This window comes from Chryseobacterium populi (genome assembly GCF_000282115.1).
In the GTDB taxonomy this organism is placed as follows: Bacteria; Bacteroidota; Bacteroidia; order Flavobacteriales; family Weeksellaceae; genus Chryseobacterium; species Chryseobacterium populi.
In genome coordinates this window covers 57,672-115,342 of sequence record NZ_AKJY01000063.1, presented here as the reverse complement: position 1 = coordinate 115,342, position 57,671 = coordinate 57,672, and the positions used below count along the sequence as shown (strand labels likewise).

The 57,671-nt window shown below is 37.3% G+C and carries 44 protein-coding genes (2 of these 44 cut by a window edge); 20 read left to right on the top strand and 24 right to left on the bottom strand.

What is annotated here, in order from left to right; all coding sequences use genetic code 11:
• From PMI13_RS14805 to PMI13_RS14785, 5 genes are all read right to left on the bottom strand, one after another.
• Window positions 1-2,184, bottom strand: the 5' portion of a protein-coding gene (locus tag PMI13_RS14805; protein ID WP_007845103.1) for a hypothetical protein. Its footprint begins 207 nt before the window's first position; the window shows 2,184 of its 2,391 coding nt (coding positions 1-2,184); it begins with the start codon at window positions 2,182-2,184; the stop codon falls past the left edge of the window.
• Window positions 2,175-2,918: a hypothetical protein gene (locus PMI13_RS14800; RefSeq protein ID WP_007845102.1), complete on the bottom strand. Its 744-nt coding sequence runs from the start codon at window positions 2,916-2,918 to the stop codon at window positions 2,175-2,177. Before PMI13_RS14800 ends, PMI13_RS14805 begins: the two co-directional genes overlap by 10 nt.
• Complete coding sequence (locus tag PMI13_RS14795) at window positions 2,891-4,024, bottom strand: AAA family ATPase (protein WP_007845101.1); 1,134 nt, start codon at window positions 4,022-4,024, stop codon at window positions 2,891-2,893. Before PMI13_RS14795 ends, PMI13_RS14800 begins: the two co-directional genes overlap by 28 nt.
• Window positions 4,025-4,672, bottom strand: coding sequence for a hypothetical protein (locus tag PMI13_RS14790; protein WP_238536318.1), 648 nt, complete (start codon window positions 4,670-4,672; stop codon window positions 4,025-4,027).
• Window positions 4,673-4,949: 277 nt separating this feature from the next.
• The gene (locus tag PMI13_RS14785) at window positions 4,950-5,339 is read right to left on the bottom strand and encodes a VOC family protein (RefSeq protein WP_007845098.1); all 390 of its coding nucleotides are present in this window, start codon (window positions 5,337-5,339) and stop codon (window positions 4,950-4,952) included.
• Window positions 5,340-5,680: 341 nt separating this feature from the next.
• On the opposite strand from PMI13_RS14785, the gene deoD reads away from it, so the two are divergent.
• Entirely contained in the window at window positions 5,681-6,391 is a 711-nt protein-coding gene (deoD, locus tag PMI13_RS14775; RefSeq protein ID WP_007845094.1) for a purine-nucleoside phosphorylase, read from the top strand.
• Window positions 6,392-6,481: 90 nt separating this feature from the next.
• Here the strand turns inward: deoD and PMI13_RS14770 are convergent, their stop codons facing one another.
• The 3 genes from PMI13_RS14770 to PMI13_RS14760 form a co-directional block, all read right to left on the bottom strand.
• Window positions 6,482-7,267 carry a TatD family hydrolase gene (locus PMI13_RS14770; protein WP_007845091.1) on the bottom strand — a complete coding sequence of 262 codons (786 nt, stop codon included), beginning with the start codon at window positions 7,265-7,267 and terminating at the stop codon, window positions 6,482-6,484.
• Between the two features lie 61 nt (window positions 7,268-7,328).
• The gene (locus tag PMI13_RS14765; RefSeq protein WP_007845089.1) at window positions 7,329-7,976 is read right to left on the bottom strand and encodes a hypothetical protein; all 648 of its coding nucleotides are present in this window, start codon (window positions 7,974-7,976) and stop codon (window positions 7,329-7,331) included.
• A gap of 1 nt (window position 7,977) precedes the next feature.
• Window positions 7,978-8,691, bottom strand: coding sequence for a DUF434 domain-containing protein (locus PMI13_RS14760; RefSeq protein ID WP_007845087.1), 714 nt, complete (start codon window positions 8,689-8,691; stop codon window positions 7,978-7,980).
• Window positions 8,692-8,978: 287 nt separating this feature from the next.
• Between PMI13_RS14760 and PMI13_RS14755 the strand changes: the two genes are divergently transcribed.
• A complete protein-coding gene (locus PMI13_RS14755) occupies window positions 8,979-10,007 on the top strand; it encodes a LacI family DNA-binding transcriptional regulator (protein WP_007845085.1) in 1,029 nt (342 codons plus the stop codon).
• A 94-nt stretch (window positions 10,008-10,101) separates the two neighbouring features.
• On the opposite strand, the gene PMI13_RS14750 is transcribed toward PMI13_RS14755, so the two are convergent.
• From PMI13_RS14750 to kduI, 9 genes are all read right to left on the bottom strand, one after another.
• Complete coding sequence (locus PMI13_RS14750; RefSeq protein ID WP_007845083.1) at window positions 10,102-10,659, bottom strand: dual specificity protein phosphatase family protein; 558 nt, start codon at window positions 10,657-10,659, stop codon at window positions 10,102-10,104.
• Between the two features lie 211 nt (window positions 10,660-10,870).
• Window positions 10,871-12,484 carry a UxaA family hydrolase gene (locus PMI13_RS14745; RefSeq protein WP_007845080.1) on the bottom strand — a complete coding sequence of 538 codons (1,614 nt, stop codon included), beginning with the start codon at window positions 12,482-12,484 and terminating at the stop codon, window positions 10,871-10,873.
• Window positions 12,485-12,490: 6 nt separating this feature from the next.
• Complete coding sequence (locus tag PMI13_RS14740) at window positions 12,491-13,954, bottom strand: tagaturonate reductase (protein WP_007845079.1); 1,464 nt, start codon at window positions 13,952-13,954, stop codon at window positions 12,491-12,493.
• A 144-nt stretch (window positions 13,955-14,098) separates the two neighbouring features.
• Window positions 14,099-15,628, bottom strand: coding sequence for an MFS transporter (locus tag PMI13_RS14735; RefSeq protein WP_007845078.1), 1,530 nt, complete (start codon window positions 15,626-15,628; stop codon window positions 14,099-14,101).
• A gap of 288 nt (window positions 15,629-15,916) precedes the next feature.
• Window positions 15,917-16,585, bottom strand: a complete 669-nt coding sequence (locus PMI13_RS14730) for a bifunctional 4-hydroxy-2-oxoglutarate aldolase/2-dehydro-3-deoxy-phosphogluconate aldolase (protein ID WP_007845077.1) — start codon at window positions 16,583-16,585, stop codon at window positions 15,917-15,919.
• A gap of 2 nt (window positions 16,586-16,587) precedes the next feature.
• On the bottom strand, window positions 16,588-17,595 hold the full coding sequence (locus PMI13_RS14725; protein ID WP_007845076.1) for a sugar kinase: 1,008 nt from the start codon (window positions 17,593-17,595) through the stop codon (window positions 16,588-16,590).
• A 7-nt stretch (window positions 17,596-17,602) separates the two neighbouring features.
• Window positions 17,603-19,000: a glucuronate isomerase gene (gene uxaC, locus PMI13_RS14720; RefSeq protein ID WP_007845075.1), complete on the bottom strand. Its 1,398-nt coding sequence runs from the start codon at window positions 18,998-19,000 to the stop codon at window positions 17,603-17,605.
• An 18-nt stretch (window positions 19,001-19,018) separates the two neighbouring features.
• Entirely contained in the window at window positions 19,019-19,801 is a 783-nt protein-coding gene (locus PMI13_RS14715) for a gluconate 5-dehydrogenase (RefSeq protein ID WP_007845073.1), read from the bottom strand.
• An 8-nt stretch (window positions 19,802-19,809) separates the two neighbouring features.
• Entirely contained in the window at window positions 19,810-20,646 is an 837-nt protein-coding gene (gene kduI / locus PMI13_RS14710; RefSeq protein WP_007845070.1) for a 5-dehydro-4-deoxy-D-glucuronate isomerase, read from the bottom strand.
• 878 nt (window positions 20,647-21,524) lie between these two features.
• Here kduI and PMI13_RS14705 point away from each other — a divergent pair.
• From PMI13_RS14705 to PMI13_RS14630, 17 genes are all read left to right on the top strand, one after another.
• Window positions 21,525-24,545 (top strand): SusC/RagA family TonB-linked outer membrane protein, encoded by a 3,021-nt coding sequence (locus PMI13_RS14705; protein WP_007845069.1) that lies wholly within the window; start codon window positions 21,525-21,527, stop codon window positions 24,543-24,545.
• A gap of 13 nt (window positions 24,546-24,558) precedes the next feature.
• Window positions 24,559-26,373, top strand: coding sequence for a RagB/SusD family nutrient uptake outer membrane protein (locus PMI13_RS14700; RefSeq protein ID WP_007845068.1), 1,815 nt, complete (start codon window positions 24,559-24,561; stop codon window positions 26,371-26,373).
• 82 nt (window positions 26,374-26,455) lie between these two features.
• Complete coding sequence (locus PMI13_RS14695) at window positions 26,456-27,472, top strand: pectinesterase family protein (protein ID WP_007845060.1); 1,017 nt, start codon at window positions 26,456-26,458, stop codon at window positions 27,470-27,472.
• Window positions 27,473-27,503: 31 nt separating this feature from the next.
• Window positions 27,504-28,919, top strand: coding sequence for a pectate lyase family protein (locus PMI13_RS14690; RefSeq protein ID WP_007845058.1), 1,416 nt, complete (start codon window positions 27,504-27,506; stop codon window positions 28,917-28,919).
• Between the two features lie 44 nt (window positions 28,920-28,963).
• On the top strand, window positions 28,964-29,959 hold the full coding sequence (locus tag PMI13_RS14685) for a DUF4861 family protein (RefSeq protein ID WP_007845056.1): 996 nt from the start codon (window positions 28,964-28,966) through the stop codon (window positions 29,957-29,959).
• 11 nt (window positions 29,960-29,970) lie between these two features.
• Entirely contained in the window at window positions 29,971-31,230 is a 1,260-nt protein-coding gene (locus PMI13_RS14680) for a glycoside hydrolase family 88/105 protein (RefSeq protein WP_007845054.1), read from the top strand.
• A gap of 193 nt (window positions 31,231-31,423) precedes the next feature.
• Window positions 31,424-33,067 carry a glycoside hydrolase family 43 protein gene (locus PMI13_RS14675; RefSeq protein WP_007845049.1) on the top strand — a complete coding sequence of 548 codons (1,644 nt, stop codon included), beginning with the start codon at window positions 31,424-31,426 and terminating at the stop codon, window positions 33,065-33,067.
• Window positions 33,068-33,197: 130 nt separating this feature from the next.
• Window positions 33,198-34,043 carry a rhamnogalacturonan acetylesterase gene (locus PMI13_RS14670; RefSeq protein ID WP_007845047.1) on the top strand — a complete coding sequence of 282 codons (846 nt, stop codon included), beginning with the start codon at window positions 33,198-33,200 and terminating at the stop codon, window positions 34,041-34,043.
• 1 nt (window position 34,044) lies between these two features.
• Window positions 34,045-35,058 carry a glycoside hydrolase family 28 protein gene (locus tag PMI13_RS21415; RefSeq protein ID WP_007845045.1) on the top strand — a complete coding sequence of 338 codons (1,014 nt, stop codon included), beginning with the start codon at window positions 34,045-34,047 and terminating at the stop codon, window positions 35,056-35,058.
• Entirely contained in the window at window positions 35,028-35,711 is a 684-nt protein-coding gene (locus PMI13_RS21410; protein WP_007845043.1) for a glycosyl hydrolase family 28 protein, read from the top strand. The genes PMI13_RS21415 and PMI13_RS21410 overlap by 31 nt, the downstream gene beginning before the upstream one ends.
• A 115-nt stretch (window positions 35,712-35,826) precedes the next feature.
• Window positions 35,827-36,732 (top strand): alpha/beta hydrolase, encoded by a 906-nt coding sequence (locus PMI13_RS14660; protein ID WP_007845041.1) that lies wholly within the window; start codon window positions 35,827-35,829, stop codon window positions 36,730-36,732.
• 102 nt (window positions 36,733-36,834) lie between these two features.
• Window positions 36,835-37,812: a pectinesterase family protein gene (locus tag PMI13_RS14655; RefSeq protein ID WP_007845039.1), complete on the top strand. Its 978-nt coding sequence runs from the start codon at window positions 36,835-36,837 to the stop codon at window positions 37,810-37,812.
• Window positions 37,813-37,912: 100 nt separating this feature from the next.
• Entirely contained in the window at window positions 37,913-38,647 is a 735-nt protein-coding gene (locus PMI13_RS14650) for a rhamnogalacturonan acetylesterase (RefSeq protein ID WP_007845037.1), read from the top strand.
• A 213-nt stretch (window positions 38,648-38,860) separates the two neighbouring features.
• Complete coding sequence (locus PMI13_RS14645; protein WP_007845036.1) at window positions 38,861-39,202, top strand: cupin domain-containing protein; 342 nt, start codon at window positions 38,861-38,863, stop codon at window positions 39,200-39,202.
• A 20-nt stretch (window positions 39,203-39,222) separates the two neighbouring features.
• Complete coding sequence (locus PMI13_RS14640) at window positions 39,223-40,125, top strand: alpha/beta hydrolase (protein WP_007845035.1); 903 nt, start codon at window positions 39,223-39,225, stop codon at window positions 40,123-40,125.
• A 77-nt stretch (window positions 40,126-40,202) separates the two neighbouring features.
• Entirely contained in the window at window positions 40,203-40,406 is a 204-nt protein-coding gene (locus PMI13_RS14635) for a hypothetical protein (RefSeq protein ID WP_034669605.1), read from the top strand.
• Between the two features lie 255 nt (window positions 40,407-40,661).
• A complete protein-coding gene (locus PMI13_RS14630) occupies window positions 40,662-41,777 on the top strand; it encodes a pectate lyase family protein (protein ID WP_007845034.1) in 1,116 nt (371 codons plus the stop codon).
• Between the two features lie 81 nt (window positions 41,778-41,858).
• On the opposite strand, the gene pelA is transcribed toward PMI13_RS14630, so the two are convergent.
• The 6 genes from pelA to PMI13_RS14600 form a co-directional block, all read right to left on the bottom strand.
• The gene (gene pelA / locus PMI13_RS14625) at window positions 41,859-42,884 is read right to left on the bottom strand and encodes a pectate lyase (RefSeq protein ID WP_202948034.1); all 1,026 of its coding nucleotides are present in this window, start codon (window positions 42,882-42,884) and stop codon (window positions 41,859-41,861) included.
• A 6-nt stretch (window positions 42,885-42,890) separates the two neighbouring features.
• Window positions 42,891-44,072 carry a DUF4861 domain-containing protein gene (locus PMI13_RS14620; protein WP_007845030.1) on the bottom strand — a complete coding sequence of 394 codons (1,182 nt, stop codon included), beginning with the start codon at window positions 44,070-44,072 and terminating at the stop codon, window positions 42,891-42,893.
• Window positions 44,073-44,316: 244 nt separating this feature from the next.
• The gene (locus PMI13_RS14615; protein ID WP_007845028.1) at window positions 44,317-44,961 is read right to left on the bottom strand and encodes a hypothetical protein; all 645 of its coding nucleotides are present in this window, start codon (window positions 44,959-44,961) and stop codon (window positions 44,317-44,319) included.
• Window positions 44,951-51,700, bottom strand: a complete 6,750-nt coding sequence (locus PMI13_RS14610) for an RHS repeat-associated core domain-containing protein (protein WP_162129631.1) — start codon at window positions 51,698-51,700, stop codon at window positions 44,951-44,953. Before PMI13_RS14610 ends, PMI13_RS14615 begins: the two co-directional genes overlap by 11 nt.
• A gap of 8 nt (window positions 51,701-51,708) precedes the next feature.
• Entirely contained in the window at window positions 51,709-52,857 is a 1,149-nt protein-coding gene (locus PMI13_RS14605; RefSeq protein ID WP_007845016.1) for a lamin tail domain-containing protein, read from the bottom strand.
• Window positions 52,854-54,191: a tetratricopeptide repeat protein gene (locus tag PMI13_RS14600; RefSeq protein ID WP_007845015.1), complete on the bottom strand. Its 1,338-nt coding sequence runs from the start codon at window positions 54,189-54,191 to the stop codon at window positions 52,854-52,856. Before PMI13_RS14600 ends, PMI13_RS14605 begins: the two co-directional genes overlap by 4 nt.
• A gap of 620 nt (window positions 54,192-54,811) precedes the next feature.
• On the opposite strand from PMI13_RS14600, the gene PMI13_RS14595 reads away from it, so the two are divergent.
• Window positions 54,812-56,953, top strand: coding sequence for an outer membrane beta-barrel protein (locus PMI13_RS14595; protein ID WP_007845013.1), 2,142 nt, complete (start codon window positions 54,812-54,814; stop codon window positions 56,951-56,953).
• Window positions 56,954-57,043: 90 nt separating this feature from the next.
• On the opposite strand, the gene PMI13_RS14590 is transcribed toward PMI13_RS14595, so the two are convergent.
• Window positions 57,044-57,671 carry the 3' portion of a Rossmann-fold NAD(P)-binding domain-containing protein gene (locus tag PMI13_RS14590; protein WP_007845011.1) on the bottom strand. Its footprint extends 140 nt past the window's final position, so only the last 628 of its 768 coding nucleotides appear in the window; its start codon lies off the right edge, out of view; the stop codon is at window positions 57,044-57,046.

The following is a 57,671-nucleotide window of genomic DNA, read 5'->3' as shown; positions in this document are numbered from 1 at the left end:
AAGCATTCCACGGGAATCTGTTATGATTTCGCTGCCATCCGGGAAAGTGAATTTATTTTTACTCTGCTCAGCAAAAATATTGATCTCATGCCTGTTTTTAAAGAAATTCAATGAGTTTTCATAATGCATAATCAATTCACTTCCGGATACAACCAGCCTGTCTTTGGTATTGATCCCTATTTTATTAAAATTACTCAGAATTTTAATCCCGCCCTGATTTAATTTAGCAATTTCTGTTGATACTTTCTGGTAACTCTTTTCTATTTCAGTATCATTTTTTACGGATTCAACAGAGATATTTCCTTCTATATTTATTTTAAAAATATTGAGAAGCCCCTGTTGATACAGATAGAAATTCTTATTAAAGTAAATCAGCTTTGAACTCGGAGGAATATTCTGGCCGGTCACATTAAGCTCTGAATATTCTTTGGTCGCCAGGTTTAATTTGGAAATAAGCTTTTTATCATACTGGTACTGACAGATCATAAACTGTTGCTGCTTATTTTTCGCTAAAGCAAACTGCCCTCTCGGTTTTATGGAAATATTTTCTATTAAAACTTCACAGCCGTGATACGTCTTGTAATAGTTATAAGAATCTTTATTGTAATAATTATCGGATAAATAGGTCCGTAATAGTTGTTTTTTTGAACTTAAAATAAAGAATTCACCTTCGTATAAAAACCGGGCAATCTTATTGGAAGGGGTAGGAAATAATATCGGATAATTTTGGGGTAAATCCGTTTGTTTTCCATTACCTGAAACCTGTCCTGTTTTCTGTTTTTGCTTTGGCGGATTGGCCCACAGCTCTTTCAAAGGCAATACAATTTTCTGAATATGCTTCCTTGTCCCCTGATGATGTTTGTAGAAATTCAGTTCGCCATCTGCTGAAGTTGTTATTAAAAATTTAAGCCGATCCCTGTTTTGGTGAATTACCCGTTGCAGGTTTTCATTTTGTAAATTTTCATGATGGGTGATAAAAAAAACTTCAAGATCTTTTTCCTGATGCTTTTCTCCAAGAAATTTTTCGAGTGAAGCTGAAACTTCTAAAGCAGAACTTACCTGATTCTGATTATCAATAATCTCTTCTATTCTGTTCAATGAAATCAAAATATTCGTTTGCCCCAAAGCAAAAACTTTACATTCTGAATTGGCTTTCGGATGCTTAATCACTGCAATAGCTGATGCAAAAGCCAAAACTTTAGGAGTCCCCCAATTTTTAAGCGAGGTATCGATTAATATGATTCTTTCGAAAATATTTTCTTCAGGCGGTATTTCACGTTGAATGTAAAGCGCTTCGTTATTGGCAATGCGACTCATAAAAACCTCATCTTCATTGGCAAATTCAGACAGGAGCATTCTGTGAAGCTCTCCTTTGTTGGCCATATCCGAAATTCCGCCAATCGGCTGCTCACCCGGGGAAAGATGCCGCATCGGAATTTTCAAACCGCTCCAGATTCTTTTAATCAGGCTTCCGACCTGGAAAGTTTTGGGTTCTTCTATTAATTCCTGAATGAAATCTTTATCAGTATCTACCGTTGTTTCCTCTTCTATTACTTCGTCGTCGAGATCTGAGAGATCGACGATGTTTTTCATTGCATCAATAATAGACTGTGTCGTAGGGAAACTCTTATTAATAAAAGCCAGAGTCCTGATATCTCTGCTAAAATAATTATGGGAAAGATCCAGTTTTTGTGCACTGACAGCAATTTTATGAGGCCTTTTATAATAGCTTTTAAGGAGCTGCTCGGCATTGGCTGAAGAAACACCATTATGAATGCTTTTGAATATAGTCTGGAAAAGAATGATTCTGTTCTGCCCTTTTTTATAAACTCTGTCCAGTGCTTTCAGCTTTTCCAGAAAACTTATGGCATCAGCTATAAAATCGCCTATCTGTTTGCGATCAGTGTAAGGATGATTTTCAATTTGTGAAAAAAGATATTCAGTATCTAAATAACCATCCTGAGTAACATATAAAGCTAAAAGTAATGATCCGAAAGGCGGAAACCCTTGTGGCTGCAGCTCTTTTAGCATTTCAATAATATAAGGTCTGTAGGCTACTGCCCCAATACCCGGAAAAGATATAAGGTTATTTTCATGGTATCCTGAATCATCACGAATGTCTTCATCCGTCATCCATTCCCAGAAATAATCTTTATAGGATTGAAAATATTCATTTAATTCCATTCCTGCGCTTTTTCAGTGAGACGGAATGAGCTTACGGACAACTCCCGGAAATCATTTTTATCTATTGGAACATAGCTTCCATTTTCATTCCATAAAAGCCATTGATCATGCTCTTCATTATATTTTCTCTGAAGCAATGAACTTAAATTTTTAAATTCAAAATCAAAACCCGTCGGTAAAAGATGCCCGTCTTTGAACCAGTATGTTTTCCCGGGAAAAGCCAGTAAAGGAGTTCCGAGAAACAATGCTTTTTCATCAACGATGATCCAGTCTGTATTTTCCAGCTTAAATTTCGGTGTTGCCATAATGAGATCTTTAATTTCAGAGATCGAACTTAATAATGCGACAGCAGGCTGCTCTTCATCGCTTGGCTTCAATTTAACCTGAACTTTTTCATTAATTCCAAAGAAATTCTGATTGGAAGGTGGAAAAGTCAATCGTAAAGCTCTATGAATGGCTGTCCAAAGGAAGGCGGTTCTTACCTTTTTACTCGGAACCAAAGCACCTTTCCGAAATAAAAACCCCTCTCTTAATTCATATAATAAAAAATTCGGCAGTTGTTGAATTTCCGGAGAAACAGCCTGTTCTTCGGTAAAGTCTTTCAACCAGATCACCTCCTCATCCAAAGCAATCTGAACATTTTTCCAGTCACGGATCGACCCCAGGAAATCTTCATCAGCACGGGGAAGTTCCGCCCAAAATTCTTTTATACGCTTTGAAGAATCTTCTGCCATAGACTTTCGATTTCTTGTTGGATATATTGTTTTTGTTCGGAATTCCCGATCCAGTCGCAACGGGTCTGCAGGTATCTCAATTTATCTTTAATCACATTCTGCTCCTCAAAACTCAGTGTTCCGCTGCTCCATTTTTCAGTTAAGATTTTTACGTCTTTCATTACTTCTTCAGGATTGGGTGTTTTGTTTTGCAAAGCCTGTGGATGAGATTGCAGACTTTCATCTTTTTCGATGGTCCTGTTGATAATTCCTTCCAGAATTTCAATCTGCTCTTCCGTATCCCAGATATGTTTTAGTACCCAAAGATCCGAAAGGATCGCTTCTTTCCGTCCACAAATCAGAGCACTTGCAGCAATAAGGTTCTGCAGCTTTACCGCTCTACGGTCGGAGATGGCAATTCCTGTATTTCTAAGGCTTATGATACTGTTTAAATATACTTCATAAATAGGCTTCAGATCTACTGTCCTGCATAAATTCTGAAGCTCACGGATTTCATCTGCATGAATTTCCGGAATTTCAGCTTCAACAGTATTTTCTAATTTTCTTCCCGCTAAAAGTACCTGTTGAAGCAGTTCGGGATGTACATAATCTACATTAATCCTGACCAGAAAACGGTCGAATAATGCATTTAGTGTTTCATCTTCCGGAAGAATATTACTTGCTCCTACAAACATCAGAGCAGGCAAATGTTTCGTTTCTTTTCCGCGTTTAAAAATCTTTTCATTCAAAGCCATTAAAAGGGAATTCAGAATTGCAGAATTGGCATTGAAAATCTCATCTAAAAAAACCATTGAAGCTTCAGGCATCATGCCTTCCGTATTGGTAAGAAGCTCGCCTTCCTTTAATTTTCTGATATCAAAAGGACCAAAAATTTCATTGGGTTCTGTAAATCGGGTCAGCAGGTATTCAAAATTTTTCCCGTCTTTCACCGTTTGTGACAGGGTTCTTACGATTGCAGATTTTGCGGTTCCCGGGGGTCCGTATAAAAAAGCATTTTCCTTTGCCAGAAGGCAGATTCCCAACAGATCGACAACGTCATTTTTTCCGACAAAAGTCTCCTTTACATAGTTAAGAACTGTAGTAAGCTTATTGATATTTCCGGTCATTTATTTTTCTTCGTTAGTTATTTTTAATTCTTTCCAAAACATCTGTTTATGCAATCCAAATTCTGCAAAAAGCCATTGATTGATTAACGGAATTTCGGCCAATTTATAGTCTTTCTTTTCCACAATCCTTTCCAGATAGAGCTTTCTGTACGTTTTATCTTTCAATTCTTCTTCCCAGCTTATTTTTTCCAGATCAAGGTTATACCCAATCCCTGAATAATGAAACTGTAGCAAAATGTTCTCCAACATTTTAATCAACGGGTCTTCCGGATCCGCAGATTGAAGCACGGAAATGATCTGTGGTAAAAACCTTAATGATAAATCAGCGGATAATATGGAAGAAACATCCATCATTCCTTTATATTTGGGAATCAGCATATCCAGGTTTTTCACAGTATCTTTTCTGATCAGATACAGCTGAGCGCTATGATACAACACTTTTGCCGCCCAAACAGCAGCTTCTTTATTACAATTCAGCTGATCCGATAAGAACTCCAGTCTTTCATTTTCAAATTCAGCATTAAAATAATCGGCAGCTTCCTCTTCTTCATTTTCTGAAATCGTTTGGATCTCTGAAAAAATGGTAATGCATTCTTCTTTCCGAAGCAGAAAAAGAGTATCTATAAATGGTGATTTGGTTTGCATCATCTAACAAAAATAAAACTATTTCGCAGAGAATAAAATTTTTACATGAATGATTAATAGTTAAATAATATTTTCGGTGTGTAATTGATAAAAAGCTGATTAAATTAGAGATAAGATTCTTTTATATTGTTTTTTTCTTTCGCAGATTGAGGTGACGGTTTGGTTTTGTCTGTGATAAAAAAATCTCAAAAAAACTTCAAAAAACCTATGAGGTTTGATTTGTTTCGGAAGGCGGCGGCTTTGCCGCCGCCTTCCGAAACACCGCGCAGAAAATTTACTTTCAGTCAGTTATTTCAATGATATTATTTTCAGGATCCAGAATTACACTTTCGTAATAGCCATCACCTGTTGTACGAGGTTCGCCGGCGATGGTATAGCCGTCTTTTCTTAAAGTTTCTGTCAGTTCATCTACCTTTTCTTTATTACCTGTGGAAAATGCCAGATGAATAATCCCGAATTGTTGGGAATCATAAGAGTTTCCGTTATCCTTAATATCCGGCCTGTTCATAATTTCAAGCCGGCAGCCATTTTCAAAACTTAAAAAATAAGACTGAAAATGTTTCATGGGATTGTGGTATTTATCATTGGAAACGGCTCCAAAATATTTCTGATAGAATGCTCTGGTCTTTTCCAGATCTTTTACCCAGATTGCAATGTGTTCAATTTTCATTATCGTTTATCTTTTGCTTTTGCTAAAATAAGAAGGAGAATCTGGAAATATTTCTTCTGTATTATTGCTTTTTAATCCTGTATTTGCAATCACAATACGCTGCTTATATTCTCTCGCTGGTTAGACAGATAAAGCAGATTATAATAATCTCACAGATTTTGAAATTGACAAGAGTAGGTTTGTAGAGAGATTACTCTCTTTTTTATATCCTGCCGGATCTTTGATCTTATCATCATCCTGAGGAGGAAATTTATGTTCTGGAAATTTTCTATACCCGACCATAACCTCTGGATATTTCAACTTAAAAGTTATTATCTTTGTGCTCATTTCAAATAAAAATTATGAGTATTCACATTAGTGCAAAAAAAGGAGAAATTGCTAAAGTAGTATTGCAGTCGGGAGATCCGCTTCGTGCACAGTATATTGCCGAAAACTTTCTTGAAAATGCAAAACTGGTAAGCAAAACAAGAGGTATTTTTTATTACACCGGGCTTTATAAAGGTAAAGAAATCTCTGTTGGGGCCAGTGGAATGGGCTTTCCAAGCATCGGTATTTATTCTTTTGAATTATATACGGAATACGATGTGGAAACCATCATCAGAATAGGAACCTGCGGAGCTTATACAACGGATTTACAACTTTTTGACATTTTAAATGTTGAAAATGCAGCAAGTGAAAGTACGTATGCGAAATATGCCTGGGAAATTGAAGATGAAATTATTGCACCTCAGGGAAATATTTTCGGTATCATCAATGAAACGGCTAAAGAACTGTCTTTGAAAGCTAAACAAACCAATATTCACAGCAGTGATATTTTCTATAGAAAAGATCCGAATATTCCTGCAATTGCAACAAAATATAATTGTTCGGCAGTAGAAATGGAAGCGTTTGGTCTATTTGCCAACGCTAAACATTTAGGGAAAAATGCAGCTACGATTCTTACCGTTTCAGATATTATCCCTACCCATGAAAACATTTCTGCTGACCAGAGAGAAAAAGCTTTGAAACCAATGATTGAGCTTGCTTTGGAATCTGCATTGAAAGTTGTTTAATAAATGAAAAGCAAAAAGGGCTGATAAACAAATTTGCTTTTTTGCGCTTTGCTATAAAAAAGAGCTTTACCAATACAGTAGAGCTCTTTTTTATATCCTGAAAAATTTCCTGGCAACCTCAGAGGTTTCATCTGCTACTTCGGAAATGCTGATCTTCTTCAAATGGGCAATGGTCTGTGCTACATAGGACAGAAAAGAAGGTTCATTACGGCGGTTTTGAATCCGCGGCATATTTTTCGGCAGCATAAACGGGGCATCCGTCTCAATCATCATCCGGTTAAGCGGAGCATATTTAATGACCTCTTCCAGATGCTTAAATCTCCTGTCATCACTGATTGCACCTGTAAATCCCAGATAAAATCCTTTATCCAGATATATTCTAGCCTCCTCTAAAGTTCCGGTAAAACAATGAACTACTGCTTTGGGAAGCTTAGAAAGATAATCATCCGTAATCTCATTAAATCTTCTAAAAGCAGATCGCTCATGAAGAAAAAGGGGCTTATCAATTTCAACAGCCAGTTCAAGCTGTACACGATAACATTTTTCCTGAACGGGTCTTGGTGAAAAATCCCGGTCAAAATCCAGTCCGCATTCTCCTACAGAAACGACATGGGAAAGTTTTAATAATTTTCTCAGCTCTTCAATGCTATGATTATTAAAAGACTTTGCATCATGGGGATGAATTCCGGCAGTTGAAAATAAGATTTCCGGATAATCTTCTGCAATTTCTGCTGATTCTTTGCTTCCGCGTACGCTTGTCCCGGTAAGAATCATCTGTTCCACACCGTTATCAAGTGCCCGGTTGATGATTTCTTCTCGTTCGTGATTGAACTGTTTATTGGTCAGATTAATCCCAATATCGATAAATGTATTCATTTTTTTCATTTTTAAGCGGCAAAAATAAATACCGGATACGCAATGTTTTTACGCAATAAAATTATTCATTGATAAAAGTTTCCAGAAAACCGATCAGCTGAGTACCGTTAGAGCTCCATCGGATTCCGTGGCCTTCTTTTTCCCTGATCTCATAAACGATTCCATGCTTGTAATGGTAAAACATATTCCACCACGTCTTATTTTCAATGATAACATTCACTTTTTCCATTACTTTTTCCTGTTTCTGTTCATTATTTCCTTTCACTTCGCCCCAAAACTTATCATTTATTCTTCCTACATGCTTTTCCCAAGCCCTTTGAGCAAGCGTGATCTCATCATTAAACATTTTCTGACAGCTTTCGATCAAAATATTTTTAAGCGGCGGAATTGCTGTTTCATCACGAATGCTTGCGGAAGTCAGCCGTTGTCCTAAAACATTCAGCCAGTGTTCAAAAGGAATTTCTTCAAGCTTTTTTGCTATTGATTCCTGCTCATTACACTCTAAAATACCGATGAACATTCTGAAACTGTCATCTCTGTGAATTTTAATTTCTTCGTTAAAATAAGGAAGATTCCAATCTAAAATACCTGTCTTATATTTCAGTATATTTTTTTTAATATTTTTTAAATGCTCTTCAGCCAAGACCGCGTAATACCTGCTCTTCCAGGAATCTGAAAGCCATGAAATATATTGATTCAGTTCAATCATTTTAAAACATTTTTATGAGATTTACCTTGAGCTTTTCTTCTCCGGCTAAATAGCTAATAACATTGAACCAATGCCTGCAATGATCTAAAATCCAGGCATCGGAAGAAGCTATAATTTCTGCATTGTCAGCTAAAAATTTATCCGGATTATACTGCAGATCAACTTCCCAGTTAAGCTGATTTTCCCGGGCAAATTCCAGAATACTCTGTTTGATTCTTCCACTGTTTGAAACCGGCTGATCAAAAATCCAGTGCAGCTTTTGAAGTTCTGCTTTCCGGAAAAATCCGGCTACCAATTCTATTGATTTAAATGTCTGGTTCACCCTTTTATAAGTTCCATGAATACCGGAAAGGTCACGATAACATCCATCAGCTCCTTCAAAGATATAAGCCCCGGAAAGAATACTTTCAAGTAAGATCAACACATTAAAACCATCAAGATAGATCATCTTACCTTTTAAATCAGCAACCTTCAATTCTTTAGCTCTCCTGCTTTGAACCTGAATTTCAGAAGCGGAAGCACTCCGGAATGCCTGAATCTGCCTGGTTTTTAATTTATACCGGTTTCCAATCAATTCAGAAGCAGCTTTTTCAGCATACTTCCTGCTCAACAGATACTGCATATCCTGAGCCGCTGATTTTAACTTATCAATCTCTTTCTCCGTCCCGAAAAGTGTATCATCACCTGTGTTTTTCCCACGATTTCTGTTATTCATAATTCAAAAATAAAATTTTTGAAAGAAACCGGGATAAATCATACTTGAAAATATAATATTTACGTAATGTTTCTGACACAAGACAAAAGGCTACAGAAAAATAAATGCTGCTTTTGAATTTTTTACAAAAAAACTATTTTAGTAAAATCATCTGATTCAATAGAATCAGGATGAAGAATTTAATTTTATTTTAAGTATAAAATACTTTCTATTTCCATATTATTAGACATAATTTGATTAAATTTACGTCAATAATACCGCTCAAAAAATAGCAGAAAATAACATCTATGAATAAGAAAAGTGCCACGATATACGATATTTCAAAGAAACTTAATGTAAGTGTGGCTACTGTTTCCAGGGCGCTTAATGATCATCCGAGAATAAGTCAGGCAACCAAAGATCTGGTGAAGAAAACGGCCAAAGAGATGAATTATAAGCAGAACAATCTTGCCAAGGCACTTAAAAGCGGGGAAACAAAAAACGTAGGGATTATCGTTCCCTATATCAACACTAATTTCTTTTCATCTGTTATCCGCGGGATTGAAGAAGAGCTTTCTCCTCATGGCTATCACGTGATCATCTGCCAAAGCCACGAAGATGTAAATATTGAAAAAAGACACTTAAATACTTTGCTTAATGCTCAGGTTGACGGGATTTTTATGTCAGTTTCAAAAACAACGATTGATACGGAACATATTCAAAATATCTTAGATACAACGAATACTCCGATTATATTTTTTGACCGTAAAAAGGACATTGCGGGCATCAGTACAGTAACGATTGATGACTATCGCGGGGGTTATATGGCGACGGAGCACCTGATTAAAGAAGGGTATAAAAATATCTGTCATTTTTCCGGTGATTTAAATCTTGAAATTTACCAGAACCGTTTGAATGGCTACAAACAGGCCTTAATGGATCATCATTTATCTGTAAAAGAAGAAAATATCATCACTACCGGAAGCTCGATCGATGCCGGAATTGAGGCGATTAAAAAGCTTTGGGGTCAAAAATCCGTTCCGGATGCCATCTTTTCATCCAGTGATTTTGCGGCATTAGGTGCCTGTCAGGAATTAAAAAAACGTAAAATTAGAATTCCTCAGGAAGTGGCTGTTATCGGCTTTTCTAATGAACCTTTCACACAGTTTATGGAGCTTCCGATGAGTTCCGTAGATCAGACCCCCGTTACCATGGGGAAAATAGCAGGTCAGGTATTTATTGAACGAATAAAGGAAAATGGTTCCGGAATTTCTATTGAAAAAAAGGTGGTGCTTGAGCCGCAGATTTATATCCGAAAGTCTTCGAAAAGGAAGTAGTTTTTTGCATGTAAGTTTCGGCTAAAGCCAATCAGTAAAATCATATTGAGACGGGTTATAGCCTGTTTTTATTGATTTTGTATTTTTTTGTTGATTATTTCTGTAATTCTCTTTTTTTATAGTTCGTAAGATAAATACCTTTCCCAGAATTTTTTGAAAAATTGCTCCCAAACTCCCAAAACAGGCGCGCATTGGTTCTGGCTTTTTCATTGGTGAAATTTTCATATTCAATTCTATAAATAGAGCTAAACAGGCGTGAACGCCCGACACCGTGATGACAATGGATAAGAACAGGATAGTTTTTGGGATCGTCCATAATTTTCAAAAACTTCTGCACAGTACTGTCTTGAGGGATTTGATCAGTTGGTAAGTTAAAATAATGGAGCCCCGGAATTTGGTCTGCAGCATATTCTTCGGCATTGACCTGCTTTTTTGTCTCCGGATTTAATCTTGTCTGCACCAAGCCATCACGCAAATCAATGATGGTTTTTATTTTATAATTGCTGACGAAATTCGCAAGTTTTTCCGGTGGAACAGCACCTGAATTATAGACTTTATTTTCTGAAATCGTTACCAAATTATAGCGTACTTTTTTCTGATAAAATACAAATACCAAAACCAAAGCAGTGATAATAACCAATAAAACTACCATTTTTTTTACTATATTATTTCTAAAATTTAGCTTCATAAAATTCGCAATAAATTTTGAATACTGCGAAACTACAAATATAAAAGGACTTTGTTGTCATAATCTCATATAATCCTGAGATCGCGCTAACAATCTATATTTAAAATACTTCAAAAGAAAATGCCTCCTACCCATGTAGAAAGCATTTTCAAACCTAATATTATATAAATAAAACTTACAGAGAAACACCTCTTCTCCAGGGGATAAAATCATTCTGATTCAAGACCGCAGCTTTGGTTTTTATGTTTCCGCTGGCAACTTCAATAATAAATTCCAGCAATTCTTCTGCTTTTTCATCGATTGTTTTTTCACCTGTAATTACATCTCCTGTATTAAAGTCGATGATATCGGGCATCTTTTCAGAAAGAGCAGTATTGGAGGATATTTTCACTACCGGGGCGACCGGATTTCCCGTCGGAGTACCCAGACCTGTTGTAAATAAAACAATGTTTGAGCCTGAACCGACTAAAGCCGTTGTACATTCCACATCATTTCCGGGAGTACATAATAAATTTAAGCCTGGTTTTTTGATGTATTCCGTAAAATCAAGTACATCATTGATGGGTGACGAACCGCCTTTTTTAGCCGCTCCTGCAGATTTCATAGCATCAGTTATTAATCCGTCTTTAATATTCCCCGGCGACGGATTCATATCAAAGCCTGATCCTGCAGCAACGACTGATTCTTCAAAATCTTTCATTAATTGTAAAAACCTTTCGGCATCTTCTTCATTAATGCAGCGATTGACCAGCTCCTGCTCTACTCCACATAATTCCGGGAATTCCGACAGAATCGTGGAGCCACCGATTCCTGCCATCAAATCTGACAATTGGCCCAAAACCGGATTCGCAGAAATTCCTGAAAAACCATCTGAGCCACCACATTCCAAACCTAAAACCAGTTTTGAAACCGGCGCCGGCTGTCTTTGGAGTTCATTAGCCTTTTTGATGGCTTCGTAAGAGTCTTTAATGATCCCGTTCAGCATTTCGTCTACTGTTCCGGATTTTTGCTGTTCGTAAACAATAATCGGTTTTTTATGATCCGGACTGATTTTTTCCAATGCATCTTTAAAAATCTGAACCTGTAAATTCTGACAACCCAAGCTTAAAACCGTTGCTCCAGCTACATTCGGATTTTTAACATAACCCGCCAATAACCGTCCCAATGCTTCTGCATCCTGACGAATTCCGCCACAACCACCCTGATGGGTAATGAATTTTACGTCAATATTTTTGAAAACTCTCGAATCTTTCTCTTCTTCCAACGCTGTTTCTTCTTCTGAGTTATTAATTAATGATCTTAATAACAGCTGATGCTTTGATACTTTTTCAAACAACAGTTCTTTTTCAAAAACATCTTTTAAAATTTCAACATTCCTGTTTTCACAAAAAACCAACGGAAAAAACAGCCAGACATTTTCTGTTCCCACTTGTCCGTCTTCCCTGTGATAGCCCATGAAAGTCTTGTCTTTCCATTTGTCTACATCAGGAGCCGTCCATAGGGTTGTTTCCGTTTTACCTTCTACTTTTGCACTTTGGTGTTTTACGTTTTCAGTGGTGATCACCTCTCCTTTTTGGATCGGCTGACTTGCTTTTCCAACTAAAACACCATACATAATGATAGAATCGTTCACGGAAAGATCCTCAGTCACGAATTTATGTTTCGCTTTTGTTTCTTTTATAATTTCATAAGTAAGATTGCCCAAAGTAACAGCTTCTCCTTGTTTCAGATCTACCAATGCTACTGCTACATTATCTCTGGGATTTACTTTCAATACTTTTTTTTGCATGATATCTCAGGAATTAAATTTGACAAAATTTTGATAGGCAGTTTCAATATCGTGATGATCAATTTCCCATAATGCTTTTGCCACCGCAGATTTTAAACCTTCTACCTGTGTAAGATCAGTGTCCCAGAAATTAGTTTCACTTAAAGCCAACTCGGCCACTTTTTCATAATCTTTATTCGTCCAGATCTCTTTAAATCTGCTGATAATTGTTTCTTCATCATTCAACGGTAAGGCTTTTTCCCTGAAGCTTCCCTGATAGAATCTGATTAAGCCTGCCAGAGAGAACGTCAGATTTAAGGGTAATTTATGATTGATTTCAACATATTTCAACAAACCCGGAATGATCCTCACTTTAAATTTGGAAACAAAATATAAGGCAATACTCGACAGATGGTGCTTGATAAAAGGATTTCTGAATCTATCAAAAACTTCTTCTGCAAAATCTTTCAGTTCGTTTTCATCTGGTCCCAAAGCCGGATTGACCTCATTGAAAATCGTTTCACTTAAGAATTTTCCTAAAAACGAATCATCAATAGAATCTTTTACAGTTTCTTTTCCTGATAAAATCGCCGGAGCCAACATCAAACTATGGCCACCGTTCAGAATTCTGACTTTTCTTAAACGGTAAGGCTGAATATCATCAACCACCAGAATCTGCTCATTGATTTGATCAAAAGGAATTCTCTCTCTTAAATTTCCTGCATCCTGAATTACCCAAAGTAAAAAAGCTTCGGAAATGACCATCATCCGATCTTCGTAATCCAGCTGGTCTTCGTACGTTTCTGCATCGTCTTTAGGGTAACCCGGAACAATTCTGTCAACCAATGTATTATGAAAATAATTACATTGTTCAATCCATTGCACAAATTCTATTTCCAAACCCCATAATAAGGCATATTTTAAGATGATTTCTTTTAAAGCAAAAGCATTGTCTTCAATCAGTTCACAGGGAATAATTCTCAGTCCTTTATCTGCTGCTCCATTAAAGTGTTTGAATCTTTCATATAACAAAACAGCTACTTTTGCAGGGAAATTTTTATGTGGCCCTGCATAATTGTCTTCGGATCCGTCATAAGCAATTCCCGTTTCTGTAGTATTTGAAAAGATAAATTCAAGCTCTTCTTCTTTTGCCAATGCTAAAAAATCATCATAATCCGTGTAAGGATTAATTGACTTCTGAATCGCTGAAATCACCTGCCTGGTATCAATAACTTCTCCCTTTTTAATTCCTCTCGAAAAAAGAGTGTACAGGTTATCCTGCTCTTCCAGCTTATGCACTGAGCCTCCCGCCGTAGGTTGAACGTTTACAATTCCTGCATTAAATCCTGCTTCTTTATTTAATTTATCGATGATATAATCTGTGAATCCCCGCATGAAATTTCCGCCTCCGAACTGTACAATTTTGATCGGAAGTTTTTCCTGAGCATCATTTAATTCACGATTTAATTTTTGTTTTATCTGATTTTCCATCTTTCTCATTTTATCATCTTTTGATTTGATGATCTTATTTTTAACTCAAAGTCCGCAAAGTTTTTTTGCAAATAATATTGTTTGTTTTAAGAACGCAAAGGCGTTTCACTCAGCAAAAATTCCTGAAATCTTTTGCTATGAGGTTTACTGTTTTATTACTTTATATTTTGGAACCAATGCTTTCATTACGGTCCATGCAATCAGGTAGGCAATGGCACACACTGAAAATATAATCATATACCCTTTATCAATTCCGTCTACTACAACTGCTCCTGACTTTTCCAATTGTTCAAAAAATCCGTCCGGCAATCTTTCGCTAATGTACTGAGGATATTTTTCCAATAAAGGTGTTCCGTCAACTGTTGACCAGGCTTTGTGAGCATGATCAAATAATACTCCTGAAGATTTATTGATTAAAAATGAACCGATTCCACCTGCCATTCCACCAATACCCGTGATCGTTGCAATGGCTTTTTTAGGAAACATATCGCCAACCGTCGAAAAAATATTGGCAGACCATGCCTGGTGTGCTGCCCCTGCAATTCCTATAATCAAAACCGGGAGCCAGTAGGTAATGGAGCCTAAAGGCTGTGCCAGCAATGCCAGTAAAGGAAAAAATGCAAAGATCAGCATGGCTTTCATTCTTCCGGTGTAGGCATTCATTCCCTTTTTCTCTACAAAATATTTGGGAAGCCAACCGCCGATAATTGAAAACAACGTGATCATGTACAATACAAACAACGGAAATGCACTTTGTGTAGAATCCATTTTATAAACGGAACTTAAGTAAGCCGGTGTCCAGAAAAGGAAAAACCACCAGATCCCATCAGTCATGAATTTTCCGAAAGCAAAAGCCCAGGTTTGCCTGTAGCTGAAACATTCTCTGAAAGAAAATGTTTTTTCAGGAGTTCCCGGATCCGTATTCGGAATATCATCCTGATCCTGCTGGATATAGGTTAATTCATGCTCATTAACTTTATGATGCTCGTGTGGCTTTTTATAGTAAAACACCCATAATCCCATCCACACAAAACCTAAAGCCCCGATGATGATAAACGCCCATTCCCAACCCATTGATTTTGCAATAAAAGGAATTGTAACCGGTGCCGCCAATGCTCCTACTGTTGCTCCCGCATTGAAAATACTGGTTGCCAGAGCCCTGTCTTTTTTAGGGAAATATTCTGCCGTCGTTTTGATGGCTGCCGGAAAATTTCCTGCTTCTCCTACTGCCAGTACAAATCTTGCAAAAATAAACAGGGTCACACTGGTACTGATCACTGTAGAAATATTGTCTACTGTTCCGATGATTTTTTTAGATTCATGAAAGCCTACAAACCAATTTCCGGTAAGGATCCCTGATGTGGCAATTCCGCAGAACGCATGCAGACAGGCACCCACAGACCAGATGGCAATTGCCCAGAGGAAACCTTTTTTGGTATCCATCCAATCGACAAATTTTCCTGCAAAAAGCATACTTGCCGCATAGAAAATAGAAAACAGTGCCGTGATATTCCCGTAATCGTTGTTATTCCAATGAAATTCCGGTGCAATGAAATCTTTCCAAGTTAATGATAACACCTGGCGATCCATATAATTGATGGTTGTGGCAATGAAAAGCAGCCCACATATCGTCCATCTGAAGTTACTCGGTTTCGAGGATATTTCTTTTTTCATATCAATCTTTAATAGTATTGATTTTTTATTGATTTTGAAAACAATTTGGATATAAAATCCCTTTTTCTATGCTATTTTAAACAAAGAAAACTTTTATTAATAACAATATTTTAGTTTGAGGACTTCTGAAACCAATTAAGGCTGATTCAGTTTTTAAAGATCATTAAGATTGATTTTCGCTTTTAGTAAGATAATCTTAAATCAATCTGAATTTTAATTCAACTTAACTACTTCAATATTCTTAATGGTTCAAATAAACATTTATTGCTATTTAAAATCTAAAAGTGTTTATCTTATTTCTTTAATTATTTGAATTGAATTTCTTACAGTTTCCGTAATTTTCCCGTAATCGTAATCTCCGGTTTCATTTTTCACAAATAACTGTGAGCCAAGGCCTACACAATATGCTCCTGCTTTGATCCATTCCGTAAGATTTTCCTTTGTTGGGAGCACACCACCTGTGGGCATGATGTTTGACCATGGCATCGGACCTTTTACCGCTTTGATAAATTCCGGTCCGCCGACCTGCGTCGCCGGGAAAGCCTTTACAATTTCAGCACCCAGTTCTTCTGCATAAGAAATTTCAGAAACAGATCCGCAACCGGGTATCCATGAGATTTTTCTTCTGTTACAAACCTTAGCTATGTCAGCATTCAATAAGGGGGAAACAATAAAATTGGCTCCGTTTTGAATATACAGGGAAGCTGTTCCGGCATCTACGACGGAACCTATTCCCAGAATCATTTCGGGAAGTTCTTTAGCTGCATATTTCAACAGTTCTGCAAAAACTTCATGCGCAAAATCTCCCCTGTTGGTAAATTCAAAAACACGGGCACCCCCGTCGTAGCAGGCTTTCAAAACATTCTTACTGATTTCTTTATCAGCATGGTAAAATACAGGGACAATTCCTGTTTCTTTTGCTTCTAATGCAATTTCTATACGAGTAAATCTTGCCATAATTATCTTTTTATTCTTCCTCCTGAATTTCCGTTCATCACTTCCAGAATATCTTCTGCACTGCAGTAATTGATATCTCCCGGAATGGTATGTTTAATCGCACAGGCAGCATTTGCAAATTTTAATGCTTTTTCATCATCGAAGTTCAGCAATCCGTAAATTAAGCCCGCTGCAAAAGCATCTCCGGTTCCGATTCTGTCAACTACAGGACTGATTTCCAAAAGCCCGGTTTCAAAATAATTTTCATTTGTCAGAGCTCTTCCCTGCGTCTGCTGGGAACTTGCCGTGACCCCGATTCTTATTTTATCAAAAATCTTATGGATGGAAGGGATTTGTTGTTTTAATTCTTTACAGGCTTCTATGAAACCTTCCTGGTCTGATGAGAACTGAGTTCCTAAAATCTCATTGATCTCATTGACACCGCCGATAAAAATGGTGGAATATGAGACCAGTTCTTTTAAAATCCCGTTTCCGTTTTTGCCATATTTCCAGAGGTTTGAACGGTATGCTGGATCAGCAGTAACCTGTACTCCCATTTCCCGGGCAGTTTTTAAGCCTTCTTTCAAAGTTTCATAAGCCCCTTCGGAAATTCCGGGACTAATGCCTGTCCAGTGAAAATATTCACAGCCTTCCAATGCTTTCTTCCAGTCAACCTGCTCTGGTTTAATATTAGCAAAAGAACCGTTCAGACGGTTGTAAGCAATTCTGCTCGCCCGGACAGATGAACCTGATTCAAGAAAATATAATCCAAGCGGATGCTCATTTTTATTGATAAAAGCCGTGTCAATTCCAAAACTTTTAATGAAAGAAATAGCAGACTCACCCACAAAATCATCGGAAACATTGCTTATATGCTTCACATTACAACCCATTGTTGCCAATGAAGATGCAACATTAAGCTCTGTACCACCGAAAAAGAATTCCATTTCGTGGCTTTGTTTCATGGTTCTGTTTCCGGGTGGTGAAAGCCTCATGATCACTTCACCGAATGTGACTATTTTACTGCTCATAATTCAGTTAAAAATCAAAATAATTTTTGGCGTTGTAGTAGCAGATATCAGAAACTGTCCTTCCGATCAGTTCAATATCATCCGGCAATTCACCCTTCTGCATTTCTTCTCCGAAGAGATTACACAATACCCTTCTGAAATACTCGTGTCTCGGATAAGAAAGAAAGCTTCTTGAATCTGTCAGCATTCCTACAAAACAGCTGATCAGTCCCATATTGGATAATGCATTCATCTGTTTGATCATTCCGTCTTTCTGATCCAGGAACCACCATCCGGAACCGAACTGCACTTTTCCTTTCACGCTGCCATCATTGAAATTCCCGATCATTGTTGCGAAAATTTCATTGTCGGCAGGATTTAAATTATATACAATGGTTTTAGTCAGTTTATCTTTTCCGTCTAAAGTATTTAAGAATTTAGACAGGGTCTCAGCCTGAACAAAGTCGCCAATAGAATCCCAACCTGTATCAGGCCCTAAAATCTTATGCATACGTTCGTTATTATTTCTCAAAGCTCCCAAATGGAACTGCTGAACCCACCCGAATTTGTGATACGTTTCTCCCAGAAATAATAAAATAGCTGTTTTAAACTGATTGACCTGTTTTTCTGCAATCACTTTTCCTGATAATTTATCCCTGAAAATAGCATCGATCTCAGCATCTGTGAATTCCTCGAAAGAAATATTATTCAATCCGTGGTCGCATAATCTGCAACCGTTTTCGTGGAAATACCCGATTCTATTCAATAAAGCATCACATAAACTCTGGTAGGAATCAATGGCAATCCCTGCCGATTCGCCAAGTTTCCCCATATAATCTGCGAAGTTGTAATTTTCGATTAAAATCGCTTTATCGGGACGGAAAGCCGTACTTACTTTTATACTGAAATTACTTTTTGCAAGGTCCTGATGATAATTTAATGTATCTGTAGGATCTTCTGTTGTGCACAGAGATTCCACATTCATCATTTTTAATAAGCCTCTTGTCGATTTTTCAGGGGTTTGTAACTGTGCGGTGATGTTATCATAAATTTTACCGGCATTATTTTCATTGAGCAGTTCGTTAATTCCGAAATAACGTTTCAGTTCCAGATGTGTCCAGTGATACAACGGGTTTCTTAAAGTATAAGGAACCGTTTTTGCCCAGGCCTGAAATTTCTCTTTATCAGAGGCATTTCCCGTAATAAATTTTTCATTCACCCCCATTGTACGCATAGCCCTCCATTTATAATGATCACCGGCAATCCATACTCTGGAAATATTTTCAAAATTGGTATCTTCTGCAATATCTTTAGGGATCAAATGATTATGATAATCAATGATCGGTAATTTTTCTGCAAAGTTAAAGTATAACTCTTCAGCGTATTTATTCTGTAATAAAAATTGATCTGTTATAAAAGATTTCATTCTTGTTTAATTCTGTTGTTATTCATTTGCAGGCTTCCCGATGGTAGCCAGAATACCGCCATCCACATAAATGATCTGTCCGTTGATAAACCTGCTTGCATCGGAGGCTAAAAAAATAGCTGTTCCGGTAAGGTCTTCGGGGTTGCCCCATCTTCCTTCCGGGGTTCTGCTGATGATAAAATCATTGAAAGGGTGTCCGTCTACTCTGATCGGTTCTGTTTGTGATGTTGCAAAATATCCGGGTCCGATTCCGTTTACCTGGATATTGTGTTTTGCCCATTCTGTAGCCAGGCTTTTGGTCAGCATTTTCAGTCCGCCTTTTGCCGAAGCATAGGCTGCCACATTATCCCGGCCAAGCTCGCTCATCATTGAGCAGATGTTGATAATTTTCCCTGACCGCCTTTTGATCATATGCTTACCTACCAGCTGTGACATGACAAAAGGCCCGGTAAGGTCTACATCTATTACTTTTCTGAAGTCTTCCACCTCCATTTCAATCGCAGGGATCCGTTTGATGATTCCCGCATTATTGACAAGGATGTCTATTTTCCCATGAGTGGCTTCCATTAAAGCGACTTTCTGGGCTGCTTCACGCTCGTCTGTAACATCGAAAATATAGCCGGTAGCCTTGTAGCCTTTTTCATGGTAATAATGTAAGGCTTCTTCCAGTTTTGAAGGGGTCGTACTTGTAATCGCCAATTCAGCCCCTGCAGAGGCAAGACCTTCCGCCATTGCCATTCCTAATCCGTGAGTACCGCCTGTAACAACCGCTACTTTACCGGATAAATCAAATAAATTCATCAGAAAAATTACTTTAGTTCATTAGTTTTGATACCGTCCATATCACTGTAGTCCATATTTTCTCCGGCCATACCCCAGATAAAAGTATAATTGGAAGTTCCTACTCCTGAATGGATTGACCATTCCGGAGATAAGACCGCCTGTCTGTTGGTCATAAAAATATGGCGTGTTTCCTGAGGCTGCCCCAGGAAATGGCTGACCGTTTGCCCTTCTTCCAGATCAAAGTAGAAATAAGCTTCCATTCTTCTGGTGTGGGTGTGTGCAGGCATTGTATTCCATACACTTCCCGGTTGAAGCTCGGTCATTCCCATCTGCAGCTGACAGGTTTCCAGAACGCTGTTTACAATCAGTTTATTGATGACCCGTTTGTTGGCATATTTTTCCTCACCCAGCTCTACAATTTCAGCTTCATTTTTAGTAATTTTTCTGGTCGGATAAGCATGATGGGCAGGAGCAGAATTGATATAAAAATAGGGTTGTTCATCACCCGATTTTTCAAAGATCACTTCTTTTACTCCTTTGCCTATATACAATGCCTCTTTATTTCCAAGCTCATATACTTCCCCGTCTACCGTCACTTTTCCCGTACCGCCTACGTTGATGATTCCCAATTCTCTGCGGGCAAGGAAATACTCTGCTTTAAGGTCGTCTGTGGGCTCAAGTTTCAAAGCTTTCGCAGAAGGCATTATTCCACCTATCATCAGTCTGTCATACATGGTGTATACCAGCTTTATCTGATCCTCATTAAATAAATCATCGATTAGAAACTCCCGCCTCAGATCTTCAGTGGTATACTTTTTAGCATCTTCAGGATGGTGGGCGTATCGAAATTCCGATTGTGTCATACTACTTATTTTATACTTTTCTTTTGCGGTTTTATCAAAACCTGTTCAATTATGTGTAATCGATTGCATAAAATTACACTAAAATTTGATAGAAATACTTGTCGATAAATATATAATTATTATTCAATTGGTTAACAAAAAATTAATTTATTTTTATAAAAAACTGATTATCAATTAAATAAAAATAAATTATTTGATATTAACAAAAGGATTTAAAGAAAATCAGGTATTTTATTCCTCCCACAAATCTTACCAAACCTTATCTTTCAAATAAAATCATGCCAAAATAAAACCATGATTACTCAATATTGATTCGATAAAAATAATACAATTTTAATCTATATACTATATACAATAAGAACAATCGTTATCAATTAATAAAAATGAATACTTTTTAACTTTGAAAAGATGACAAAAATCAGCAAACATTTCAAAATTTTATCTTTAGGTGACATTTTTGGGGAATTTCACATTCATAAAATCTGATCTTTTTTTATAAATTTTCAATTTTTGAAATATTAAACGGTATAAATTTTTATATTTTTTTTAATAATTTAAATTTTATTTAAATAAAACACAAATACCTATTAATCAACAAATTAAACCAATACACGTCATGAATATTTTGCCAACTTTAAGATTTTAAACAGTCAAATTAATGAAAAAATAATATTTTTTTCTTTGCATATTGGAAAATAATATTAGTTTAGAAGCCAAGTTATTTCTTTATGAAAAATTACGCAATCGATTGCACAATAAAAAGCGTGAAATTTTCAGGAAATATTTACCACTAAAAAATAGAATACTTACAAAATCCACAAAAACAAAAGATTGAAAAAAAAACTTTCAACCAATAATTAAAACAATAAGGATACAACATGGATAAAAAAGTACAATCAATAAAGTGGTTATATTTAACTGTCTTTCTCCTTCCTGTTCTTGCTATGGCTCAAGAAAAAGAGACGAAAAAGGAAAAAGAAACCAGGATTGATGAAGTGGTTCTGGTAGGTTATTCCAAAGTTTCTAAAGCTGATGTAACGAATGCAGTAGGTTCTGTAAAAGCTGATGCAGTGAAGGATATGCCTGTAAACAGTGCTGCAGAGGCAATCCAGGGTAGGGTTGCAGGGGTACAGGTGATGGCAAGTGAAGGCTCTCCAGGTGCAGATATTGAAATTAAAGTAAGAGGGGGTACTTCGATTACCCAAAGCAATGCCCCACTCTATATCGTTGACGGAATCCAGATGGATAACGCCCTGTCTATTATTTCTCCAAAAGAAATTGAATCTATAGAAGTTCTGAAAGATGCCGCCTCCACCTCTATCTACGGATCAAGGGGAGCCAACGGTGTGGTATTGATCACAACAAAAGGCGGCCGCAAAAAAGCAATTACATCCATCAACTATAACGGATATACAGGAGTAAGAAAAATAATGAACACAATTCCTGTACTGGATCCTTACGAATTTGTAATGTATCAGTACGAGCTTTATAATAAAGGCGGTATCGCAGAAGACATTACTACTTTTGGAACGAGATACGGAAGCTTTAATGAGCTGGAAAACAAGTACAAAAATATCAAAAAAAGGGATTGGCAGGACGAGCTTTTCGGGCAGGAAGCATTCAACTTTACGCATAACCTTAGTGTGACCGGAGGTTCCGATAAGTCTGCATTTTCATTGACTTTAAATCATGTGGAAGAGGACGGGATCATGCTGAATTCAGGCTTCAGAAGAAGTATGGCCAACTTCAAATATGATTATGATATTTCTAAAAAATTAAAGGTTGGTTTCAATGCACGATACAGCAGGCAGCTGATTTCCGGGGCAGGGACTTCCGCAACAGGTTCACAGGGAACCAACAGATTGAGAAATGCAGTAAGGTATCAGCCTTTTGAAGGGGGAAGCAATGTTCCGATTGATGACTTTGATCCGAATTATGCAACAATTACCAACCTTGTCAATCCGCTGATCTTAAACGACAATGAGGTTAAGAATAACAGAACCAACGATTTGTTATTAAATGCCTATTTAAACTATAACATCACGAAAGATTTAACTTTCAGAAGTGTGGTGGGCTATGTACAGAGAGACAACTCGGTCAACCAGTTCTGGGGTACGGTCACCAGCGATGCCAGGGCCAACAACAACCAGCCGATTGTACAGCTCACAAGATTCCAGACAAGAAGAATCACCAATACGAATACTTTAAATTATACCAAGAAATTCGGGGATCATAAGCTCGATTTATTAATTGGCCAGGAAACGGTACAGACAGACGGGGAATCATCCAATACTTACGTAAAATGGTTACCAACATCTATTCTTCCCAATGAAGCGTTTTCTAATATCCAGGCAGCCATTCCGCCATCAGGAATGATTCAGGATGCAGCAAAAACAGCAGCATTGCCACCGGACAGATTAGCATCTTTCTTTGGTAGGGCCAATTATATTTACAATAATAAATATATTGCAACATTCTCTCTGAGAACTGACGGCTCCAATGTTTTCGGGGAAGGAAAAAGATGGGGAACGTTCCCTGCAGTTTCATTAGCATGGAAAATCAAGCAGGAAAACTTCCTTAAAAACAAAGAATGGCTGGATGAGCTTAAGCTTCGCTTCGGATATGGGATGGCAGGAAACAACAGGATTCCTTCCTATCTGTATGATACATTCTTTGCTACTTCTACAGATTACGGGTATACTTTCGGAAGCGGTGTAACTCCGGGAGCGACTACCGGAAATACGCTGGCCAACAGAAATGTGACATGGGAAGCTACCGTTTCCAAGAACCTGGGCCTTGATTTCGGATTCTTTAACGGCAGATTATACGGTAGTGTAGACGGATATATCACGGATACCAAAGATCTGCTTATTTTAGCAAAAATTCCACAGACATCGGGGTATGAATATCAGTATCAGAATTCAGGAAAAACCCAGAATAAAGGGATTGAGGTATCTTTAGGCGGTATCATCTTCAATAAAGAGAATTTTACATGGAAAACAGACTTCAACATCTCGGCCAATAAAAATATTATCAAAAGCTTAGGGGCAAATGTTTCTGCCAATAATGATTACTATCTTGTGGCTTCAGGATGGGTAAACAATTTATATGATTTTATTGCGAAAGTGGGTAATCCGGTAGGAACTTATTATGGGTACGTCACGGAAGGAAGATATGAGATCAGCGATTTCGATTATAATTCTTCCACACAGACATATACTTTAAAAGCAGGTGTTCCGAGCAGCAGCGCCGTAGCCAACGGTTCAAAACCCATTCAGCCGGGAGATCTGAAATTGAGAGACATTAACAATGACGGACAGATCACAGCAGCCGACCAAACCGAACTGGGAAGTGCCCAGCCAAAATTCTACGGAGGTTTCAACCAGACTTTCAGATACAGAAACTGGGATATGAGCCTATTTTTCAACTTCTCTGTAGGAAATAAAGTATATAACGCCAATAAGATAGAATTTACATCACAATATCTTTACAGAGACAATAACATGGCTGCAGAAATTGCCGACCGATGGAGATGGTTTGACAACAATGGCGTAAAAGTTACAGATCCTGCTGCTTTAGCCGCATTAAATGCTAATACAACGATGTGGACTCCTCCACAGGGAAACTACATCCTGCATTCGTATGCGATTGAAGACGGATCTTTCTTAAGATTAAATAATGTAACACTGGGATACAGCTTACCAAAAGGCTCGCTGGAAAGCCTTTCCATCAAAAACTTCAGAATGTATGTTACGGTAAATAATTTATTTACCATCACAGGTTACGATGGATATGATCCTGAGGCAAGTACCAGGAAAAATCCTTTGACTCCGGGTGTTGACTATGCTGCATATCCTCGAAGCAGATTTATTTTAACGGGTGTTGATATAACCTTTTAATTAAGACTTAAACATGAAAAAAACAATAATAATTCTAAGTTGCATTCTTTCGCTATCAACCTTCCATTCATGTAACGATTATCTGGATGCAGAAAATTATTCAAGTGTGTCGGAAGCTCAGCAGTTTGACAGTACTTCCGATACTTTCACAGCACTGGTAGGAGTTTACAGCCAGCTGGCTGGTGATGACGGATACGGACAAAGATTAGCTTTAATATACCCTCACTCCAGCGATGATTTCAGAACTTCCGGAGACTACAACTGTAATGACAGAAGAGGAATTTCAACTTTCGGGGCTTGTCCTACCAATACAGAATTAAATAAACCTTTCCTGAAACTATACTCCGGAATTGAACGTGCCAATCTTTGCATCAAAAATATTCCTCTGTCACCGGTTTATCAGACGGGTTCCGACTCCGATAAAAAATTAATGGACCGTTATCTGGGGGAAGCTTTAACATTAAGAGCCCAGTTTTATTATGAGCTGATCAGAAACTGGGGCGATGTTCCTTTCCAGGAAGTCCCTTCATCCGATCTGGAAAATTTATATCTTCAGAAAACAGACAGAGATGTTATCTATGAAAAAATGCTCGCCGATCTTGCAAAAGCATCCGCATTAGTACCATGGAGATCTGAAGGAAGCACAACCAATGCAAGAATTTCCAAAGGATTTGTAAAAGGGTTGAGAGCAAGAATTGCTTTGGCAAGAGCCGGATATTCTCTGAGAAGAAGCCCACAGGCAATGGCTCAGGGTTCAAATCCTCAAAACTATTATCAGATTGCCTATGATGAATGTAAAGATATCATGAACCACTCTGCTGAGCATAGTTTAAACCCAAGCTACGAGGCAGTTTTCAGAGCTTTACACACCAATACACAGGATGCAACCAATGAAATTATTTTCTGTGTGGGAGCTTTCGGAGGAAACGCAAGAACAGACAGCAAAATCGGTTATTATAACGGATTGAAACATGATGACAATTCCAACTGGAAAGGTGGCGGAGGCATCAACGCACTTCCCGTTTACTTCTATGAGTTTACTAAATATGACCTAAGAAGAGACATGAACATAGGAATTTTTAAAGTGAACAATTCAAACCAGGCTGAGATGGTACCTGCCATTTCTTTTACAGATTCCAAATACAGAAAATCCTGGACGAATATCACGGGACCTTCCCAAAACCTTGCGGTTGACTGGCCATTATTGCGTTTTTCAGATGTACTGCTGATGTTTGCAGAGGCAGATAACGAAATTCACGGCGCTCCTTCCCAGGAAGCAATCAATGCAGTAAGATCAGTAAGAACCAGAGCTTATGCAGGCAATTTAGGGCAAATGGGAACCATTCCTGCTGATAAAACAGGGTTCTTCAATTATGTTGTACAGGAAAGGTTATTGGAGCTGGGTTCTGAAGGAATCAGAAAATATGACCTGATCCGCTGGAATTTATTAGACGCCAAAATCACGGAAACAAGACAGAAGCTGACTGCTTTCGCCAGTGGAACAGGGCAATATGCTAACGTTCCTTTAAACCTTTACTATAAAAAATCACCGTATGATCCTACAAAAACGGCACAGCAGAATATAAATGATATTGATATTTTCTACACCAGCGGGGACAAATCTGAGGTATTTTACATGCCTTCCCAGGATGCTACACCGGCAGGTTATACGAAGATTGCATGGAGAGCTGCTGTTTTACCGACCTATATCAGCGATCCTGTGAAAGGTTTTGCCCAATATTTCCAACCGAATAAAAGAGAGTTATTACCTATTTACAGTGACATTATTCAATCTAACTATAATCTTACCCAGGATTACGGTTATTAGTAACAATACACATTCATATCAACAGTTGATACAGGCTTTCTTCCCAGGGAGTAAGTCTGTATTTTAACTTAAAAATTATTCAATGAAAACCTCCATTTTAATTAAAAATATAAAACCGTTTTCAATTTTACTGGCAGTATTATTAAGCTTTCTTTCTTTCAAGACCAATGATCGGACAATCGTGGTTTCGAAAGACGGAAAAGGTGACTTCATCACAATACAGCAGGCTATCAATGCCATTGAAAACAATTCTTCCATAAGAACAAAAATTATAATTAAAGCCGGAGTTTACAAAGAAAAAATTATCATCCCGGAAACGAAAGGAGCCATTCTAATGGAAGGTGAAAACCCTGAAAATACGATGATCACTTATGATGATTACGCTTCAAAAAAAAATCCGGACGGGCAGGAAACCGGAACAACAGGTTCATCCACAATTTTTATTTATTCTAATGATTTTACAGCAAAAAATATTTCATTTGAAAACAGCTCAGGAAGAGTCGGGCAAGCCGTTGCCGTTTTAATTTCGGGTGACAGGATTGCTTTTGAAAACTGCAGGTTTTTAGGAAATCAGGATACCTTATATTTAAAAGGCACCCAGGATCTGCAGGACAAAACAAAACCTTCAAGAAATTATTTTAAAAGCTGCTATATCGAAGGGACAACCGATTATATTTTCGGAGCCGGGACAGCCGTTTTTGAATACTGTACCATTTATTCAAAAGAAAGCGCAAGCTATGTGACAGCCGCTTCTACTCCACAGGAAAATGATTTCGGTTTTGTTTTTATCAATTCAAAAATTATCGGAAATACCAAAGAAAACTCGGTTTATTTAGGAAGACCCTGGAGGCCTTTTGCCAAAACAGTTTATATCGATTGTGAATTGAATTCAACTATAAAGCCTGAAGGCTGGCACAACTGGAATAAGCCCGATGCAGAAAAAACGACATTCTACGCAGAATATCATTCAAAGGGAACCGGAGCCAATTCCTCTAAAAGGGTTTCCTGGTCTCATCAACTCAGCAAAGAAAAAAGAAAAATATACACAACAGAAAATATTCTTAAAGGAAAAGACAACTGGAATGTGAAAAAAATTTAAATCCAACCCTGAACACTAAAGATTTTCAATCATGAAAAAACATTTCACAAAACGATTCACGATAGGAATTTTATGCGGGATTTCCACGTTGGCAAATGCTCAGAATGTATTAAGCTTTCCCGGTGCAGAAGGCTTCGGAAGATATACAACCGGTGGACGCGGTGGAAAGGTTTATTTCGTCACCAAACTGTCGGATGATGGTTCGGAGGGAACTTTAAGATATGCATTAGACCAGAAAGGTCCTCGATATGTTGTTTTCAAAACAGGAGGAACGATTTATTTAGAGTCACCCTTGAAAATACACGAAGGAAATGTCACCATCGCCGGGCAAACTGCTCCCGGAGATGGAATTACTATTGCCAACTACGAAACTTTTATAGGGGCAGACAATGTCATTATCCGGTATATGAGATTCAGGATGGGGGATCAGAAAAATTTTGAAGGTGACGCTTTAGGGGCAAGATTTATCAAAAATCTGATGGTGGATCATTGCTCAATGAGCTGGTCAACAGATGAGACGGTTTCCATTTATGTCAATGAAAACACAACCCTTCAATGGTGTCTCATTGCGGAAAGCCTAAGAAATTCCGCCCATCGGAAGGGAGCACACGGATACGGAGGAATTGCCGGCGGAAAATCTGCATCCTTTCATCATAACATTTATGCCCACCACGACAGCAGGAATCCGAGGCTGGGAGAATATGCAGGAAGTAAATTCGCCTTAACAGATCTTACAGATTTCAGAAATAACGTAATTTATAACTGGGGACACAATAATGTTTACGGAGGTGAAGGCATGAACGTGAATATCGTCAATAATTATTACAAACCGGGCCCCGCAACCATAACAAAACAACGCATTGTTGCCATCGATAAAAATGAAAAACCACAAGCGGAAGTCTATAACATCTGGGGAAAATATTACATCAGCGGAAATGTGGTGGAAGGAAGCCCGGAAGCCACAAAAGACAATTGGAATGAAGGTGTTTTCAGCCAGATGAAACCAGCATACAATCTTACGGATAAAGATAAAAATACCATAAAGATCAGTCAGCCACATGATATTCAGAATAATGTAAAGACATATCCTGCCAAAGAGGCGTATGAAAAAACTTTACAGTTCGGAGGAGCAAGTCTGGTGCGGGATGCAGTCGATTTGCATGTTTTAAAAGATATCAGGAACGGGAGTTTCACATACAAAGGCTCAAAAGGAAGCACCAACGGGATCATCGACTCTCAGAAAGACGCAGGCGGATTCCCGGATTTGAAGCAGGGAAAACCACTACCCGATTCAGACAACGACGGAATACCGGATGAATGGGAAATCAAGCATCAGTTAAACCCAGAAGTTGCGGATGCCAACGGAAGAGATTTAGATAAAAATTATGACAATATAGAAGTTTACATGAATGATATTGTAAAAAAAATAACCGAAGGACAACGGTAATAATCATGGAAAATCTTTAAAACCATTATGTAATAAAAAATAGTATGAAGTTCAGTTTATTTAAAATATTAATTGCCGGAGCATTTATCAGTTCAAATTTTTCAGCCCAGACCTCTGTGATTGAAAAAATTAAAAAGAACCCAAAAGCCCCTTTCTCTTATGCAGAACTTTCTGTAAAAGAAGATGGAAAATGGGAAGGAGATCGATATATCGGCGGAGCTTTCAAAAACATTCAGGGGCTCACCCTTCCCGAATCCCACACAGACCATTCCACTTACATCAGATATGAAGGGATCGGACTGGAAAATAATCAGATTGGTTACAGACTGTATCTGGACTGGAGAAATGCAACCGATATTTTCGGTAAAAAAATAAACACATTGGTTTTACCTGAAGTTGGGCAGGATGGTTTTGAATCTTATCATCATGATGCACCATGGGGGCAGGATATTCTGAAATCCGGACGTACGATTGGTATTGGCTCTTACGGAAGATATGATGAGCAGAATGATTATGTTGAAACTTTTAAAATTGTAAAAAATACAACCGCAAAAGTAGTTAATGAAAAAGATCAATCGTATGCAGTTATAGATTATAAAGGCTGGAAAACATGGGGTGACGCCGTAGATTTACAATCAAAGCTGACGATTTTCAATAAAGACCGTTTTGTAAAAGTAGATTTAAATTTGAGCAATACTCTTTCAGGATTATGTACAGGAATTGTTGCCATTAAAAATATTCCGTTAAAACAGGGAATCAGCAAAAATAAAAAATGGGCTTATATTGCTACCTACGGAAATCAAACCGAAACGAAAAAACAAGATAATCTGGGAATGGCAGTCTTCTATCCTCTTGAAAGCTTTGATAAATATGTAAAAACAAAATCCACTCATACTGTAGTTTTCAAGAAAACAAAAAATGTTTCATACTATTTTTCAGGAGCCTGGTCTCAGGAACCTAACGGGCTAACAACAGAAGAATCCTTCTATCAGGATCTGGATAAAAAACTGGATATTTTAGATAAAAAAAATCAACTTTAAAGTTTAAAAGAATGAATTTTATTAATTATAAAATAAAAGCATACGCTGTTGCTATTTTAGGTTCGGGGATGTTTATAGCATGTGCTCAAACTAAATCTGTAACTGCAGCAAAATCTGCAGTAGAAACTTCAAAATCAGGAAAAGTAGTTCCCACCAATCTCAGATGGTCTGAAAGAATGATGCTATCTGAAATGCACCGCTTCCCGGAATCCTGGATGCTCGATTTCAGCAAAAGCCCGAAATGGACTTATCCTTCAGCAATTGTTCTGGACGGGGCTGAAAAATTATACGAAAAAACCGGTAAAAAAGAATATTACGACTATATCAGCGACTTCGGTGAAAAGCTGGTAAAAGAAGACGGAACCATACTTACCTACGAATTGGAAAAATACAATATCGATCTTCTGAACAGCGGAAATGTCTTGCTATATCTTTATGAAAAAGAGAAAAAAGAAAAGTATTTAAAAGCATTAAAAATGCTTCGTACTCAAATTGACGGACAGCCAAGAACCAAAGAAGGGTCTTTCTGGCACAAAAAAATATATCCGTATCAGGTTTGGCTGGACGGCCTGTACATGGGAATGCCTTTTTACACGCACTACACACGGGATTTCGTAAAAGGTGCAGAAGCAACAAAAGCGTATGATGATATTGTTTTCCAGTTTGATTCGGTACAAAAGAATCTTTTAGACAAAAAAACAGGACTTCTTTATCACGGTTGGGATGAAAGTAAAGAACAGGCCTGGGCAGATAAAAAAACCGGACTTTCACCTAATTTTTGGGGAAGAGGTATGGGCTGGTACGGAATGGCCATGGTAGATGTCCTGGATTATTTGCCTAAAGACCATCCGGGAAGAGCAAAATTAATTTCTTACATAAAATCTTATGCAGATGCCATCATCAAAGTTCAGGATAAGAAATCCGGTCTTTGGTACCAGGTTTTAGACAAGCCTTTAGAAAAAGGCAATTATGAAGAAGCAACAGCATCAGCAATGTTCGTTTATACGATCATTAAATCGGTTAACGAAGGTTATCTTCCAAAATCATATAAAACTGCAGCAAAAAAGGGTTACGACGGAATTATCAGAAATTTAATCACGGTTGATGAAAATGGCGTGGTCAATTTAAATAAATGTTGTGCTGTTGCCGGATTAGGAGGAAAGCCTTACAGAGACGGTTCCTACGAATATTATGTAAACGAGGAAATCCGTTCAAACGACGGAAAAGGAACAGGACCATTCATTTTGGCAAGTTTGGAATTTGAAAAATAAATTTATCCGAACAAAGTGAAAGCAGAGTGAAGGATAATGATAAGAGATTTCTCATAACATCGAAATGACAAAGTAATTAAAACACTCAACCTTTGCTGAGTAAAGCGCCTTTGCAAACTTAAAAATGAACAGCATAATTGGCAAAAAATCTTCGCTCTTTGCGTTAAAATTAGACAGATCAAAAAATCTGGTTATGAAGACAAAAAATATATTAAATATACTTTCAATCACAGTTTTTTCCTGTGCATCAAATTATCTCTACACACAGGAAAAAAACTACGTTTCCGAAGTCTGGACTGCCGATCAGGGCAAAAATTATAGAAATCCGATTCTTTATGCAGATTATTCCGATCCGGATGCTATCCGTGTAGGTGACGATTATTATATGACAGCTTCAAGCTTCAATGAAGCTCCCGGCTTGCCGATTCTTCACTCCAAAGATCTTGTGAACTGGAAATTGGTGAATTATGCACTTCCGGATGTTCTCCCAACCGAACATTTTTCAACTCCAAAACGGGGTGACGGAGTTTGGGCGCCTAGTATAAGATTCCACAAAGGTGAATTCTATATCTATTGGGGTGATCCTGATTTCGGAATTTATATGGTAAAAACCAAAGACCCGCTGGGAGCCTGGGAAAAACCGGTTTTGGTAATGGAAGGAAAAGGATTAATCGATTCCTGCCCGTTCTGGGATGATGATGGAAATGCCTATTTAGTCCATGGCTGGGCAGGAAGCCGAGCCGGAGTGAAAAGTATTTTATCCCTTAATAAAATGAACCCTGAAGGAACAAAAGTGCTGGATAAAGGAGTTCATGTGTTTGACGGTCATGATGCCCATCCAACCGTTGAAGGCCCGAAAATGTACAAAAGAAACGACTATTACTATATTTTTGCTCCTGCAGGTGGCGTTGCAACCGGATGGCAATTGGTATTAAGGTCAAAAAATATTTACGGGCCCTATGAGGAAAAAGTGGTACTGGAACAGGGTTCAACAAAAATCAACGGACCTCATCAGGGCGCCTGGGTAGATACCCCTTCTGGTGAGGATTGGTTCTATCATTTCCAGGATGTTGATACCTATGGAAGAATCATTCATCTGCAGCCCATGAAATGGGAAAAAGACTGGCCGGTAATAGGAATTGACCACAATAAAAACGGAATCGGAGAACCGGTTTTAACCTACAAAAAACCAAATATAGCCCAATCATACCCTATCGTTACTCCTCCTGAAACCGATGAATTTGACAGTCAAAAATTAGGCTTACAATGGCAATGGAGCGCCAACGAAAATATAGTCTGGTCATCCAAGCTTCCGGGGCAGAAATTTTTAAGACTATTTTCAATGAAAGTTTCTGAAGATGAAAAAAACCTGTGGAACGTTCCGAATTTATTAACCCAAAAATTCCCGGCTCCGAATTTTACAGCTTCTACCAAAGTTAAATTGACACCGGAAGATGCCAAAGAAGGGAAAACCGCAGGATTACTGATCATGGGGTTAGATCATGAATCCATTGTGATTACCAATAAACCGGACGGCTATTATTTACAGCTAAGAAGAGCTGAGAAAGCCGATAAAGGCGGTGAGGAAAAGGTTTTGTTTGAAACAAAATTAAAAGGAAATGAAGTCTATTTAAAAGTAAATGTAAATGAGCCAAATGGCTTATGCCAGTTCAGCTACAGTGAAAATGGTAAAAGCTTCATTAAAGCCGGCGAAGTTTTTCAGGCCAAACCCGGAAAATGGATTGGTGCTAAAGTCGGTTTATACTGCATAAGTACAGCAAAAGCTTCCCGCGGTGGATATGCTGATTTTGACTGGTTCAGAATAACTAAAAATTAAAAGGCTTACATAAATGACTTAATAAACCCTGGCTTAAACCTTATAGGTTTTAAAAACCTATAAGGTTTGTAAGAATAGGATTACTAAAAAATATAAAGATCAACCAACAAATAGGTTTAAAAATAAGTCAATGATAAAAACAATATATAAAACCGTTTCATTTTTATCCGTCGTTTTGTTCCTGTCCGCATGCCGGCCACAAAGCAATGCTCAAAAGGCAATGACAAAAAGCAATAAAAAAGTCACACATATTTATCTTATCGGAGATTCCACAGTAGCAGATTATACCGGAGATTACGAACCCGGCAAAGATTATATGAAAGCACGTTACCCGATTACCGGTTGGGGACAGGTTTTCCAGCCATTTTTTGTGAAAGACAGCCTGATTTCTTTAAAATCTGTGATTAAAACAGATTCTGTGGCAGTTATCGACAGAGCACATGGAGGAAGAAGCACCCGGACATTTTTCCAGGAAGGAAGGTGGAGATATGTTTACGAGCATTTACAGCCCGGCGATTATGTTTTGATGCAATTTGGTCATAATGACGGTTCAGAAAAGCATACGGAACGGTATGTAAATATTCAGGGATATAAAGAGTTTTTAAGATTATTTGTAACTCAGGCAAGGCAAAAAGAAGGAAACCCGGTTATTATAACACCCGTTGCCAGAAATTATCCCTGGAAAGATGGAAAGCTGGAAAATATACACGGTGAATATTGGCAGGCTCCTATTGATATTGCTAAAGAAATGAATGTTCCTTACATTGATTTAAACAAACTATCAATGGAATATTTTACCCGGAAAGGCCAGGATTTCACCACCAATCATTATTTTATGAATCTTCCTGAAGGCACTTATGAAGCTTATCCTAAAGGTCAGAAAGACAACACCCACTTTCAGCCTGAAGGTGCAAAAGTAGTAGCTTCAATTGTTTATCGGGAATTTAAAAATATAATTAAAACTCAAAAAAAATAAAATGAAGAAGTCTTTCAAAATTATCGGTTTAGCAGCAGCCATGATATTTTCAGGGCGAATACAGGCTCAGAATCTGGATATTTATAAGAATATTGAGTTTAAAATGCCTCAGGTGGCAGAAACTTCTTTCGCAGCGAACACCGTGTCAATTATCCAATACGGTGGAGTTGCAGGCGGAAGTGTAAAAAACACGGAAGCTTTCAGAAAAGCAATCGATGACCTCAGCAAAAAAGGTGGCGGAAAATTGGTTGTTCCAAGAGGAATGTGGCTGACAGGCCCTATCGAGTTAAAAAGCAACATCAATCTTCATGTAGAAGAAGGTGCTTTTATTATTTTCAGTAAAGATAAAAATGATTATCCTTTGGTTGATGTAAGTTTTGAAGGGTTAAACACTATTCGTTGCCAGTCTCCCGTTTCAGCGAGAAATGCAACCAACATTGCCATCACGGGAAAAGGAGTGATTGACGGAAGCGGCGATGCATGGAGGGCCATCAAAAAAGGAAAAGTATCTGAATCTGAATGGAAAGAAATCACTGCATCAGGTGGAATTTTATCTTCCGACGGCAAAACGTGGTATCCTTCAGAAAGTTATAAAAAAGGATTTGAAAGCAGCTCGAGCTTCAATGTTCCTGACAGGATTTCTAAAGAAGAACTTAAATCGGTTAAAGATTTTCTTCGTCCTGTTATGGTAAGCCTGGTGGGTTGCGATAAAGTTTTATTGGATGGGCCCACTTTCCAGAATTCACCGGCATGGAATCTTCATCCATTGATGTGCTCCAATGTGATTTTAAAAAATCTTACCGTCAGAAATCCCTGGTTTTCCCAAAACGGCGATGGTGTCGATCTGGAATCCTGCAAAAATGTTTTGATTTATAACAATACTTTTGATGTAGGTGATGATGCAATTTGTATTAAATCAGGAAAAAATGAAGACGGAAGAAAAGAAATATGCCGACTGAAAATGTCATCATTAAAAATAATATTGTGTACCACGGCCACGGCGGTTTTGTGGTAGGAAGCGAAATGTCCGGCGGAGCAAGAAACATTCATGTTTCAGACTGTATTTTCATTGGAACGGATATCGGCCTGCGCTTCAAAACAACGCGTGGAAGAGGCGGAATCGTTGAAAATATTTACATTAAAAATATTGATATGATCAATATCCCAACCCAGACGATTGGCTTCAACATGTTCTATGAAGGTGCTTCCCCGGTTTTGGAAGACGGACAGAAAAAAGAAGGCAATACATCACCGGAAAAGATATATCCTGTGACAGAAGAGACCCCGGTTTTCAGGAATATTTTCTTTAAAAACATTCATGCAGTGAATTCTTATGAAGCGATTACTTTATTCGGCCTGGCAGAAATGAATCTTAAAAATATTGTGATAGAAGATTCTCAGTTTGATACTAAAAAAGCTTTAACGATTGTAGACGCAGACGGAATTCAGTTAAAAAATGTAAAGCTTAAATATTCTGAGGGAACGGGGGCAACAGTTTATAACAGTAAAAATATCAACCTGTCAACCGTAAAGTTTGAATCCCAAAATAAGCCGTTCATTAAAGTTTTAGGGAACAAAACAGGAATGATACTGTTACCGAAGGAAGTGGCGTCAGATAAAAATGCGCTTTCAATCGGAACGGAAGTAGCAAAAAATTCGGTTAAATAAAATGGATCAGGGATAATTGGATAAAAATTTAAGACTTAATAAATTTTTAAGAGTAATAAACCAGGCTTTACTTAATATCTCTTATTGAACGGTTCAGAATTTAAAATTTGACGACATGATATTTGATAAACTCACTTATATTTCTATTTTCTTTGTATGGATGACAGCATTCGGTCAGGCACAACGGCCGAATGCTAGTCCATACACCAATGAAGCTGCCTATGAAAAATTAAAGAAAAAATATCCTTTTATCACCCCTTTAGGCCGGTCTGTCCCACAAAATACAGGAATTGATAAAGATGTGGAATACGCCAATATCAACGGGCTTTCCTTAAAAGCTGATGTGTATTATCCTCTTGATAAAACAAAAATGCATGCAGGAATTGCAATGGTACACGGCGGTGGCTGGATTTCAGGAAGCAAGGAAAATGAAAAATATATGGCGATGGAACTGGCTTCAAAAGGTTATGTCGCAATAGCAGTCGGTTATCGGCTGGCTGATGTGGCAAAATATCCCGGAGCCGTTGAAGATATTGAGCAAGCCATTCATTGGTTAAAGAAAAACCATAAAAAATATGCTCTGGATAAAAACAGAATAGCCGTTTTAGGTGAATCTGCAGGAGCACAGATCGCCACTTTGGTCGGGGTAAAATCAAAGAATAAAATTAAAGCCATAATCAATGTTGACGGAATTGTTTCATTCATTCATCCCGAAGCTGAAGAAAGCACTTATGCTTCGTATTGGCTGGGTGGCGACAGAGAGGTTAATTTAAAAAACTGGACTGAGGCTTCCCCTTTGGAATATGTGGATAAAAATACACCTCCTACCCTTTTTATCAACAGTTCTCAGCCAAGATTCCATGCAGGAAGAGACGATATGATGAAAAAATTAAAGAGTTATCATATTCCGACTGAGTTTCATGAAATCAAAGATTCACCGCATTCATTCTGGTCGGCAGAGCCCTGGTTTACTGAAACCCTGAACTATACAGTTGACTTTTTAAATAACGTTTTTCGGTGATATAAATTATGATTTTAAATGCAAAGATAGCCATCCTCTGCTCCTTAAAATTATCATAAAGAAATGAAGAAATCTTTGTGTAAGAAAATAACAATCCAGTTTATGAAAAAATTATTTTTAATTCTGTTTATTTTAATGATAGATTTTCTCCTGGCAGGAAATGATCCGTACATAAAAGTGACCGTAGCAAAAAACGGAAGCGGAGATTTCACCTCAATTCAGAAAGCGATCAGTTCGATCAGGGATTTAGGCCCGGCGGAAGCATTGATCGTTATTAAACCCGGAATATACAATGAAAAAATTGTCATTCCATCGTCAAAACATAAAATTACATTAGCAGGCGAAAATAAAGATAACACCATTATCACCAACAATGATTTTTCTGGAAAAAAGGATGCATTTAATGAAAAAATTACCACCTTCAATTCCTATACTTTATTGGTGATGGGTGATGATATTAAAATCAGTAACCTGACGATTCAGAATAGTTCGTGCAATGAAGGTCAGGCTGTTTCCCTTCATGTGGAAGGCGATCGTTTTGTGATTAAAAACTCCAATATTCTGGGATGCCAGGATACGACTTATTCAGCAACCAATCACAGCAGACAGTATTTTGAAAACTGTTATATCGAAGGCACAACTGATTTTATTTTCGGGCAGGCCACCGTTGTTTTTAAAAATTGTACAATTAAAAGCTTAGCTGATTCTTACATTACTGCAGCGGCAACAGAAGCTGACAGAAAATATGGTTTCGTCTTTTTTGATTGTCAGTTAATAGCCAAAGAAGGCATCACAAAAGTCTATTTGGGAAGGCCCTGGAGACCTTATGCTAAAACAGTTTTCATCAATACCGGAATGGGGAAACACATCGTTCCGGAAGGCTGGAATCCCTGGAAAGGCGATAAAATGTTCCCTGATAAAGAAAAAACCACTTACTATGCAGAATACGGGAGCAAAGGCGATGGCAGCAATACATCAAATCGGGTAAGCTGGTCGCATCAGTTGACAAAAAAAGATCTGAAAAATTATACCATTGAAAAGATTTTTGATGGCTGGAATCCGAATATGATTAATAAATAATGCGCAATTATAACCACAACTCAATCGAGATACTCCTGAACTTTTTTATTTGACTCTGCTGGATTCCAAGACAAAAGAATTTTTAATTAAAAAAATTATAATGAATAAAACGCTTATCCTACTATTTCTATTCTTATCGATCATCACATCTGCCCAGAAAAAGCCAACGTTATTTTTGATTGGTGATTCCACAATGGCTAATAAAGAAAATCCTGATAAAAATCCGGAACATGGCTGGGGACAGGTGCTTCCGCTATTTTTAACAGGAATTGAGATTCAGAATTATGCGACCAACGGAAGAAGCTCGAAAAGCTTCAGGACAGAAGGAAGATGGGATAAGATAATGAAACAGCTTAAAAAAGGAGATTTTGTTATTATCCAGTTTGGGCACAATGATCAGAAGATAAAGGATTCAGCCCGTTTTACCAATCCTTACACTCAGTACAGAGCCAATCTGGAAAGATATGTCAGTGAAGCAAGATCAAAAGGAGCAATCCCGATTCTCATGACCTCAATTGTCAGAAGAAATTTCAATGAAAATGGGGTCTTGGTGGATACCCATAAAGAATACCCCTTAGTGGTAAGGATGGTTGCCAATGATATGAAAGTTCCGTTTGTTGATTTGCAGTTATTAACGGAGCAGATGGAAATTTCTTATGGTCCTGAAAACTCAAAAAAACTGCATCTGCATTATAAAAAAGGGGAAGCTGATTATTATCCTGAGGGGAAAAATGATGATACCCATTTGTCGGAATTAGGTGCGGAATCCGTTGCAAAGCTGGCTGTAAGCTCTTTGAAAAATTTAAAAACAGGTTTGGAGAAATATATTAAATAATAAAGCTGCTACAGGTTTACAGTATATATTTTTAGCAGAAATTTTGCATCCAGTTTGTCATTCCGGAGGAATCTCTACTTCATATATATCATTGAATTGCCTGGATTCCACACTCCACTCCGTTTCGCTCAGAATGACAAATTTGAAAGTATCTTTTCATAGTTTAGAAATGTATCTGAAATTTACAGTGACTTAACTAATAAAACATAAAAAATGAATTTCAAAAAAGAGCCGTTCTTTGACGGCAATTCCGGATGGGAAGATTTAGGAGGTGGTGTTTCCAGACAATTTGTGGGTTACAATTCCCAGGTGATGATGGTGATTGTAAGATTTGAGAAAGCTGCTATTGGAGCTTTACATCAGCATTTCCATTCTCAGATTACTTATGTGAACTCAGGAAAGTTTGAAGTAACGGTGGGTGACGAAACAAAAATTTTACAGAAAGGAGATGGATTTTTTGCCCAACCCAATATTTTTCATGGGGTAAAATGTCTGGAAGAAGGGCAACTGATCGATACTTTTACGCCATTTAGAGAAGATTTTTTCAAAGATTAATTATTTAAAATGAGAAAGCCATGAAAAAATCTGTTTTTATCTTAATTGTTTTCCTTTTCACTCAGTTATCCGCACAGGAAAAAATCATGGTTTGGCCCAAGGGTCAGATGCCGAACTCTAAAGGATTACTGCTAAAAACCGAAGAAAAAGAAGGAAGGATTGTACAAATAAAGGAAACCGAACTTTTTGCTTTTTTACCCCCGAAGGAAGAAAGAAAACAGATGGCTGTTATCGTTATTCCCGGTGGTGGATATTACAAACTTACTTACGATTTGAATGGTTATCAGATTGCAAAATGGTTCAATACACAAGGAATATCTGCTTTTGTTTTAAATTACAGATTACCGACGTCTCCGGATTTGAAACAAAAAGAAATTGCCCCATTGCAGGATGTTCAGGCAGCGATAAAATATCTTAGAAAGAATGCAAATCAATATGGTATTTCACCGGAACAGATTGGTGTAATCGGAACTTCTGCGGGAGGACATCTGGCGGCAACGGCAAGTAATATTTCCACAGATTATACAGAATTAAAAGGCGACTGGGAAAATATTTCTACCATTCCGAATTTTGCTATTCTCGTTTCTCCGGTTATTGATTTAGGCGAATTTGCACACATCGGAAGCCGTAACAGCTTGCTTGGTGAAAATGCTTCTCCGGAAAAAATCAAAGAATATTCAATGCAGAATCGGGTAACGGAAAAAACACCTCCTACAATATTATTTCATGCACAAAACGATAAAACAGTTCCTGTAATGAACAGTATTTTGTATTTCCAGCAAATGATAAAAAATAAAGTAAAAGGGGCTGTGTTTATCTTTCCGGAAGGTGAACATAAAATAGGTATTACCAATAAATCTGAACTAACGGATAACTGGAAAAAACTATGCTCAGACTGGCTTAAAACAATAATTAATAAGTAGGCGGCTTTGAAGTGGGATATTGAATGGAGAAATTCTAAATTGATAAAACTTATCATTAAATCTTCGTTAGAAGGGAATTGCAGAGTAATAATGGCTTCATTGGTGGCTTCGGGAGCCTCAGCCACCAAGTCACTGTTGAAGCGGCAAAAGGTGAAAACCCAAATGAATATTATCAGGTTAATGCAATCAGAACTCCTTTAATTTCTGAAAAAAACCGGACTAAAAGGGTTTCTGATTTTACAGCTGAAAGAGGCCGAAATTATCTTTTCGAAGTTCAATAATTTTAAACAACCAAATTTATTCGCCCGCAGATTCATGACCGTACAAAATCCCCTGTAGATATGTGTTGTCTTCGGGATTTTTTATCTCTAAAAAAACCATTTAAAAATTTTAAATATTATTTAAAATGCAATCGGTTGTTCATATAAATTAAATAACATTATAATTATATAAATATTAATACATTAAAATATAAAACAATTTATTAATTATTATATAATTTTATCTAACATTAACAAAGAAACAATTATTAAACTATGAAAACAAAAATCAAAGCTGCCTTTCTTACGGCAGCTCTAAGCTCTGCTTTTGCTTTAACAGGCTGCGGGCAAGATGACATTAAAAGTGAATTAACCGAAAATTCAAATCTACTCAGGCTTGAAAAATCTCTTTCTGCCAACGCCGTTATTCCTCTGGCCAGCTGCTTTGCTCCCGGGTGGGCTTCTCAAAACGGGGGAACGACCGGAGGTGGAACGGCAGCAGAGACAACAGTTTCCACATACGCCCAATTAAAGGCAGCTATAGAAAACACTTCTGTAAAGGTGATTAAAGTAACGGGAACGATTACAGTCACGGCCCGTTTGTCTTTCCAGGATCAGACCGGGAAAACAATTTATGGGGCAAGCGGTGCCAAGCTGGTTTCTACTGATCAGACGGCAAGCGGATCCGGTATCATCAATATTAAAAGATGTAATAATATTGTGATCAGAAACCTGATTTTTGAAGGGCCGGGAGCTTATGATACCGATGGATGGGATAACGCCATTCTTGATGACTGCCGAAATGTATGGATCGACCATTGCGAGTTCAGGGATGGTGTTGACGGAAATTTTGACATTAAAAACAAATCAGATTTCGTTACCGTATCTTATACAAAATTCCATTATCTGAAGGCTCCAAAACCCGGAGGCTCAGGAGGTACAGATGATCACAGGTTCTCTAATCTTATCGGCTCAAGTGATGGGGCAACGGCAGATGCCGGAAAACTTAATGTGACTTTCGTTCGTTGCTGGTGGGCACCCGGATGCAGAGAGCGTATGCCCAGGGTAAGATATGGCAAGATTCATATCATTAACAGCTATTTTAACAGTTCGGTAAGCAACAAATGTATTGCTGCAGGCGTACAGGCCAATATTCTGGTAGACAGAAATGTCTTTGAAAATGTAAAAGAACCGATCAGCCTGATGAGCGGATTCACAGCTGTGACCCAGACAGGCAGCACTTTTACCAATGTAACAGGCAATACTGCAGGAAGCGGAACAGCATTTACGCCACCGTATTCCATCCCGGCTTTATCTGTTTCTGCTGTTAAAGCTGATGTGACAGCCAATGCGGGTGCTACCTTAAGCGGAAACATTTGCAATTCTTTATAATCAGGAATTTAAAATATTTTGGATGTAAAAACGACCGGGAATTTCCCGGTCGTTTTTTATTGTATATGAGTTTATAGATAGCTAGTCAGATAAATTGCTCTTTTCCAGCCATTTCGGATATTCTTCGGTAATAAGCTTTCCGGGGGCATCACCAAACCAGCTGTAACCATTTCTTCTTTCCTCGGAAACTTCATTGTAATTATATTTTACACTTCCGTCACGGTCTCCAAAAAGAGGTTTATTGGTCGGGATATCATAAAACCTTGCCCAGATTACCGAGCTTTTGTCTTCTTTCAAAATTCTTAATGTTTTTCCGTTTTGCTTTGAAACGTTATAGCTGTATCCATCGATCTTATTTTCTTTAAACCATTTTACGGCAGCTTTCACAGAGCTTTCAATTTCGGGAGTAACAAGCTGCATCATCAGAAAACGAACGATATTCACAGATTCTCCTGTCGCTAATGAAATGGGTTCAAAAGCTCTGGCTTTATCGGGTTGCAGAGTGATTTCATTATACTGGTCTGCCCATATCGACGGATTTCCTTTTTGCATCACCTGGGTTTTCAAAATACACTGGATTCCTTTTTGTACGGCCAGTACTGATTTTTCTTTCAGCTTAGGATCAACAACGTTAAAATCATTTTTACTTCCTGCTACATTATATAAAACCGTGAGCGCATTGATCATTGCATTGTCATTATAGGTCACCTGTTTCCTGTACAATCCGGAATTCGGGTAATACTGAGGGAAACCACCGTTTTCATATTGCATTATGAGAAGATATTTAATCCCTTTTTCCGCAGATTTCAGGTATTCAGGATTTTTTGTGGATTGGTAGGCTTTTATCAGTGCATTGATTTCTCTTGAGGTCGCGTTGTTATCAATTGTTGCGTGGTCGTCACCTGTTGCCTTTATTTTCTTTAAAAGATTTTTATCAATGGGAAGGCTATAATTCACGACCGATTTATCATCGAGCTGTTTTCCCCAACCGCCATTCGGCAGCTGGTAGATTAATATTTTTTCCGCCAGGGTGTCTTTGGCCTGAGCTGAGAAAGTGAGAGTAATGAATGAAAATATCAGTATTGAAATTTTAAATTTCATTTTCATATTGTATTATTTGATCTTAATAACTAACGGATGGGCAATAATCATGGATTGTTTTTGCAACAATGCTTCCCAGTCTTTCCGGGTCTGAACCTGACCGCTTTTCTGCCATGCAAATCCGGCGTAATAAATCAGTTTATTTGAAGGTTTTGTAACAACCAGCAGATTACTCTGATCTGCAACATCCGATTTTCGTGCCCAGGATTTTTTAACGGCAGCGGGGTTTACCACAACTCCTTCGCCTACAAAAGCGTCATCAATTTTTTCCCAGTGAAGATACCAGCCGTCTTTATCATTTATTTTTACTTCACCTTCGTTTTTATGCAGGGTGATTCCGACCGTGTAATTCGGAACCGGTTTTTCTGTTTCAAACCTGGATTCAAACCTGGAAAAATTAGAGCCAATATCAAGGGAAATCCTTTTTATTTCACGAACTCCATATTCACTCCATGGGCTGTAAGTAAGCTCAAAAACAGTACGCAAAGGACCTTCTGCAATTGTTTTAGCTGTCACGAAATTCCGGGAAACCTGAAGCTGGTCATTATTCCAGATACCGATTCCACCGGTTCCCCTGCTGTCTCCAACATGATACGGGTCATAGCCTTCGCCTCTTGTATCTTTATGGTAATACATCGGGTCTGTGAGATATCCTTTGTACCATTTATTGATTACAGGCTGATCTGTTCTTTTCAGCCAGATATCAATTCCACTTGAAAGTGTGCTTCCCTGAACTCCCTCCAGGGCTTCTTTCTGACCTTTCGGCCCGTAAACCCTGAACGCAATTTTATCATTTTCCCAGGCATAATCATCTACTCTTTCCGGCACCAGTCTTGAGTAAGCGGTTACTTTAGCTTCCGGAACAGGAATTTCTGCATTTCCTACGATGGTATAGGTATTGGTTTTCTTTGCTTCTATTGTCGTGAGGAAGAGCAATTCGTCATTTTTCCCGTCACCGTCATCATCGATCCATTGAATAGGAAGATATTTATCGTGACTGTCTTTTATTCTGAGATCTGTTTCTTTGTTTTTGCTTAAAAATGATTTCAACCGGGTTGAAGAGATTGAAACGATTTCACTTCTTGGGAAATCCAATGTATTGCTGACCTGAACAGAATTTTGAGCTTTCAGGGAATTCACCAAAAAAATGCAATCGATTGCACAAACCCATCCGAAAAGGGACATTTTATTCATAAGCCTATTGAATTGTTTTTTCAAATTTAATCAATTATTCTATGTGAAAAATAAAAATCCTTATCAATGATAAGGATTTAACGGTATTTATTTCAAATTTACTTGCTATATAAGGAATGCAGCATACAGTCAGAGAAATTTTTTCCTTTCAAAATCCTGAATCACATTGATGTTTTAACTATTCTACTGATTTTAGAAATATTATCTAAAAACGCCCGACTCGATGAGCCGGGGCGTTATTTAATTATTCCACAATTAATGGAATTGTCTTTGTCATAAGTTTACCATGAAAGATTTTAATCTTATTCTTTTTTAAGGAATCTATATCAAAAGGAGTAAGATACTTTCTGATCTCAGTACTGTCAAAAGATACTCCGAATTGTATTGTATAATTTTTGTTTTTCTTAAGATCATAATATCCTCCGGTTGCTCGGGTCTGTGAAGCAAGTAATGCCAATTTTCTTTCCGCTCCTTTGCCTGAGAACGGATTAATAAATACAGCATTTTTTTTCATTTTTCTGTTTATTTCAAACCATAGCATATCTCTGTCAAAACCCTTTTGTCTGAAAGTTTCCATTGTTACAGAATCTTTCTTGCTATACCCGGAACCTGAAATATTAACAAAAATGTTCTTACTTTCTATTTTTTTATTATTTTCATCTTTTATAATGACCTCATATATTCCGATCAGCGGAAAACTGCCTACTCCGAAATCATTAATAGAATAAAAAGCATAATTGTTTGCCGTATTGTTATCAATGGAGATCTTATGCTCCACCTTGTTAGCATAAAACGGATCATCAATAGCTAATGTAACTTCATTGTTCTTAACACATGAAATAATTAGAAAAGATAAAATTAATATTAACAAGCTTTTTTTAATGTCCATATTGATTCATGAGTCGTTTTGAGATTTCTGCATTTCTATTCATAGCAGCCTGTGCCTCCATGTACTCTCTTTGATTTCCTGCATAGGCCATAGACCACATATAAGCAGAAATTTCTGACGTTGCTATTTTATATGCATCTGCCACTTTTGAATTAACATTACCTGCCCACATGCTATGTAAACCATGGCTTTCATTAGCAGCATGGATCAGTTCATGACCAATTGTTTGCGCGACCCCCATCCATCTGTCCGACTTTATCATTTCAAGGTTTATCGTAATGGTTCCGGCACTGTTTACATAAGTTTCAGCCAAAACTCTACCACCATCTTCACCAATTAAAGGGGTGATTCCCCGATTCGTTACTTTAAACCATATTACCGTTCCATGTTTTACCTTTAAGAGTAATTCATTAAGAATAGGGACTCCTCTAACTAATTTAATAAGATCTTCAGGTTTTCCGCTAAAAGAAGTAGCAACTGCGCTTTTGTTATCTCCAAGAAACTTTTCAACTTGTTCTTTAAGTTTTTCATAATTGGATTTATCAAATCCTTCAATTGTTAAATGTGCCACATGATTTAGGCCTGAAGAAATAAGTCCTTGCTTCACTCCCTGCCAGAAATTTCCACCTGCAATAGCAGCAGAAATACCTCCACTTAAGCCTCCACTCACAATCATTACGGCTTTCATTGCTTCTTTTCCGAAACCATTATACACTATATCTCCACCTGCAGCTCTGGTCGCGGCAAAATCAATTCCCAAAGACTGCATACCGCTTGCCATAAGAGAAGATACTGCTCCACTTAAAGCTCCGCTACCGAATTTACCTCCGTCAATTACTGACATAAATCCTCCTGTGGAAGCATGCATAGCCGCTTCAAAGAGTGCTTTTCCGACCGTGAGATACTGCCCGAAAACCGATGTGGCCATACTTCCGATCCCAAAACTCAATGCTCCCGAAAAAGCTCCCATTACAGCAGCTTTTCCTAAACCATACCAAAACGGAATACCATTAATCATATTCACAATAACCTTAGTGGTAATGGCTACAGCTAAACCAATAAGAGCAGCCATCCCCAAAGTAATCGGTTCATATCCGTCAACATCTATGTATAATAGTGGATTATTATAGCCATATCCGAACCTGTCATAACTCTGTGTGTTAAACTGATCAGGAACTATTGTATCAGGGCTTAAAAACTTCCTTACAACCGGATCGTAAATACGGGCATTCATATTGACAAGCCCTACGGTCTGGAGGTGCTCATGTCCCGTATACCCTCTGCTGATAAATAAAGGCATAAACCTCAATTGGTCTGCATTTGTAATCAATTGTCCACTGACATTAACCAAGCCTTTCAGATTCCCCCAAGCATCAAAAAATCTTTTTTCTACAACAGATCCATCCGTTTTGGTAATAGCAACTATACTGTTGAGATTATCCCTGTGAAGGTAATAATTATTTTTTTCTGTTAGGGCTCCATTTGTAAAAACCTCTTTTTTAATATAATTGGCAGAATACGGATCTCCATTAATATAGGTAATCAGTTCTGTAACCCCGGTTAAAATATTTTTAGTAAGTTCAATCCCAAAATCAGAGGAATAATATTTGGTATATTTGCCGGTTTTTGAACCCATTGAATATCTTGACTGCAGAATATTGTATTCAAAATGCAGATTATCCCTGCCCGCCAATATAATATTATTCGGATTTCTGAATGCATTGTAAGTTACATTGGCAAAACCTCTCTGTGTATTTATATTTTGCCCGTTAGTATTAAAGTCAACACTTTTTAATTTATAATCATTGACATCGTAATTATATTTCCCAAGTTCTGAATTTGAAGTTATCCGTCCTCGGTTATCATAAGTATATTGATTGGAAAGAACCCCATTGACTGCTTCAGTGAGCAAACGATTTAATTTATCGTAAGTGAAATCTTCCTTATTTCCGAAAATATTATTTCTTCTCCAGTTCAGAACTCCCTTATTTACATCATAATTATAGTCGATATCTACTGCAACAGTTCCATTATTGGTGTTCTGATGTTTAATATTGAAAAGAGTAAAGTCTGAGGGGCTATATTGATTAGCTATGGAGTATCCGTTACCATATTCCATTTGTGTATATTGTCCCTTAGCATTAATATCCGAAAGATGCCAAATCATTGTATTGGAATCAATATCATTCTGCTGAACAAGTATTCCATTTGCATCATAAACATTTTTGATACTGGAAGTTGACATTCCCTGCCCCAGCAGTACAGTGCTGATTGTTGTCTGATCTATTCTTCCATAACTGTCATAAGTATTTGCAGAATTATAAATAAAATCAGGAGTCTCTTCACTTTTAGCATACAAACGGTAATACTGATCATAATAAGAAGTATATATAAAAGATTTTCCGTTACTTATGCCTGTGATGGTTTCAGGAAGTTTTGTCTGTCCGTTATAGGTATATGTTTTTTCAATATTTGTATTTTCAGCAGGTGTATTACCATAGGTTTTCTCAGTCTCCGGCCTGCCAAAATTATCATAGGTATAAAGGGTATATCCTTTAGGAGCTGTCTGTTTAGTCATGCGACTTACGTTGTCAAACTCATAAGTATAAGTTCCTGCGGAAGGATCTGTTTCTTTAGTCTTATTCCCCCATCCGTCAATTTCATAAGTCGTTTTTATACCCTCATAATTAGACTCTTTTAAAGCTCCGTTCGGATAGTATGAAAACGCAATAATACCACCATGATCCTGATGTCGTATGGTATGCCCCATAGCATCAAGAGTTTTAGATGTTTTTTTGTATCCGTCATCCACTGTTACCTTCATGCCTTCGTAACAGGTAGTCATTATCTTTCCTGTAAATGCAATATTTTTCACAGGACGATTCATTTCATCATATTCGATAGAATTCCATTTGGGAGTTTCACCTTCAAAGAAAGGTTCTGAAAATCTGGATTTTCTTCCGAAAACGTCATATTCTGTTTTTACAACCAACCATTTTCCATTGACAGACTGAGATTTTGTTTGTATTTCCCGGTCAAATTTATCGTATGTAATAATGGTTTCTGCTCCACCTTCCCGTTTTTTATGAAGGTTATATTGTCCTCCGGTAGAGATATCAGCTATAGATTTTGACAAGGTTGTTTTTTTGCCAAGATAATCGGTTATTTCCGTAGCATTTCCCCATGGATCATAAATATATGAGGTATTAAGCCCCATAGGAGAAGTTTCTGAAGCTACCTGACCAAATATATTAACATTAGCCTGAGAAAACAGGCCGTCAGGTGTTGTGGTTTTGTTGACATAACGATTAGTGGTATCATATCCATATCCTGTCGTCTGGGGTGTTATTCCTACTGTAGAAAAGGTTTCACTTTCCATATTCCCCAAACTGTTGAACGTATAAGTTGTAACAAGAGGTGGTTTGTTTGCATCATTCCCATACTTTCTCTTTTCACTTAAATTCCCGTTTGGATTGTAATCAGTTTCTTCCCTTGTGGTGAAAGACAGTCCATCTTTGTATGTTGTACTCTCCAATGAAGCAAACTTCCCATAGAAATAATGATCCCCGTTAAAAAATTCCGGTTTATAATTATATTTAGAAAGTGAAGAACCGATTCCATTATAATCTGTAAATGCACTCTTCAGTTTTAGTCCGTCTGTCTCATCATAATCATATTTTTTAGTGATGATGATATTTTTCAAATAATCTTTTGAAGTTTCATCAGTTTCTAAGATCAGGTACTGATGATTGCCCTTATCAAACTTCTTATGAATAGTTTTGGTTTCTGTAATGAATTTTTTAATCCCGCCGTATGTTGCTGAAACTACTGCATTATCCATTAAAGGATCTTTGGTAGTGATATTCCAGAACAGTTTTTTTACAGGATCCTTATTGACATATTTATTATTTTTAAGTTCAGACACATAGGCATCACTCACATAAATTTTTTGAAACCCAAGGAATCCTCTTCCTTCAAGATGCTGAATTCCATTTTCGTAACGATATTCATTGGTAAGTACATTACTATTAAAAATAGTATGAATTTTACTTACCAGATAATAAGATCCATTGGTATTATGGGTATAATAAGGATATTTTAATTGTACATCAGGCTTATAATTGTAAACTACATCTGAGTTACTGTAATTCGGAATCATAGGTCTGTACTCAATCTTTTGAACTACTGATGAACCGTTATCTACTTCCTGTATCTGGGTTTCCAGGAAATTATCATTTTTAATCTCAAATGTTCTGTCCTTTCCTATCAATGGATCATGAATATAAATTCCTGTGGTGTAGGTATTAAGTTGGTTAAAGCTATGTTGCGCAACAATCAGGGAAAGTGGTGAAATTGTCGTATTTTCTAACGGAATATTCTGAGCTAGCGGACGGAATGTATTGGAAACCGCAGTTACAAGACCATTCTGTAAAAATTTGATCTTATTCACCATATTGGAATTGAAGTAATTACCAGCCTGCCCCATCCATGGATATTCTACACTGTTCCCTAAATTACTTACCGTTGTTTTGTATAAAAGTTCGTCGGTCGTATATTTTGCTTTTCCGATCTTGATACTGGTGATAATATCCGTTCTTCCATCTCCATTGAAATCAGCCATAATGATCGAGGTATTGATATACTCGCTCCCCTCATATTCATCAAACTCACTGTTCCAGAATTTATCCCAGAAAGAAGTACGTTTGATAACATTTCTGCTGGAAGGCACTGCATATACTAATTCGCCGTCGTTATAAGTCTCCGTGTACTTTTCAAAACTGTTTCCTTTTGAACGGTATATGTACCAGTAATTGGTTTCAGTCTCCATTTGCTTCACCAAAGAGCCCAAAGCTTTAAAAGCATGTGGATCCATTTCATATACTTTTCCGGGAGTCATGAAGTCAGTAAGGCCGTCTCCATTAAAATCTCCCATGAATAAAGGAGTCTTAGGAGTAAATGAATTGAACAATGCTACATCGGCAAGTTTAATATTGATTGTACTTGCATTCATATCCAATTTATAGATGGTGAATGATTTTTGGGCTGCATTTACTCCCAAAATTTCAGGAATTCCGTCACCATCAAACTCCATATTATAATAGGTTCTTCCAACAAAACCAGCAGGAATCGTAATTTCCGCAGGGGTAATGGAAGTTGCTTGTATTTTTCCGGCCTCTACCAAATATACTTTAGCGGCTCTATTATCATTTGCCGATTCAAAAATTAAGAAATCCAAAAGGCCGTCATTATTAAAATCTCCCGTATGGAATGTTCTTTCGGTTTTATCCCTGTAAATAGTTTCCGGGGTGATAATATCACCCGTATAATGATCATAGTCAGGTGGTGTGGTAAAAGTACCTCCCGGCAGATTTATTTTTAAAGTTCTTCCGGCAACACCTGTAAGATCATCCATATGAAAAGTGACCTCATCTACCAGCGCCCCTCCGGCATTCACATCTCCAATATAATTGGTAGTGATCCCGATTAATGCATCCCTTAATGAGATATTGTCATTGAAAAGAACTTTTCCTGCATAAAATGCAGTTCCTCCATTGGTAGCATAATTTAAATTAACAATTCCTCTTTTACTGGATATTCTGTATCCGGCTGTTTTTGATTTTACTCCATATACCGGTTCCAGTTTTCCTGCCTCGAAAAAATCTCCCATGGCTACACTTCCCAAACCGTTAATATCATGGGCAAAAGTTGGAATACTGTAAGAATTGGTTACGATTTGTGACCCCGTAGAAGTATTATAACTAAAATTCAAGGGTCTCAGCTTATCACCGGTACCATTTTCAACTTCCACTTTACGCAATCTCTCCATGCGATATCTCGTATCGTTCTGAAGAATATCATAGGTAAGAGTATATTTTCTAAATACTCCTGTAGTTGTCGTTCCGGAAGTAATATAATCAATAATCCTGTTACTTGTTGAGATGAGTCCATTCCTGTAATAATAACTATTGAGAGTACGCATTTTATAGCTGATACTGATATAATATTTATCAGTAATAGCATCGGTTCCACCATAAGATATTTTTACAAGTCTTACATTCTTTCTTTCAACAGATTCATTGACATTCTCAGATTCATAGCTATAATGAATCTGATTATCCATCGCATCTGAAAGCTGTACAATATAATGCTGACCTGGTGACAGTTGTTTATATTTAGCTATTTTACCATCTGTATATTGAATAATAAATGAATATTCCCCAGAAGACGGTTTTGTAATTTTTACTTTTGAATATTTCTCCGTAACAAAAGTAGTTTCATTGATTTTAATTAACCTTTGGCCATCCAGATAATAGGGATCTGTGTTATTAAACTGAGGACCTATAGTTATCCCGTCAATCAGTTTATTTTTCCCTCCCTGATTGATCATTGAAATACCTACTACATTCCAACCCCATCCGGCCTGGCCGTTTCCACTCTGGCTATTATAAGCAAGAGCGATATTCGGATGATGATCATTGATTCCTTTCACAGTTTCAACAGGTATTGTATAGGATAGTGTTCCTCCATCATTTACATTCATTTCTCCATTAACAGTAGGTACCAATACATCGGCAGGATTTGTTTTCTGAGTTGAAGATGATGATGACGATCTTGAACTACTGTTATTATTTTCAGCATATCCGGATGTGTCATATTGTAAAGTAATACTTGTCTGCTTCTGGGCAATCAGAAATACCGAAGTAACAAATAACAATAAAGAATATATTTTGAGTTTCATATTAACCGTTACCATTTTAGAATGTTTTTGGAGATAATCTGCCCTGTATTTAGTACAAAATTTGCAATAAAGGCCCCTTGTAATTGATTTTGAAGATTAAAAGTGGTGGTATTGATTCCATTTCCAGGTGCAAAACCGTAGATAATCACACCGACTGAACTAGACACCTGAATATTATTGATCTTATTCAGTGCCGGGCCAGACCAGCTCATCGTCACATTATAAGAATCCGATGCCTTGGTAGGATTGGGTGAAATCACAATACTGTTTTTAATAGCTTCAAGCTCGTCACTACTATATCCCTGAGATACAGAACCCGGTCCGGTATCCGAAGTACAGCCTGCCCCTGCCAAAATATTACCTGCTTCATCATAAGTAAAACATACTGATCCCTGATCATAGGTACCTGTTGGGCTTTGAGCTACTTTTTCAATATTAATCAGGCATACCCTGTTCAAAAGATCATTCACATTATCAGTCCAGTCCAGATAACTATAATTTTGCTGAAAATCATCCCTCACCAGATCTTCATAACTTTGTGTAGGTGGAACGTATGTGGCTGCCAATGGATTGGGTATAGCCTCATAATCAGTAGAATTGGGATTAAACTGGATAGAGTTTACATTATAAAACTGGGCCGGATCTTGCCAAATGTTGGCAATAAAATTAAAAGCATCCTTGTCATTCCATTCATATTTACTCTTTTCGATAAGGTTTATCCCGTTAAATGAACGTCCCAATGATATTCTTTCCGATTTGTTTCTAAGAATGATACGGTCCTGAAGAATAATCTGATTATCTTTTCCTGCAGTTGTTGAGAAAAGCTCCGTAAAAGGAGTCATCTCCGAAGGAAAACTACTATATGCAACGACCATAAACTCTCCTTTTTTAATCGTTTTATCTGCAGGAAGCCAGAATATTCCCTGACCATCTTTTAAGTACCAGTCTTTAAGGGTAATATCTCTGTCACTTATATTGTATATCTCAACAAATTCACCCCAATGGTGTTTTTTTGCACTAACAATACCACTATCATTTTGAAAGGACATCTTCTCATTGTATGGTGTATTGTAATATACTTCTGTAATTACTAACTGGGAATAAACAGATTTGAAGTAAAGCAAAAAAATTAAGGAAATAATAAATTTCAGCTTCATAGTTTATCGATTAGTTTTTGTAGATTTTGTAAGTGAACAATTTTAGAAGAATCCCGGCTAAGATTCATCATTGCAAGAGATTTGACGAAATCATCTGCATCTTCGAGATAAGATTTAGGGTTAACCGCAATGCCCACTACTTTCTTTTTCCCATCATCATTACCTGTTTTCACATAATATCTGGCTGCCAAAACATTCAACCTGTCGATTGTATGAGCATTTGATACCCCGTACATATTCCTACATTCTTCCTGTATTTTATTTTTTGCAGCGTCTGTCTGTCCTGTAATAATATCTAGTTTTATCAGTCTGGTAAGAAGTTCGAATTTCTTAGTAGGTGCGAGGGTATTATCTTTCAAAAACGGGATCAGTGCTGTCAGCTCCGAAGGAACCGGAGTATGGGTATCTTCTGCTTTTCTCAGATAGGCATCAAATAATGCCAAAGCCGACCAGAATGTTTTTTTAATATTATGGTTTTGGGCTTCAAGCTCAATCAGCGTATCGTATTTTTTCTGATACTTAGCCAGGTCTCTGATGTATTTTATAAAAAGAGGATCCTGTTTGTTAACCGTATCATAATATTTAATAGCATGTTCCAAGGCCACATCTGTATTTTTCTCTTTTCTGTATTTTTTGAGGGTCAGCTGATACATTTCCCTGATGTGCGGCCGTCTGATATCATTATTAGGTTTAGAAAGAAGCTCCCCGAGCTTGGCACTCATCTGTTCACTGGAGTATTCATTGAATCTGTTTTTGTTATACTGATATTGATCTTTTCTGTATTTTTTTAAAGGCGCATTGGTATGAGGATTCTCCGTATCTGCATTCCATTCTACAAACTTGGTGATTTTCTCAAGCTGTTTGGCAATATTATGATGGTTGGAATGCCCTTCTAAAAATGAAGCATATTTTTCTTTGACCTCTACCAATACTCTTCCTTCTATACCCAATGTACCGGCTAATTTTTTATTTCCCATTGCCGCATTAAAGTATTCTCTGTAAAGTCTCTGCTTTATGTCAGCATTTTCCGGATTAATTTTTACCGCCTCACCAAGCAATTTAATGACGTCTTCCTGTTGTCCGCCGGAAAGAATAATTTTTCTTAAGCCATCATAAGCTCTGACCTCGCCAGGATATCCGGCAAGTATATCATCATATATCTTCTTAGCCTCCTCAAACTTACCTACACGACGCAAAGAAGCAGCCTCTTTTAAAGCTGCATCAACATCTATAATATGAGTACGTTTAAATGATTTTGAAAATAAAAAATTAGGAAAAAGCAGAGAAACAGCGCCTAATGAACTTAGGGCTAGAAATTTTTTTCTGGTTATCATTTTTTAGTTTTAAAAAAAGGGGAAGACAGGGTTTAATGCCTGGATTGTTGTACCACATAAGTTTTAAAATCAATGTTTAACTTCCCCTTACATTGATGCAAATATAAAACTTTTTATAATTCAATGAAATAATACCAATTCAATTTAACGTGATTTTTATCATATTTTTACTCCTTTTACATCTTTTTAACATAAAAACATACAATAAATCATAAATTTAACTACTTATAAGAAAATAAAAATAATTAAAATCCAAAATATAACATTAATTATATATTAATTTTAAAACAAATATAAGTTGATTAATCGTTAAACCTAACTTATTTAACATAAATAAATTACATTAAAAGAATAAACTATTAATAATTTACAATACAACTTGATTTAATATTTTCATTTTTTAATTAATACACAACAAAACTCCAGAAAAAACAAATTTTCATTAATTGACTTAAAAGAAGAATTGCAGACCTGAAAATAATTATCCTTTTCTTTTTCTTGAATCCGTTACATTATGACTTCATCAGGATATGCAATATTAATTTTCTGTTTTTTTCACTATCAGGTGTAACATATTCTTCGCAACAGATGTCTTATTAAGATGAAACTCCATTTTTGAAATGAAAATAATTTTAGCACCCATCGCTTTATTAATAAGTTCCCTTACTTTTGCCCAGGCCGTGAAAGATACCACGATCAAGCAAAAAGAAATAGAAGCAGTTACAGTAACTGTCAGAAAACCAACAGTAGAATCGAAAGTAGACAGGACAGTGTTTAATGTTGCCAACAGCTCTATCCTGGCAGGGAATACAACCTGGGATGTATTGAGAATGACCCCTTTAGTAAGTATTGATAATAATGACGCCATAAAAGCCGAGGGTGAAGCGGTTACTGTTTATATCAATGACAGAAAATCTGTTTTTACAGGTAAAGAATTAAAGGAATACCTCGCCACAATTCCTGCTGATAACCTGATGAAAATTGAAGTGATCACAAGTCCTTCTTCACGTTATGAAACCTCCGGATCAGTCATCAATATCGTCCTGAAAAAAAGAGATGATGAAGGAATGAAAGGAAGTGTAACCTTCAATAACAGACAGAATACAAAAAACTCGCAGTATACCAACCTTAATCTCAATTATCATAAGAAAAATTTTACCCAGACCCTGATCGGAAGCTACAGCGACAATACATGGGTACAGAAAAATCTTAATGTTAACAGCTTATATGAAAATAACGCCGTTACCACAATCAACAATGAAACCATTTCGAAAAGCAAAAACCCGTCTGTCTCCTCTACTTCCGAATTTGCACTGAATGATAAAAACAATGTAGGACTTATCCTGGAGTATTACCAGAACAAAAACACTTCCACTTCTGATGCAGACGGCACAAAATCACTCAATAATGTATTTGAGAACTCTTATCACCAGGACCAGGATTTAACAGGACGTTACCGTACTTTAGGAACCAATGCTTTTTATAAGTATTATGATAAGGAAAAAAACAGGATCCTGGATATCAACTTAGGCTCCAATTACAATTCACAGGAAAGCATGAATGAGTTTTTAAAAACATTCAGCAATTCTCCTGATATGAATCAAATAATAACGAATTCTAACGAACAAACCAGAAATTATTATGTAAAAGTAGATTACACCCAGCCTCTGGGAAAATCCGGCGGTACTTTTGAAGTAGGGGGCAAAATGGATTTCAACAACAATGTTATTCCAAATGACCTGTATGATAACAGCCAGGCCAATCCCCGGAAAAATGATATTTTTCATTATGAGGACAATATTAACTCCCTGTATGCCAACTACAGCAAAACTTTCTTCAAAAAACTGGAAACCAGGATCGGACTCCGCTATGAGCATATTGATTATAAGATGAGACAGGATGTTGCCGGCACTGAAAGAAAAGATTCTTATGGCACATTTCTCCCCAATTTATTGCTTAAATATTCTTTTTCAGACAAGTATGATTTAAGTCTTACCTATAACCGCAATCTTTGGCGCCCGTGGTACTCAGAGTTTAACCCTTTCCTTATTCCGACCAGTGAAGGAATATCTTCCCGTGGAAATATGGATCTGGAGCCCAACCCAAGCCACAGGCTGTATATGAAACTCGGAATCCTTAAAAAATATTTCCTTTCCGTCAGGTATATGTTTACCGACCAGGATTACTGGACAACCTTTATCGAAGAAAATGGACAAACGGTTACATTGCCCGCCAATTTCAATGGAAAGGTAGAGAAGTATTATCTTTTTGCCAATACCAACCAGACTTTTCTCAAAAACAAACTGAACGTAAATGTCGGGATTGGCTGGTACTATATCGACAACAGCGATTTTAACCAGAGAAACGACCTGAAAGCCAGAAATTACATCAATTATCTTGGGGCTTCTGCCAACCTTTCATACACGAATCTTTTCAATAAGAATATTAACCTGAGCGCCTGGGTTGAGCTGTCCAATCAGAACAATGGAAATTCTTATGCCAATAAAACCAATGTTTTTCATAATATTTCCATGACTAAAATTTTCCCGAAAACCCAAATGGAAGTCAGTCTGCAGCTTATGAATATTTTTCAGAGACCCAATTTTGATGCAACGACCTACAGCCAGACCGGAACTTTCCGCAATGCTTCAAAATCTGACTGGTACGGATTTTCTCTTTCATTCGTAAAACGTTTCGGGAACCAGAAGGTGAAAGAAAATACGAAAACAGATGTTGAAAAAAGTGGCGGAGGCGGAAAGTAAAACTAATTACCATCTATAATAAATTCCCTGTTTAAACTCTTTGATTTCTTTATCAGTAAGTCAAAGAGTTTACCGTTATTAATATATGCACTATGATATTGGGAAATATCCTGGATCCGGATATTGAAACTCAAACTCAAGCTCCGAAATCATTTTTAAAGATGAAATTTCTCTTTTCTTTCCGGAAAACTCACTTTGTATAAAAAGAATATTATTCTGAATATTCAGAACTTCCCGTTTCGTTGGATGAAGAGGGGCAACCACATTATAAAGCTTTGAATGAATTTGTTTTTCCACCATTCTAGTAATCACAGAACAGATATCTGCATAGTGGATATGATTGACAACAGCATCCGGATTGGAGACTTTAAAGTTTTTCAGAATTCTTCCATCACCCATCAATCCTCCCAATCTTAAAATATTTATCTGATTGTATTTTTTCTTAGCCAGACTTTCAATCAATACCTCTTCCGAAGGTAAATTATCCTCAACAAACACTCCCGGAATATCAGGGTAAACTCCGGTTGAGCTCATCAAAAACATCTGTCCGTTAAAGCCACCAATAAATGAAGCTAATTTTTGAAATCTATTCCGTACAGCATCTGCCCCGGATCTTTTCTCCGAAAACGGAATGGTAATGATCAAAACATCCAGATCTGCCACAACATCCCATCGATCCGGCATGCTATCTGATCCATCATCATTAAAATCAACCATT

Bases quoted from the DNA above. Each gene is read 5' to 3' on its own strand.
- PMI13_RS14800 (WP_007845102.1), bottom strand. From the start codon at position 2,918: ATGGCAGAAGATTCTTCAAAGCGTATAAAAGAATTTTGGGCGGAACTT.
- PMI13_RS14795 (WP_007845101.1), bottom strand. From the start codon at position 4,024: ATGACCGGAAATATCAATAAGCTTACTACAGTTCTTAACTATGTAAAG.
- PMI13_RS14790 (WP_238536318.1), bottom strand. From the start codon at position 4,672: ATGATGCAAACCAAATCACCATTTATAGATACTCTTTTTCTGCTTCGG.
- PMI13_RS14785 (WP_007845098.1), bottom strand. From the start codon at position 5,339: ATGAAAATTGAACACATTGCAATCTGGGTAAAAGATCTGGAAAAGACC.
- deoD (WP_007845094.1), top strand. From the start codon at position 5,681: ATGAGTATTCACATTAGTGCAAAAAAAGGAGAAATTGCTAAAGTAGTA.
- PMI13_RS14770 (WP_007845091.1), bottom strand. From the start codon at position 7,267: ATGAATACATTTATCGATATTGGGATTAATCTGACCAATAAACAGTTC.
- PMI13_RS14765 (WP_007845089.1), bottom strand. From the start codon at position 7,976: ATGATTGAACTGAATCAATATATTTCATGGCTTTCAGATTCCTGGAAG.
- PMI13_RS14760 (WP_007845087.1), bottom strand. From the start codon at position 8,691: ATGAATAACAGAAATCGTGGGAAAAACACAGGTGATGATACACTTTTC.
- PMI13_RS14755 (WP_007845085.1), top strand. From the start codon at position 8,979: ATGAATAAGAAAAGTGCCACGATATACGATATTTCAAAGAAACTTAAT.
- PMI13_RS14750 (WP_007845083.1), bottom strand. From the start codon at position 10,659: ATGGTAGTTTTATTGGTTATTATCACTGCTTTGGTTTTGGTATTTGTA.
- PMI13_RS14745 (WP_007845080.1), bottom strand. From the start codon at position 12,484: ATGCAAAAAAAAGTATTGAAAGTAAATCCCAGAGATAATGTAGCAGTA.
- PMI13_RS14740 (WP_007845079.1), bottom strand. From the start codon at position 13,954: ATGGAAAATCAGATAAAACAAAAATTAAATCGTGAATTAAATGATGCT.
- PMI13_RS14735 (WP_007845078.1), bottom strand. From the start codon at position 15,628: ATGAAAAAAGAAATATCCTCGAAACCGAGTAACTTCAGATGGACGATA.
- PMI13_RS14730 (WP_007845077.1), bottom strand. From the start codon at position 16,585: ATGGCAAGATTTACTCGTATAGAAATTGCATTAGAAGCAAAAGAAACA.
- PMI13_RS14725 (WP_007845076.1), bottom strand. From the start codon at position 17,595: ATGAGCAGTAAAATAGTCACATTCGGTGAAGTGATCATGAGGCTTTCA.
- uxaC (WP_007845075.1), bottom strand. From the start codon at position 19,000: ATGAAATCTTTTATAACAGATCAATTTTTATTACAGAATAAATACGCT.
- PMI13_RS14715 (WP_007845073.1), bottom strand. From the start codon at position 19,801: ATGAATTTATTTGATTTATCCGGTAAAGTAGCGGTTGTTACAGGCGGT.
- kduI (WP_007845070.1), bottom strand. From the start codon at position 20,646: ATGACACAATCGGAATTTCGATACGCCCACCATCCTGAAGATGCTAAA.
- PMI13_RS14705 (WP_007845069.1), top strand. From the start codon at position 21,525: ATGGATAAAAAAGTACAATCAATAAAGTGGTTATATTTAACTGTCTTT.
- PMI13_RS14700 (WP_007845068.1), top strand. From the start codon at position 24,559: ATGAAAAAAACAATAATAATTCTAAGTTGCATTCTTTCGCTATCAACC.
- PMI13_RS14695 (WP_007845060.1), top strand. From the start codon at position 26,456: ATGAAAACCTCCATTTTAATTAAAAATATAAAACCGTTTTCAATTTTA.
- PMI13_RS14690 (WP_007845058.1), top strand. From the start codon at position 27,504: ATGAAAAAACATTTCACAAAACGATTCACGATAGGAATTTTATGCGGG.
- PMI13_RS14685 (WP_007845056.1), top strand. From the start codon at position 28,964: ATGAAGTTCAGTTTATTTAAAATATTAATTGCCGGAGCATTTATCAGT.
- PMI13_RS14680 (WP_007845054.1), top strand. From the start codon at position 29,971: ATGAATTTTATTAATTATAAAATAAAAGCATACGCTGTTGCTATTTTA.
- PMI13_RS14675 (WP_007845049.1), top strand. From the start codon at position 31,424: ATGAAGACAAAAAATATATTAAATATACTTTCAATCACAGTTTTTTCC.
- PMI13_RS14670 (WP_007845047.1), top strand. From the start codon at position 33,198: ATGATAAAAACAATATATAAAACCGTTTCATTTTTATCCGTCGTTTTG.
- PMI13_RS21415 (WP_007845045.1), top strand. From the start codon at position 34,045: ATGAAGAAGTCTTTCAAAATTATCGGTTTAGCAGCAGCCATGATATTT.
- PMI13_RS14660 (WP_007845041.1), top strand. From the start codon at position 35,827: ATGATATTTGATAAACTCACTTATATTTCTATTTTCTTTGTATGGATG.
- PMI13_RS14655 (WP_007845039.1), top strand. From the start codon at position 36,835: ATGAAAAAATTATTTTTAATTCTGTTTATTTTAATGATAGATTTTCTC.
- PMI13_RS14650 (WP_007845037.1), top strand. From the start codon at position 37,913: ATGAATAAAACGCTTATCCTACTATTTCTATTCTTATCGATCATCACA.
- PMI13_RS14645 (WP_007845036.1), top strand. From the start codon at position 38,861: ATGAATTTCAAAAAAGAGCCGTTCTTTGACGGCAATTCCGGATGGGAA.
- PMI13_RS14640 (WP_007845035.1), top strand. From the start codon at position 39,223: ATGAAAAAATCTGTTTTTATCTTAATTGTTTTCCTTTTCACTCAGTTA.
- PMI13_RS14630 (WP_007845034.1), top strand. From the start codon at position 40,662: ATGAAAACAAAAATCAAAGCTGCCTTTCTTACGGCAGCTCTAAGCTCT.
- pelA (WP_202948034.1), bottom strand. From the start codon at position 42,884: ATGAAAATGAAATTTAAAATTTCAATACTGATATTTTCATTCATTACT.
- PMI13_RS14620 (WP_007845030.1), bottom strand. From the start codon at position 44,072: ATGAATAAAATGTCCCTTTTCGGATGGGTTTGTGCAATCGATTGCATT.
- PMI13_RS14615 (WP_007845028.1), bottom strand. From the start codon at position 44,961: ATGGACATTAAAAAAAGCTTGTTAATATTAATTTTATCTTTTCTAATT.
- PMI13_RS14610 (WP_162129631.1), bottom strand. From the start codon at position 51,700: ATGAAACTCAAAATATATTCTTTATTGTTATTTGTTACTTCGGTATTT.
- PMI13_RS14605 (WP_007845016.1), bottom strand. From the start codon at position 52,857: ATGAAGCTGAAATTTATTATTTCCTTAATTTTTTTGCTTTACTTCAAA.
- PMI13_RS14600 (WP_007845015.1), bottom strand. From the start codon at position 54,191: ATGATAACCAGAAAAAAATTTCTAGCCCTAAGTTCATTAGGCGCTGTT.
- PMI13_RS14595 (WP_007845013.1), top strand. From the start codon at position 54,812: ATGAAAATAATTTTAGCACCCATCGCTTTATTAATAAGTTCCCTTACT.